Here is a 57,671-nt window from a genome sequence, read left to right as displayed (position 1 = left end):
AGAACAATCAATTTTATAAAATTAAATTTACATTATAAAGAATTAAAGCATCAAAAAAACTAATCTAAACATTAAAAGTTAAAATCTAAAAATCAATAATTTTGTTTTTATGGCAAAATCGTGGCAACATAGGTTTGAAAAAAGACGAAACGCAGGAAATATACAGGTTTCAAGCTTAAGGTTCGAATCCTGCTCTCCCTACTGAAAGTCCTAATGAAAATTAGGACTTTTTTTATTTTCAAAAACCCGTAAACTTACGAATCCTAAAATCAATATTATTTTGCTTTTAAGGCACTTTTCAATATCTATAAAAAACACTCAAAAGTTTTGTGACAAAATCGTAGCACATTGTGTTTGGAGTTGCCTTCTTATTTGCCACAAAAGCTAAGGCAGTCAAGCTAGTTATTATTTCTATTTTTGACATTTTTAGTTTTGTGGCAAAATCGTGGCAAACGGTTATTTTGAAAAATAGAAATGTAGTATTTATAAGGGTTATCGAATTTAAGTTCGAATATTTATTACGTTGCTTTTTTTGTTAACAGGTTCGAGTCCTGTTCCCGCTACTAGACCGGACAAATGAGAAAACGACTCATTTGTCCGGTTTTTTTTATACTTCAAAGTATTGTTAATCAAGAAAATATACTTCGCGATTACGTTTACTCTTGGGGTTCGATATGTACTCCCATCAAAAATCAATTTATCTGGAAATATCGAACCCACTACACATCGTTTGGTTTCAATATCGCCTTCTTTATATGCAGATGATAACGGATCATGTACAAAAGTTGGGGATTAGGCAAAAAGATTAGATAATCTGAACAAGAAGAAATCAATATTTCTCACTCCTCTAAATTGACTTCTAAATGCTTTTATTTTTGCGTTGAAAGATTCGGCCGATGCATTAGTACTTCTGTTGTCAAAATAGTTTAAGGTTGACTGATTATTAACTTGTTGAGTATTCTTTCTTTTATTGTAATCAAAAATTAAATATGAAGTGTACAATAAAGGTATGGATTCTAACAAAATATATAAACTCCAGTGTTCTCTATACCTTTTTTTCAATATTGCGGGAGCGATTGGATGGAGTTCTGTATTTGTATTTCCATGATGAATTAGATGATACTTTCTGTAATGTTCACCATAAAATGGCAGAAATAACAAAGCTGAACATACAATTAAACGATCAGATTTACTCCTTGTAATTGCTTTGTGATAATCTAGTAAACTTTAACTAACTACCATTCTAAAAAGATTTTTAATTGACAGGCTGCGAAATTGTCAATTATCCTTGCCTTTTTTTCCTTCAATGTACGGCTTCATTTTATCCACTTTTATTGGGGTGACTGTTTTTTGAATAATTGGTACTTTGTCATATTTCAGGTCAAATTCATAATCTGCATATCCTTGATGTTTATACCGTTTTATAATAATTTTATCAGCGAACATTCCCGGTTTAATACTTTTTTGCTTATCATAAACTGTTTTTAAATTTTTAATTTCAGTTTCACTTACACTATCAATCCTTTCAAATACGAGATCCCCCACTTGTAAATATCCATTGGTTATTGTTGCGGTTTGCTTCTCACGTCCATCACTTGCTACAGCGTAAACACTGTAATCATTGTAATCTTTGTTAAGCGCAAAACTATAGACAGTTGACTGTTCTAACAATGAATCACTTTCGATGGAAGGCCTGCTTATACGATAAAAAATCAAATTAATTTGCTTTAATGAGTTAATTGGGAGATCAACTGTTGATGAAGTAAATCCTACATTTTTTTCGTCATTAAATACTGGGCGCATTGTCAATGCATTTTCTTTGTCAAAGGATATTGCAACAGGAGAAAACATAAAATTAAAATAGAATCTTGCCATTCCTGGTTCCATACCTTTTACCCAGTCAGACTTTTCCGTTAAAAAATTTGATTTTCTGCCATACAAATAAAATGCTTCATTTTCAGATGAATCCCTAATCATTTCAATCGTATTGTTGTTACTGTTTTGCCACGATCCTTTACTTATTCCATAGTGCTCTACATAAGCATATGTTCCATCAGGCAGCATAAGCAGATACAAATCCTGAGATGCAACATCTCCTTTTAAATAATAAGTCCCCACCATGGGAGACTGCGCGCGGGCAGCACTTGTGCATATTAATATTGCGCACAAAAAAGCATATATTTTTTTCATTGTTTTCGTACTTTTATTTTAACGATACGATCTTCTTTGCGACGGTTGATCACAAAGACTTGTAATTACAGGATGTGTAGTATCTATATTTATTTTTCTCCAATCTTCTTTTATTTTTGAAATTTTTTTAAAACCCGCTTGTTTGCCATCATCTTCGCTATCATAAACAGTATCATTGTGCTTGTTCTCTTTACTTTTCAAGGCTTCGCTTATTTCTTTCAGACCTTTTTTATCCTCTTCTGGCAAGTCGAAAATATTTCCGCTCCTTCTAAACGTTCTGCCGCTTTCTGCCTGAAACAAGTCGCCTTTTTCATTCAAAATCATGTGTACCGTTTTATAACCGGACTTTGCTTTTTTATTAAAGACAATTAAGAACTCATTGAATTGGTTTGGCAAATCAAAGGTTTGAATCTTTTTCTTATCAATCACTTGATCTATAAAGGATGGATCGGAATAAAATTCATTAGGCTGACAAAAGAGATGTATTTGCTTTGTTTTGCGAATATTTTTTTTAATCGGAGAAGCAAAACAATTAGCTTTTTCATTAAACATCGGATAAAACATCAATCTTTGATTGGTGTAATTATCAAAAGAAATAGCAGTAGCTCTATCTTCGCATCTTGAAAATTGAATAGAGATACTGTCCTTTTTGATTGCGGACGATTGCCGCCCATAAACTTTAAATTCCTCATCATAAAAATCTGCACGTGTTAATTCAAGGACGTTGTCGGATTGCAATTTCCATTTTCCAATGTCCATACCTCCGAAATATGAAAATACATAAACGTTGTCAGAAAGAATGTACAGGTGCGTGGCAGACATTGCATCTCCTCCAGGAAGTGTATAGCTGCCAGCAATTTGGGCGCGGGATGGTAAATTTGCGACCAAAAGAAAAAAAATGAGTATTGGGAACTTTATTTTCATTTTAAAAAATATTTAATTATTAAATTCGTAGGTGCCTTTAAACTTATGCCACACAATCAATCCAGACAGCTTCATATTTTTAGAGTAAATTGATTCTCCATCCCGCTCTTCTTCAAATTTGAGAACTTAGTTACTCTAAAGAAGATTTTTAACCTGAAATCATTATCCACCGTTTTGTCCTTATTTATGAAACCTTCAAATTCAAAATATTTATTTGAACTTAACTTTCTATTCTCTCGCAGCTGAATCGTTATTATATGTTTTATTTATCTTTAGAGCTTACCTTTTTTATCAGAATAAAATCCTTCAAGTACAATCAGTCTGCTATCCATGGATGAAAAGAGCGTATTAGAATAAATACTCATTAAAGTTGAAGACCGAATAAACTATTTTTTTATTCTATAAACAATCGATAAGGAAATACATTCGATGATCTGTTTTTAAGATGCTTCATGAAGCTCTCGCAAAGATAATCCCATTCAGCTACTGATAAATGTTCTTTTTCTGCCGCATTTATTTTTAAGTAAATATCCACTGTTCGGCTAAATCCTGCTTTTAAAGAAATTTCTTTACGTGTTCCTTTTTCTACTTTAATATGAGTGATGGAACTTTTAAAATGATTAAACCCAAAAGCTTTTATATCGGCAATAGTTACAATTCGCCCACGTGTCAATAAAGCATTACGATAGGCTAAAATTCGATCTTTATTATTTTGTTTATCAGTTCCGCCAACAGTGTTTGTGACCAATACACATTCCTTGCTTACAAAAGACAAATCTTCTTTACTTTCTAAAACAGTACCTACTTTAAGATCATTTGCTTCTTCTGCACAAGTAGACCAGTAACTTATTTCAAATGATTTTCCCACAGAATCATCATTTTTAGGTTTTATCATTAAGTAAGGATCATTGTTTTTAGAAAAACTACTTTCTTTAGCCTGCTGTTCTACCGAAGCGAGCAATTGATTAATCTCTACAAGTGAAGTATTCATAAAATCTTTTCCTAATCCTGAAAAAGAAGAGCTCTCGTCTTTTAGTAAATCTAATACATTTCGCAGTAATTCTGAAGCGCTTCTGGAATCAAATCTAGAAACACCACCTGTTCTCAAAACTGCATTTCCTTCTTCGATTACCCCATCTTTATATTCTTTGATTTCGTATCGATTATTATAAGCATCGACCACAGTATCAATATCAAGATAAATATCATTATTAGCTTCTAATGCAACATAGGACAATGAATTTCCAAGTGTTTTGCTGATTGAATGCCTCTTTTTATTAATAACCGGAAAGCAGTTTGCTGTAAAAGACACATTATCGATAATCTGAGGAATCAGCGATTCAGGAAAAATCATTTTTATCCAAATAATGCGATTATCATTGTTATTTGTTATCTCCTCAAAGGGCTTATACTCATTAGAATAACTACTTATTGATTTATGCTGTATTTTACCTTTGAAAGTATAAAAATTATCAAAGTAAAATTCATTTACTTCCTGCATTATTTCACTAAGCTGGGTATAATTTCGATTGATAATATTGTCTATATCCAGATTGTTTAAACTGATATTATATCCTTCCTCTACAGTAATTGGAATTTCATCATGGAAACATTTCATTTGTTTGAGGTAGTAGTGAAACATTTCTTTCTGGTGCGTATTTTTAATATCAATATAGAGCATTAAATCTTCCAGTTCCAAAACATTCTTGTCGAGTAGCTCTATGCCTAAAACAACTACTCCCTGTGGTAAAGTATTTTGATAATCTCTAATCGCATCTTTATAAAAAAGGTTGGAAACTTCAAATAGACTTCTTTCATACGCAATATATTTTACTTCACAAGAAGACAATTTTACTTCCAAAGTAGGCGAGAGCACTATTTCCTTGTTAATAGGTTCCAAAGGATTATAAATATTATGAATTCTCCTGCTTACTGTCATTTGGTTGTACAATGAAATTTTCATATTGTTGTCTAACGGCAAAGCATGCATAATTGCCCTAGCTGGTTTAGCCGCTGAAGCTACTTCGGGAAACATAATTTCAAGAACTCTTTCTACTACCCGCGTTTTAGAATCCTCTAATTCATGTGCTATTTTTTCTAATTCATAAGATAACGCATTTAACATCATGGATACTACAGGATCAAATGAAGTTTCCATTTCAACATCTGAAAAGCCCCATGATCTTGCTGCTCTTTTTAGTACTCTATCTTTAATTCGTTCTTGTCGCATTGTTTTTATTTTTTTGCAAAATTCGAATGTGTTTTTTTAGTGCGTTACCTGCTTTTTTCGTTTCAAAGAAAAAATACCCTACAAAAACATTTCCTATATTTTTACCTTTAAGATTAATATTATGTTTTATACTGATATAAAAAATATTTTATTTCTAACCTGGTATGTCATTTTTATTTGCATACCCGTGTCCATAAGTCTTCCAAAAATCCAAAAGGTTTTTGTGTTAAATTTAAAATATTGTTTCCTCTACCAAGCTTAGTTATATTAAAAGTATATCTGGCATTTACACTTATTAAGTCATACACTTAGTTATTATTTGATAATCAACAAATTAAAGTTGAGTTTTGTGGATAACGTTATAAACAACTATAAAAACTGATATTAAAACAATACCGAATAAAAATAAATAGTTAATAATAAACACTTTATGAAATTACTTGAGCGTATAACAAAATATATTTATTAATTCACATTATTATATATAAAATTGGCTGATAGAGAATAGGAACTAACCATATATTCAACTTATTGTCTACTTTATAATAGAAAAAATAAGTTAAAATTAGTACCCCTATAATGCAAATGTTAAGATATTCAATTCAATGAAATCAGCTGGAAATTGCCCACTTCCATGTTTATGAATGTAATAAAGGTGAGTAAAACTTACTAATTGAATTACTGTTACTATATTTGTAAAAATTATTAATCTATTCATTATTTATCTATTTAACGTATTATAAAAAGTGCATTATTTTTTATATTAGGAAGTCTTTTCCTTGCCTTGCAACCAAGGATAGACTTTTTTGCACCATTTTTTAAAAATATCAAATACGCTATATAAGTCGAGACTATAACAGCTGGTTCATATGGATATTGATAAATTTTTGTAGCCAGGGACCTTTATTTACCAAAAACCTTCAGCATGACCATTCATATCTATGTATGCTCCGTATTCATTTGTTTTAATTGATTTAACTACAAGTAAATAAAATTTTTCACTTGTAAATTTAACTATGACTTTAGCTTTTTTATTGTAAAATATAGTATCATTTTTTAGTTGAAATATAGTATCACTTTCAAAATCAACGAAGTCACCTTCTCCTATTTTAATTCCTTTTTCATATCTCCATTGTGATTTTTTAACATAATCAAGATTTGGTGATTTAAAAAAGAGTACTCCAATAAAAATTAACAACAAAAGGAGAATACTTAATATTACTTTTTTATAACGTTTCATTACTAAGGCGATTAAATTTATTATTATTTTCTTTTTCCTTCTTGAAATTTGTGAGATACTGTTTTTCCATTTTTGTTAATTTGCATCGCATAAGCTACATCTTGTTCATCTAAATTCCAATCATCTGATCTGCCTTTTCCCCCAATCAAATACGTAATCTGAAAAGTAATATTTTTTGAATTTTCATTAATAAAATTATCTTCTCCATTTTCGGAATTAATTCTATAATTTGTATATTGAGATGGATATCCTGAATTTTGCTGACCTGCAACCAAAACATTTTTAAAATTGGGTAATGATGAAATGTTTCTAGAAAAAGATTTACCACTTGGCAACCCTGTTTTACATCCAAAAAAATTAGCAACAGCCTTATCGCCATGGTCAACCCAATTAAATTTCAGCTTACGCCATCCAGTCAATGTCATTTGTTTTCCGTCAAGTGCATCAGTACTTGTTGTAGTAGTTCCAGTGGGTCCATCTGGAGCTGCATGCGACCAAATACTTAATTCTTTTGTTTTTCTATCAATAATTTGTTCTTTAAAAATTTTAGCTATTGAGGCTATATCTTGAAACTCAGATAAAATTATTAAATCCTTTCCTTTTCTAAAATAAGCTCCATTTTCAATGTCTTTTTTTCTAGTTAGTGCTGCTGCCCTAAACATTTCGTCACCTCGTTTATTTTGGCTAGTATATAAAAGGACGTATAGAAAACCATCTACTTTCAAACTCAACTCAATACTAACCCCATCATCAGCTTTCTGATAAAAAGCATATACTTTAGCTTTCTCGAAATCTTGTTTTAATATAAGAGGAATTACTATTTTTTCACCATCTAATTTATTAAACGGTGCAGTACCTGAAATAATTTCCTTTTGTCCCTCATCTAATTTCATTGCCCATTTTAACAATGGAAGCTCAGTTTTAGATGGCTTTCTAGTTGGCGTAGCTTTAAATAAATAAGATCTTCCTATAACAACATTCTCAACTAATTTTCCATTAGCATCAAAAGGTCCTTCAACTTTTGTTATGCGGATATCTGTTGAAGGTTTTCTATCTTTATTCTTGTCAAAGTTTATGCCTTTATCACCATTCTGAACTACTTTTTTTCCGGATTGATTCCTAATTTGAGCTGCATCTTCCCGAATACATCCTGATGCATTTTCAGCAAAATTTTTGGCTATTATAGTAATATCTCCCATAATTTATGCATTCAAAGATTTTTCTCCTGAAAGATTTTCTACTTTGCCTTTACTGTTCAAAATGTGCTCATCAACAGAAATTGCTTCAATTTTCCCTGATGCATTTCGTAAAATATCTTTCGCATCTGCAGTATAGTTTTCGCTGGCTACTTTGGTTATATTTTTTGCCATCAATAAATAATCTGCTCCCGCAATTTGTGAAATCATTCCAATCGAACTCTGTGAAATATCTGCTCCTGCATTTTCTGTAATGTTCCTCCCAACAGAAGTATTCATGTTTTCTGAAACATTGATGTTCATGTTTTTACAATTTAATGTCATGGTTTCCGGTGCCGTAATATTGATATTACTTCCCGTTGTGTCTAGATGAATTTCGTTGCCACTTTTGTCTGTAATGATAATACTCTCGTCTTCTGTAAATTTTATAATGTGCCCACTTCGGGTATGAATTGCTTTTATATCATTTTTGGGTGTGTTGTAGCCTGATGACTCCTGACCATTGTAATAGGTTCCAGATACGTAAGGACAATCGACATTACAGCCTTCAAAACTTACCTGTACTTCTTCGCCTGTTTCAGGTAAAAAATAAAATCCTTTTCCTGCTCCGCCATGTGGCTGTATCATACGCATCCAGTCGCTGGTGTTACTCCATCCAGCCCAATAAAAATCGACTTTAATGCGTCCCATTCCTTCAGGATCGTTATTGTCTATAACTTTTGCAGGCTGGTTTTCGGCTTTTTTAAAAGATTCTACATCTGTATAATATGGTGCTGTAACATCGGCTGGAATGGCTTTAAACTCGCAGCTATAATTTCCGTTTACTCCTGAGTGATGTATTGTTTCGATTGCTATCAGTTCATGTTCTACGGTTTGGTTTTGAATTGTAAAAACCTGTCCCAAACCTATTGGCAGATAGGAGGTACCGCTGTAAAAAATGCTGTTGGCATCTCTTCCGGCATTCTGAAGCCTGACCATTTCGTCAATTTCATCTTTGTTTTGGGCATTGTTAGTATAAGCCCCATGGCTTAAGCCTTTGCGGGCAATTGATCCCTGATTAAAACCTACCGCTATTGCAAACCTGTCTCTGCTGCCGCTTGTTGTTTTTTCTAATGCATTTTTGATGTTTGATGCATTATTGTAATCATACCCTCCAAATGAGGTTTTGTGCGAAATTAAATTAGCTTCGATCTTAAACTTGTGAAGTGAGGAGCCGTTAATGAGTTTTATTTTAGAGGTTTTAGTCTGCCCGAACTGCATGCGCATGCCGTCAAAATAAAACCATTGTCCGTAACGTGCCGAAAGGCGTTTCATAAAATCAAAACTCGTCTCGTTATATTGCGGTTTGTACTTAAAAGACTTTTTGAAAGTGGGCAATATAGCCTCTCTCTGATAAAATTCTCCTGAACTTTCTTCGGCAAATATTTCTAAAGCAATTTCCTGCAGGTTCTTTTCAAGAAAGATTCTGGATTTTTTCATGTCATCGAGCACAATAGTATGGCTAATGCCGGTAACATGCAATCCAGCTGGACTTCCGTGCAAATCAATAGACTGCAGTCCTTTGATTATTCCTTTAGACATTAATCTGATTCCTTTTACCTTGAATGTAAAAATAACTTCGGCCCCAATGTGTTTGCTTAAAGCTGCGGCCTGATCAGTCGGGTTAATTGCGGCTTTTCCTGTATATTGCCAAACAAAGGAAAAATGATGATGATCTGCCATTTTTTGTGACAGCTTTAAATCATAATAAATTACATTCTGGCTAAAACTGCTGATAGAGATATGTACCTGTTCTAAGAATTTTGACATGATATAGTTTCTTTAAAATTTAATCCAATTCGATCCAGTTGTTATAAAATTTTGCATCATCAAAAACAAATTCTTTTGCAACTAATTCCATAGTTATCTTCATTGGTATTTCAGTTGTACTTGTAAAAAGTTCATCGTAACCAATACAAAATGCTTTTTCAAATGTTAATTCTTTCATTTTGCTCATAGCATCTCTTCGGTAAAAGGTAATTTTACCATCTTTGGTTAAATCACTGTTCAACATCCAGGATAAAAAATGGGTGTTTTGGGATGACTCAATTATCATTTTAATAATGCCGCCTCTCGGATTTCCGGTTGGCTTGCTGGCAGTATCTATATCTTGTTTGAAATTGATATTAAATTCCAGTATATTATATTCTTCTCCATCGATATGTAATTTTGCTAAAAAACTCATGTGTTGTATTTTTAAATTATAGGTATATCATTGTTTAGCCTAAAGTAATTAGGCTAGAATAGCTGCAATAAATAAATTGATAAAAAAGGAAGTCCAACTAGTGGACTTCCTTTCATTAAATTTGTTAAAGTCCTGCCGGATTATACCCAGGCATTGTCAAATTCTCCTCCGCCCATCGAAATCTTGCGGGCAGAGATCATGAAGCTTTCCGTTAACGGAGTTTTGCTCTCATGATCAAAGTTTTCTTTGTACTTCACCATGTAAGCCTCAGTAAACTTCAGCTCTTTTAAGGTAGCATTAGAGTCACGTTTGATGAATTTCACAGACCCGTCTTTTCTTTCGAAATTGTTGGTCATCCATTCGAACAATTCAGTTCCTCCGGTAGATTCTACCTCGATCATAACTCTTCCTCCACGGGTTACCGTAGATGGACGCCCTGAAGCATCTGTTTCTTGAGCTAAATCATAACTCACATTTAATACTTTGTAGTCCTTTCCGGCTACTGTCAACGATGTTAAAAACGACATAATGAAAAATTTTAATTATTAATTTATTTATTCATGCTTTAAATATACAAATAAAAATCTTATAAATAATTATTCTTTTATAATATTTATACTACATAATATATTTTTTATTAACCTTGTTTTTTTAACGATCTACAGTACCCTGTAGTGGTCTTTTGTCATTTATAGGATAAGGGTCCGACGAAAAAATATCCCCTGAAATCAAAATTCCTGTTGGTACTTTTTATAACAGCTTCAATAATTATATCTACTCTTTTTTTAGATCTGCTAATATCATCAACGAAATATTTGGTCTCTGATAATTCCACTTTAATTTCATTGGCTTTGATTCTTCTTTCGTGAAGAAACAAAGATTCTTTCATCGTTTTTGAGATTATTTCTTTCAATTCATTTTCATTTATAAGCAGATCAAAATCAATTTCCCAGATCTTAGAGCCAAAGGTTTCATCAAACTTACATTCTCCAAATGTTGTTGTGGCTAGCAGTATGATCTGCTGTGCGATAGAATGTTCGATAGAAGTTTTTTCTAATTCTTTTTTCTGAATTATGGCTTTAAAATCTATGGGCAGTTTATAAAAGACTCCTTTCATTTATATTACTTTTTTAAATGTAAATTAGTTTATCCGCTTGTCCTTTTTTATTGGTTTCCATAGCTTTTGAAACCTTTTTTCGCTTGACGACATGAAGTTTTACTTTTGGGGTAAGCTTTAAAAATTTCTCCCGATACAGTATGTCTCCAATAAACCTTTGCCCTTTCTTTTCATCTACAATGATGAAATAACTCGTTCCTTTTTCGATTTTTAATTCATTAATGTCACCTGCAAATATTTGTATCTCCTGATCTGCTTTTTGAAAGGTGTAGGTAAGTTCATCTTGATTTAATTTTCTGTATTTGGAAATATCAAATATTTCGATTTCTTCTTTTAAAGGCTCAAAGGGGATATTCTCGAAAAGGAAATTTTTAGCTTCCAGAAATTTTAATCCCAAAAAACTCCATAATCCTTTTTTGCTTGTTTGCCCCTTAAAGAAATAAGTGTCACGGGTCACTTTATACACTTCTTTTTCGTTGGTTTTATCATCGGTAACAATCATCTGATAGGTCGGGATTTCAATTTCTGCAGGAATCTCCGTTTTTCCTAAATGCGTTTTTAAATTCACTGAACCTACTTGCTGTTCTGAAATTATGATACTAATGGTATGCTGTTTTAAGGCAGAATCTGTGCGGACAATAATTTTGCCTTCGCCGCTTCCTGCATAAAAAACAGAACCGTCGTTTTCTGTAAGTCCTAATGAAAGATCTAATTCCGGAATTGGCATATTTTTAGTTTTTTGTTTGTGTTTTTTGTTGTTGTTTCGATTCCGGTTATTTTATTGGCTCTTAATTTTATATAATTTAAGGCAATAGAGATAAAACCTTATGTTTTGATTATCGGCAGTACTTGGGCTGAATTCGTAATCTTTTTTTAGCGTGAAAAACTTTATGGTATTGATTTCATTTTCCATTAACTTTTTTCTGTCTTTTCTGGTCAACTGCAAAGCGGCTGTTCCATCACAGTTTACAGCAAATGAATTTTTTAATATATAGCGGTCGCCGTTTTTAAAATACAGTTCTAATGGCTGCTTTTGTTTCACGCACACATTATCTGTGAAAATTTTAAAATACAGGTATATTTTGCTTTTTCTTTTCCCCAGTTGAAATACGGCATACTCGTAATCTTCATTAAAAACACGCAGCAAAATGGGGGGCGTACTTGCAAAGCGTTTTCCGTACAGCAACAGCTCATTTTGCGTAATAGGGCAATTTAAGGTGTCTATCGGATTAACTTTTTGTGCTTTAACCGCATTGGTAATGGTGAAAAATGCAACTAAAAGTAAAATTTTAAGTACGTTCATATTTGAATTATTTGGTTTGACCATTCAAAGGATCAATGTCTTTTTTTTATTAAACCTAACAGGTTTTAAAAACCTGTTAGGCTCTATTGAAGGTTGAAATAACTAAAAATCTAATCTTCAATTATAGAATGCAACTATTTTTGTTGTTCATAATCAGTATCCCATTCTGTTCCGTCATCTCCTTTGTGACCGTCCATTTTGATAAGGAAGTTTTTAGCAGGGAAATAAGGTTTCATATGAATGTCCATATAGATTCTGTCTTTCTGGATTGGGTCTTGTTCGAATCTTCTGATCTCGAAGTTTTCAATCAGTTTATCCGGACCGGTAATTCCGTCAAGGAAAGCAACAATCTGGTTCATGATTTCTTTTCTTGTTTTCGCTGTAAAGTTTTCGAACGCGCGACGGTTTAAGAAATCCATCAGAACCTTGGTCACATAATCAAAAACACGAACTACAGAATAGGTTTGTAATCCTAAATTGTCTCCGCTAAATAATGTTTTTGCAGAGAAAGCCATTACTTTTCCGTACTCGTTTACCATAGGAACTAATCCTAAGTTTTCAAGATTGGCGATTTCACTTTTCTTAAGATCGAATTTTACACCATCAACCTCATTGATGCCACCGAATTTTTTACCGGCTGTAACCTGAGACATTAATGTTTTGTATATTTTTCCGGCAAGTGCTGCAGAAGGTGCGATGTGCAAATCTTCATTTTCTCCAATTTGGTCAAATCTTCCACGTCCTACCAGCCAGTTGCAGGTCATAATTACATTTGAACGATAGGCATCTCCTCCTGTTAAAGCAGCAGCATCGAACATTTCCATTACGTCATCCGGCTCGTCAAGGTGTTCGAAATCAGTAACCAGCATAACTTTGTTTTCATGCGCAATTTTTGCCCATTTTTCGATTACTTTATTTGATCCTAAATAACCTGGAACAACCAAAATTCCGTAATTGTTTTTAAGGTCTAAACGGTCGTAATTATCAACGAGTTCTGAGTGAATAGCATCGATAAATCGGGTATTGTCAAGATCTTTTAATTGCTCTAAATCAGCATTTACAATCGTAACATTTTTTACTTTGTCTGTTTCTGTATTTTTGAAAAACAAACCAATAGTTCTGTAAGCAGCTTCAATTTCTCTGGTATCTTCAACCGCTTTTATCAGATTCTTTTTTAGTAAGGCTTCCGATTCTTTGCATTTGTCTTCACTCTGAGCCACCATATCGGTTAAGGCTTCATTGCTGCTTAAAACAGACTGCCAAAGCTCTAATGTCTTTTTAAGCGTTTCTCTTTCTTTAGCTTTATTTACTTCACCAAGGAAAATTTTTCTTCTTGCTTTTCTGTCTGGATTAAGGTTTTGAATACCTTCAATAGACATTTCCAATAAATCGAATCCGCCATATTTAGCCAGTTTTTCAACATTTTTTTCAATTGAAACTCCGGTTACTTTACGTTCCAATACAGCTGTATCTGTCTCACTGGTTTGATGTGCTTGTTTACTTGACATATCTTATATTTTTAAATTCTTATTTGTTTTCTTTTAGTTCATTAATCAAAGTTCCAAGACTTTCCAATAAGGCTTTTTTTGCATCTGCATCTTCCAATGCTGCTTTCAAAATTTTATTCGATTTTAACTGACGGATAATTTTTTGATATTGGTCTTTTTCAGTTTCCAGATCTGATAAAAAAGCACTTTGGTTTGTAATTCCTTTTACTCCAAAATCACCCAGATTTTTGAATTTCAATCCTTCTACTTTGGTGGTCCCATCTGCCGTTTCAAAATTTACTTTTACTTCCGGTTTAAAATGCTCAAATGCTTTTTCAACACTTGTAATTCCTTCGACTAATTCTGGTTTGATAGGCGAATCAACGGTTAGTTTTTGAGCAATAAGGGTTCTGTTTTGAGGGATTGCAATGATGGCTTCATCTGTATCTAATTTTACCTCATTACCGCCAATTCCATAGTTTGATAACATAATTTTATTTTTTTAATGGTTATTTTGTTATTAATATTTTACTCTAGTATTTTGTTACTGATTTTGATAAATCTGTCGACAGACATCCAAATCCCTGCTTACTTTTTCCAGCTCTTCCTTATAGGTTTTAGCCGATTGGTTTAAACTGTCTATAAGATGTGAATTGTGCGTAAGGCTTCTGATTTGTTTTTTATAATCAATGATATTTTTGTAAGCCAGGATAATATTGCTGTACAGTTTCTTATTCTCTGTAGAGTCTTTTGGTATTTTCTGGTAAACATTGGCAACCATCACATTGGCCAGACGCTGCTGAAAATCATTGTCTACCTTTGGCGAATTAATAGAATCAATGGTCATTCTGATACTATCGATTTTTACCGAAAAATTAGTCTGGTAGTCGTACTCTCTTTTCATCATTTCATTCTCTGCCTTCAGCATTTTATTCTCTGCCACAGGCATATAAAAATTATAGGTTACTGCAACTATCATCACCACAAAAACAAGGGTAAAGGCAATTAGAAATGCTATAAAGGCTTTCTGGCGTTCTGTTTTGTTTAATACTTCCATAATCTGTTATTACTGTTTTATTTTTAATCTTTTATAAAGTAACCATGACGTTTTGGGTTGTGAACGATGTCCTTCTTGTCGGTTTCGGCAACAAACAATTCGATGTTTTCTTTTTTCTTCCCGATGTAATCCAGTTTGCTCAGTGTATCAAACAGTTTTTCTATTTTTGCCAGAAAATTCATGGTCAGGGTTGCCGTTTTGTCTATATGTACATGGTCGTAACCGGTATTGATAAGGGTTGTAAATAATATTTCAAGATCGCCCTGTGAGAGATCACACCACTCGGCAAAATAATTTAACAGCTCTTCTTTTCCTGCCCCTGATTTCGAATCGATAAAGTTTTTCATAACCCTTGCAAAAGATACCACTGTACTCAGCATTGCTGCGGGATGCTGGTGCAGGGAGAACCATCGAAACTGGGTTAAGCAATTCCCTAAAAAATAACCGGTGTTATCAGCCAGCTGCATCATGGTATGTGCCAATACGCCGCTTTGCTGGATTCTGTTGATTTTTTGGGAAATCTGTACCGAATAAATTTCTATCTGCCCAAACGAACGCGCGATCTGCGCCTGCATGTCTACCAATTTTGGATGGCATGCAACGGTCATTGCCGATGGAATATAATTCTCATCGAGCACCGTAGTATCTCCAATTAAAATTTTACCTATTGCCAAATAATATCCTCCATAACCAATTCCGGAGCGAAATTGTTCTGCTTTGATCAGGTGTAATTTATATTCGGGCTGCGTGTAAGGATATCGGGGCGGAACTTCTTCGGGATCCGGTTCCCCAAAAGGAATCCTTGTCATGGAATTTACCGATATACAAGCCAGCAATACCAATTGTTCACCTTCTTTTATCTCATAGGTATCTTCGGGATAAGGAATATGTAAATCGAGTGCATCTGTATTGCTTTTACTGATTTCGATCCTTGATCCGTTTGGGGTAATGGCATGGCATTCTTCTACACGTACGCGAAGCAGTTTGTGATTGTCGATCCCTAAGGTAATTTTTGTTGATTCTTTATTTTGATTCCCCGAATCTAATAAGCCATAACTTATAGGCGTTGTATGAATACCTATAGCATCATTTACCAATTGGGAAACATTGTCCTGCATGGATAAAAAGTGACTCTTGTTTATTTTCATCCCATCAATCCAGTTTACGGGAAAATGGTTTAATTTTTCTATCATGATTCTATATTAAATGAGATTTTTTCTGTTTACATTTTCTATTCATTTCTTCATTTTCATTTGTTACTATTTATTTTTATAAATTAATTTATAACAAGTTTTTTCGGGTTAAATATTAAAAATTTAGTACACAAAACCTCTTTCTAGGTATCGAAAACATTTTTTGTAATTTTTCTTTTTTAGGTTTTAATTACATTTCACATGTCCATCAGCTAGCAAGAATGACTTATTCTTACTAGCTGAGGCTTTCCTTTTCAATACGCAAGGAGCTTGTTTTTAAATAAATTATTCACATTTTGATAAAATAATTGGATTTTTGTCTTCGTTTTCTTTAATTAAGACAAAATCCTTTTCAAATTCAAGTTTTTTTAACTTATCATTATACAAACCTTTCCAATAAAGTAGAAGTTTATCATTTTTTAAAACAAGTTTTCCAATATTTTCTGATTTGGATATTTCATTATCGATAATACTTTTTTTATCTCCACTATAATTTTGTTGTGATTCTGTGTTTTTAAATCTGATGTCATATTCTCCAACTTTGTTTTCAATATTAATTATTTCTACATTTATGTAAATTGCATTATCTGAATACAAAGACAAATAACCATTGTTATCAGAAATATCAAATGTAGTCAAGGAATTTTCACAGTTTAATCTCCACAATCCATTTAAATCTAATTTAGGAGCTTGAGATTCTTGAGGTATATTCTTTTTTTGTTTTAATTTTATTGCTTCGAAAAATTTATCTTGTAATAATACATCAATACTAAATTGATTATTATTAAACGAAATATTAAAATCTTTTTTTAAAACACCTGATTTTTCAACGTTTGGTTGTTTAATATTAAAATCCCCTAAATAAGACAGATTCTCATTTTCAAATAGATATACAAAAAAAACGGAACTATAATAATCATCTCCTTCAATCATGAATATCTTTTTATTCTCACATTTATAATAATAAAAATTAATATTTGCACTTTCCAAATTTAAATTTGCCAAATACTTTTTTCCATTTAGTCCTAAATCATAAGATTGTTCTTTGTTGCTTTTTATTTCATAATTTTCATTTTCATATTTGAATATTAATTCGTTACCATCTTTCTTACTAAGATACTCTTGCTTTATAAAGCAAGATTTGTCATTTGTAGTAAGTACAATGTTTTTTACATTGTTTTCTGTTACTTTTTCTTTATTTTGCTCTTTACAACAAAACAAAGTACCTAATAAACAAATAAAAAAAAATCTTTTTATTTTTAGTAAATCAGCTATCTCCATTCTCTATCTTTTAAATTATTTTGAAAATCTATTTCCGTTTGTGATAATTCATCCTCTGTTTTGAATTTAAAATAAACAGAAGGATTACATTTTCCATTTAATCCAGCGGCAGAACCTACATTTGAAACTTCAAAATGTAAATGAGGATTTCTAGTAATGAAATTATTGCCATTCCGTCCTGAAATACCAGTCAAACCAATAATATCATTGTAACTAACTTCATCACCTTCATTAAAAAAATCATTTTTACTTAAGTGCCAAAAAGTAAGATATATAGTTCCATTTGAATCAAATCCTCTTTCTAAAATTTCACCCTTCCTTTGATACTTAGGAACATAATTTTCATTTCTTAAGCTTTTAAAGGTTTCTACATCTAGAACTTTCAATACAACTACATTTCCTGCCATTGACGAAGAAGTATATATTTTGTGAACTTTACTTCTTACACAAGCATAAACTTTAGTTTCTGGTTTAGCTAACAAATCATTACCTGTGTGATTAGCACTTCCATCTCTAATTCTTTCACCAAACGAGCCATGCCATGGTTTATGCCCTCCTCCTTGGGAGTACATGCACAACATTGGATTATCAATTGGAAACCTCCATTTACCATTATCTTCCTTATTTTCTGAAACAGTAGTAGGTTCACAATTATTAACTTTAAATACTTCTATTCCTTTTTCAAAATATACTTTACATTCTTTCCATCCTTTAAGTCCCGGATTTACTTTACCTCTAATTTTTTTTATATTTGAATCTGTAGAGTCTTTTAAAGTGTCCGCTACTTTCCAAATTTCATGCTTTTCCCAATATGCAAAAGCAGTTAATACAGCATATTTTGCTTCTTTAACTTTGTCAGGATTTACTTCTAAATCAATAAAGTGTTCAGGAAAAACATCTTTTAAAATTTTAGAGGCATCTTTATAATTACCTCTTCCTGTAATTTGTTTTAAACCTCTACCTCTAAACTTATATCCATCTCCACTTGCTTCATTTCCATTTCCATTATCAAAACCATTACCATTACCATAGACATAATTTAGAAGTCTCTTCTGAGGATTGTCATTACAATAATCATCTAGTAATCCTACTCTTTCAAGATATTTTGCCCTATCTCCAAATGTGGCTTTACAATTAGCAACGGTATATCTCTTAGTATCTGTCTCTACCATCCAATCAGGATTTATTCCTAATGTTTCAGTTCCTACTTGTGCAAAAAAATGTGCTTTCCTTAAGCAAGTATCTAAATGTACTGGTTTCCCATTTTTCTTACTTAATTTTATAAATTCATTTATATATTTAACTATTTCTTGTCTAGCAATTTTATGTTTTGTGTAAATACCAAATGTTCTTTCTATATCATCAAGCGTAATATCTTTTTCACAATTTGGACATTCACCTTTCTTCTCCTCCTTTTTATCAGGCATAAAAACTTTAGCAAGACTATTAACAACCTCAATAGGATCTGGTAAAATCATTGGTATGGCTTTTAGCACTGCTTCACTCCAATCGTATATTGTCCCGGTAACAGGTTCTTTAATTCCTTTTTCCTCTTTTTTAGATTTTCCTTTGGTTTCTGCTGGTGCAGCAGATCTTGGTTTAACAGGTTTTTGGGCAGCGGGTTTTGAATTGGTTGTTTTATGATCCGGATTTATAACATTAATATTGTTACTACTTACCGTTTTTTGTCTAAATACTTCAGCTGTTACATAATACTCGTGTGTTTTCCCTTCGCTTTTATCACCTTTGGCTAATTGAGCGTTTGCCATTTTGGCAAAATCGATATCTAATTTAAATTTAATATCAGCAATACCATTGGATACCAGCTCAGATTTTGTTACGGCTTTGTTGTTTTTATTTATTTGGCTATGTCCCGCGCCCGGAGCATCATCTTCCCATAAAGTAACATGTACAGCACAATTATCAAGATTGGTGCAATGTACTCTTGCGATTACCGTCTGGTTATAAGCAAAGGGTTTTGTCTGCAAATTTCCTAAAGCATCACATAATTCAACTTTTACTATTTTGCGTTCTATAGTGTCAATTGGTTTAATATCTAGTGTTGCTTTTTCTTCACCCAATTGGGCGACAATGCGTATTCCTTTTCTGGACAAGCTTATTTGGTTAAACGTATAATTGGCAGTAGGTCCTATTTTATTATTTTTTTCCTTTAGGTTCCATTTTCCATATTCGAGTATATACACAGACCACTTCACCTGTTCTGTAAACGGGTTATTTCCGGCAGGAACTGTTTGTCCAGGTAAAAAGCTCTCAGGAAGAATGGAGTTACTTACGGTGTAAATTACTTCTTTTCCTACTTCCGGATTAGGGTTTCCTATTATTTTAAAATTTGACATACTCTATATATTTATTTTCAAACAATATCATTATCATCTAAGTCTGCCTGAAAAGCTGCCATGTCTACCATTGGGTTTATCTGGCTGTGTAATTCGGGATCGGCATCCTTAAAATTTTGTTTTCCTGTCTCGGGTTTTTGTCCGTGTTTTACAACTTCAATACAATCCGGTGCTCCCATAGGGCAGGTGCCTTTGCTGTCTTCTACTAATATTTTGCCTTGATTACTCAGGGTTATTTTATCATAAAAACCACTCCATTTGGTAATTTGAGCCTTACATGGCAAATAATCACTTCCCGAAGGCTGTTTTTTGCATTTGCCAAAAGTGTTTTTCTCTAGTGTCTGCCCAATATCTTTATCGCTGGCTATAAGTTTTTTAGCGCCGTCTTTATCATTGGCATAATGCTTCTCTTGTGTTTTTACCTTTAAGATATCTGTTTTGGGATCAACACTAAATTTGCATTTTAGAGTAGCTCCTTGTACCACAATATGTTTCTCGCTCATAACTTTATATTTTATTTAAAAACGACTTATTAATCCCTTAAAAAAACCTGTTTTCCTTTTTTCTTCAGCAATAAAAATTGACTTTCGGGTTCCTATAATGACCTCTTTTTTTTCATTTAGGTTACTGATTTCTATAATAACTTTTTTAGGTATAGAAAGGTTTAGAGAGCAATCCAGTACTATTTTCTCAATCGAATAATGATTTGGATTTAAAAAATATTCCGCATTATAATTGCCCGTAACCTCTTCATCTATCAAAAAATCTTCTTTTATATCATCAGTCAATTCTCCTTTTTGTTTAATCAGAATCAGGTTTGCTTTATCCAGATATTCTTCAATATTTTGTTCTATACCTGCTTTTACAATCGCTTTTTTGGGCATAATCGAAAAATTTGCATCTTTCTCTAAAACCAATTCTGATCCGTAACAAGTATGGACTCCATTAAAAAATACTTTCAAAAACCAATCATCCGAGAGTGATTCCAGCAGGCTGTCTTCAGTTTTTAAAGTATCTTCTACAGCATTGACATATTGTAGAACTGTTTTGCCATCATGATAATCAACAATTTCACTTTTTTTATCTTGCCAGCGTTTCTTGATTGTTTCATAATTAAAAATGTCAATCCAGTTTCCGCTTTGGTCTACTACTACCTGCACAGGATATAAAGCATTGGCAGCCATTTCTGCTAATACATCTGCTTTAGTTTCAACAGTATTTCCGTCAATAAACATTTTTGTTAATCTGTCGATTTCAAAAAAACATATCCCATTTTTATCTGCCCGAAGCCACTTTACACTTATTTCGTATTGAAGATGTTTTATTTTTTCTCCACTTTCAAGAGTATATTTTACTTTATAACGATTATTTATATTAACAGGATAAAAAGGAATTGTATAAGGTTTACTGCCAAAGATTACCTTCTTGCTGGCAACTTCAATCGAAGTTTCATTACTACTGGTCTCACTTTTGTGTGGAGCCAAAATCAAAAATTCCGTATGGCTTTTAAAATCAGCATCAATCAAATCAACAATAGGACAATGTATATTATGGTACCGCCTGAGTTCTCTGGCATTTATACCAAGCTCTTGCGCTACGCTCTGGAGCGTATCTCCTTTTCTTATTTTATAAGTAAGATGCTTGTCGCTTGATGGCATCTCAGATTCGTCTATATAGTACATTAGTTCTAAATAATTTAAGATTTTTCTACAACGGCCTTATTCTCGTTTTCTGCCTTTTTTTTGGGCTTATGTTCATACGTAAAATCAGGGTCTTCCAATTTATCTTTTGTATCCGGCTCAACTTCTTTTCGTTCCTGTCTTTTACAAATAATTACTGAATTCTCTGTAATACCATTGGTTCCTAACGGATAGCCTGGATCTACATACTTAGCACTTTCATACCATTTGGGCTGCAAAAAAAATACCCAGCTGCAATTTTCTCCGTTTTTTTGTTTCAGCTCTATCTTGCTTTCAGCATTGTGGTCGTTATAACCTGTAACTGTGTGGTAAAACAAGTTTTCAAAATCAATTCTTAGAGGGCCTTTTGATCGAAGTGAAGTATAATTATTACTATCTGCCTTTTTTTGAATTAATAAAGTAATCAGCAATAAATCTTTCATTTCTACGTCTTCAACTACAGGAAAAGGATCATCTCCTTCGGGTATTTTCCAGGTCACATATTCTTTGGCAGGTATTTCCATTATTAAATTAAATACCATGTTGATGCCTGTTGGTACAATAAACACCAGAAAATGGGAGCACATTAAAAATGTGAAGTAGATGCCATTAAGTGCCGTGTAAATAATCATAAACAACACACTCGAATACAGCATAATGAGCAGACAAAACAGCAGTTCATTTGTTATTGACTTTATCTCAAACTCGTCAAAATACCAGCGATAGAGATAGGCATGCAGTATACCAAATAATAAAGAGATTATCTGATAAAAAAGAAATTCGTCAGACAGCTCATTAAATAACTTGTTGTGTCCCAAAAAGGCCACTAAGGCATACATCAGGGCAAAGGAGAGTATATAGATATAAAATCTCTTTTTGTACGTTGCTTTAAATTCTTTTACCTTATCACTAAATACTAATGTAAGTATAGCACTAAGGACTATAATTACCACTAAAATTACGATGAGCCTAATATCTATAAGCTCTAATAAATGTTTCTTTATCATTTTTATATTCTTGTTGTATAGCCCAACACTGGTTCTCTATTAAAATTAAATGCTTCTATTTCCTGATCCATTACTAAAATGGTTTTAATCTCAACTTCCATTGGAAAAAAATGCTCGTAAAAACAATCTATAAACAGTTTCACTTCTCCGTTATGGATATAATTTTCAAAAGATTTATTGGTGATTGGTCCAATCTCAATTGTTACATTCATCGAATAATCCATGTAATTATTTCCGCAGATTAAGTCGACCCCCAATCTGTTTTCTCCCAAAGTAATTTCCTGACTCTCATCACTGTATTCTTTAGAACTTGTTATTGTATATTGTACTTTTTCTTCTATTATACTTGACAGACAATTGCTTGCCAAATTAATATCTCCTACAATCTGATAGGCGTAGGGTAGAAGCTGAATAAATTTGGACACCAAAACCGCCGGATAATTTTGTGACAATCCCCAAAAATCATAAAAAAAATCAAGCGGTTTACTTCCGTTTAACTTGTATAAAAAATCCCTCTCAACGCCTTCTATTTTAGTTCTGTAATTAAATATCTCATCTTCAAAAGGAACAAAAAAAGCGCGCGCTTCTGCTTCCTGCTTTTTCTGATGTTTGTGCTCTTTAATCATCTGGTGTACTGATTTCTCAGCATTGTTCTCACTTAGACTATGTACAAAGCCTTCCGGAAGTACATCATACATACTATCTCTGGACAAGAGAAGGCTCAGATATTCTTGCTTATCGTAATTATTATCCTGAATTATTACTCCTAAAACATCTTTTCGATAAGCTCTGGAGAATTGCCCCTGATTAGAAACCGTAATTCCATCGGGCGAAATCTCGCCGCTTTTGATAAGTTCATTGGCAATTATCTCGGCCCTGACATCATAGGAAATACTTTCAATTTCCTTTACTAGATCTTCAAGGCTTTTCTTATTTTTTCTTTGTGTCTTCATTGATTCGTCCTGCACCTATATACCGTAATTGAAAATACTCGTCATTGATTTTTTTGATCAGGCTTTTGGAAATATTTCCGAAATGATTGTTTTAACTTCTATTTTATCTCTTTAGAAATTTCGTCATCTAACAAGAATATTTCATTTTCGCTAACTGAGGCTTTTCTTTTCAATACGCAAGGAACTTAATGTAATGTTGTCTCTAAAATTTAACAAACAATTAATTTATTCAGATTTTATTTTAGATTTATATATATATCCTTTATTACCTGAATTTGTCTGTACTAACCACCAATCTCCGGAATTATCAAGTACTTCAATTTTTTCTCCAGATTTAACTTTTTCAACTATTATAGATGTACTATTCTTTTCCTTTCTTAGATTAGTATAACCATCAGCATCTTGGATTTTATAAGTAATATTATTATTAGAAGAATTAGGATCTTCTCCATATAAGTTTTCAACATACTCTTTTAATCTTTTATGTTGAAAAAAATCATTTTTTATTAAAAATTGTTTATATGAACTATTACTGTTTAATTTATATTCAATATCTCCTGAAATACCAACTTCTAATTCCTTTTCAAATAAAACTGCAATAGTTTTATCAGGATTTAAAATTTGATTTTGATTTTTACTAATAAATTCAAGGATATTATTAATTCGTGAAAAACCATCTCCTTCTTTTGCATACGAAAGATCTTCTGTCATTCCATGATAGCTATATTCTACAATTTTTTCTAAAACATCTTCTCTAATTTTATATTGATTATCTGTCTTGTCAAAAATTAAATTTTTAAATTCTTCAAAACTTTTATAGTTATATTTTTCTAAAACAAACTTTGCAATTTGATCATCTTTAACATAGCCATATAATATTACTAAATCTTTTAAGGATTCCGGATATTTTGCTTTTAGCAATTGAAAAGAAACTTTAGAATTGTAAAAAACATAATCATTATAATAAAATAAAAATTCTTCATTGATGAAATCATTTTGTTCAAATTCCTCATCCTGAATAAATATATAATTATCATTTTTAATAACTATTTCTGGAAACATAGCGTTTCTTAAAGCCAATATTTTATTATTATACCTATTAATATCAAATTTATAAACCTCATCAATTTTCTTATTAAATATCAAATTATCAGGAAATCTAAATCCTCTTTTTGATAAAGCTATTTTTCCTTTGTCAATATACTTCTTAGGTAAAGTATCATAATTAAATTTTTTACCATCACCTTCATCAGAGATATTGTATGGGGCTTCACTTAAAATATTCATGCTTTCTATATTTTTACTTTGTTTTTTATCTTCCAATTTATCTTTACATGAAATAATACATAATGATAATATGATAATAAATATTTTTGATTTCATAATTAGGTTTTGATTTATATTCCTTTCCATTTTTTTGTACCATATTCTTTATTGCTCCAAACAGATTCTTCAACTTTTCTACTTTCAACAATAAATCTCACCGGCCTATTATCTCCAATAGACAAATCGGGTATGTTTTCAATAAAGTCTGCAATTGGCTGCTTATTTTTCCCTGAATTAAATGTAAAACAACCAACTGAAAATCTAGGACAATATTGATGAAGTGCTACACCACCTCTCTCTCCCCCGCTACCGCACGAATCCTTTCGTGTGGTCGTTCTGTTTAAACTTTTTTTTAAATCACTAACTCAAATCACAATAGAAAAGCCTATAAAATGCTAACATAGAAATACTTAACTTTAATTAGTATACGTATCGAGGGAAATACTATTCTTTTTTTACTATTTTTCCATCATTTATTAAAATATAACTAACTGATGTGGTATCCTCAGAACTTCTAGTTTTGACTACAATATTATATTGCTGATCTATCGAAAATAATGTCACTTCTTTATCATTGATATTTTCTGGTTCGTACCATTCTCCTTCAACATACAAGTCTCCTACAACGGTATTATTTTTAATAGTTAGTAGATAATATCTATAATTAAAATCTCCACAATCTTGTGGTACTAAAATAACATTAACATTATCCTTATTTGGCAGGGATAAATATCTAAGCTTATCTTTCCCACAATTGTATTTTTCAATTCCTTTAATAGAATTACAGTTAAGAAAATTATATTTCACTGTATGTATGTTAATCGATTGATTATATGGTAATTTGAAATTACTTGGTTTAATGCAACTATTTTCTGGTTTATCATTAAGATTAACATCATTATTAAGAGCTATTTTTTTTCCAAAATTTTTAAAAGAATCCTGAGCATCAGGCATAAGTGTTTTTAAAATATTTTCACCTTTTCCTTCTAATTTTATACTATCTAATTCGTTGTTTTTATCATAATAAAAAATATAAGTCTCAAAATAGGTATCTGATAATACTTCATCAATATACATTTTTACATTAAACTTCACTTTTATTGTTGTAATATATTTTAAAACATATTCTGGAGTGTAGTTCATGGCACAACCTGATCCACAACTTATAACAAATGTTTCATTAGCATAATCTTTTGCAATATTTAATGTTGTTGAAACATCTTCTTGCTCTTTTAGGTTTGCGGTGTCTTTTATAATAATTGTATCTTCTTTTCGATCATTTTTTTTGCATCCTATTATAAATATTGACAATAATAGTATAGAAATTATAATTTTTTTATTTGTTTGCATTTTTTGAGTTTATTAATGTTTCTTTAATTTGTTCAGGACTAATATGAGCCTGGTTTAGGCCATCACCAGCATAATATGATTCTCCTCCTTCAGCATATCTTTCAATGGTAACTATATTGTCTCCTTCTTTAACTTTCTTATCACTTATACGTTTTCCTTTCTCCACACCGATGCTTGCCCATTCTTTTGCTGAATCATACATTGCATCTTTAACTTCTCCATTTCCTTCAAGATAGACTATGATTTTAGGCCTCTTAAGCTTAATCAGGTATTCATCGAAAATTTTATCTTGCATTTCTTCATTTAATTTAAGATTTACATCCAAACTTAAACGAGTAACTGCATCATTTATAGTAATAGGAATTAATTGATATCTACCAACAGCAAAAACATCTCTATTTGCTTGTTTATCTTGAATTTCTTTAATAGTGAGGTCTATTACTCTTATATTATCGATTACCTTCAATCCTCCTTTAGTTTGATTACATTTATTATAATTATCACCTGATTCATGCTTGGCAATTAAGTTTCCAAATTCGCTATGTGCCCACTTATATTTGTTAAGGACTGTATTATTATCATCATTTTTTTTGGATCCTACTAAACAGTTACAAGTATCTTTAAAACCTAAGTCTTTTGCTAATTCTACAATACTTTTACCATTTAATTCAATTAGACTCTTTATAAAATATTCATTTTTTAGATATTCTGCTGAAAATTCCCTAACATCAACATGAACCCACGAAAGAGCACCTTTGGAAGTTGATTCCAGATTAAAAATGTTTTGCTGCCCTTTTTTCCAATCCCATTTTGCGCCCAAATATTTATTAAAAATCTTTTCTCTTATTTTTTCAACATCAGCAACAGTTCTTGCTCGTCTTCCTGTATCAAGATAATTATAATGGATATCTAAAGCTTTTCCACAATGATTTGTTGTTTTTGTAGATATATAAATAGGATGATTGTGACATCTATAACCAGAGTCTACCCATTTTGTCTTATAATTTAATTGTTTATCTCGATTTATATAAAAAATAGATGCCCGATAAGCACAAACTAAACTTCTATGAATTCCTGGATATTCATACTTTCTATAGGGTTCTTGAACTGAACTACTCTGATATTGTTCACTGTTCCTTCCTTTTCCATAGCCGTTACATGTACCACATTTACATTTTATTTCTTCAAAATTTATTGGATATTTCGCTTGAAACTCATCAATAGCTCTCAATACATTCCCGCAAATTTTACCAGTTTCAGAAACTTGCATGTAATCTCGTTGAAATTGTTTGATCATTTTTTCTGTGCGGTCTGTAAATTTATCAGTAGGGACATTACCTCCAAAACCCGCCAGACGAATATTAATTTCTCTTATTAATTCACTACTATCACCTTTCTTAATGCAGTATTTCTCTCCACAACTTACTCCGTTCTCCTGCTCTTTATCAGGCATAAAAACTTTAGCAAGACTATTCACAACCTCAATAGGATCTGGTAGAATCATTGGTATGGCTTTTAGCACTGTTTCGCTCCAATCATAAATTGTCCCGCTTACAGGTTCTTTAATTCCTTTTTCCTCTTTTTTAGATTTTCCTTTTGTTTCTGCTGGTGCAGCAGGTCTTGGTTTAACAGGTTTTTGGGCAGCGGGTTTTGAATCGGTTGTTTTATGATCTGGATTTATAACATTAATATTATTACTGCTTACTGTTTTTTGCCTAAATACTTCTGCTGTTACATAATACTCGTGTGTTTTTCCTTCGCTTTTATCGCCTTTTGCAACTTGAGCATTTGCCATTTTGGCAAAATCAACGGCTAATTTAAATTTAACGTTTGCAATACCATTCGATACCAGCTCAGATTTTGTTACGGCTTTATTATTTTTATTTATTTGGCTATGCCCTGCGCCAGGAGCATCATCTTCCCATAAAGTAACATGTACAGCACAATTATCAAGATTGGTGCAATGTACTCTTGCGATTACGGTCTGGTTATAAGCAAAGGGTTTTGTCTGCAAATTTCCTAAAGCATCACAAAGTTCAACTTTTACTATTTTGCGTTCTATAGTGTCAATTGGTTTAATATCGAGTATTGCTTTTTCTTCACCCAATTGGGCAACAATGCGGATACCTTTTCTTTTTAAACTCTTTTCTGTAAAAGTATAATTTGCTGTAGGTCCGGTTTTATTGTTTTTTTCCTTTAGGTTCCATTTTCCATATTCGAGTATATACGCAGACCATTTAACCTGTTCTGTAAACGGATTATTTTCGGTAGCAACTGTTTGTCCCGGTAAGAAGCTCTCAGGAAGAATAGAGTTACTTACGGTGTAAATTACTTCTTTTCCTACTTCGGGATTTGGGTTTCCTATTATTTTAAAATTTGACATACTCTTTTATTTAAAATACTTCTTATTTTTTCTTTGTGTCTTCATTGATTCGTCCTGCGCCTATATACCGTAATTGAAAATATTCGTCATTGAAATTATATATTGCCAATCCTTTATCGGTACAGGCAAGGATTCTGTCATTGTGCAGGTATAAACCAACATCGGATATTGGATGGTCTTTATCGTACCTGAAAAAAACCAAATCTCCTTCTGCTAAAAAAGCGCGTCCCGTAAAAATCTGAATCGATTTTGATTTCCACATTCCTGCAGGATCTTTAGGAAGTGTTACCTTATATACATCACTATACAAAGACTGTAAAAAATGAGAACAGTCGATTCCATTTTTAGAAAAACTTTTTTCTTTATAAGGTGTATTGATCCAGGGATCTATATAAGCATACAATTTGTAATTTGTAATTTTATTTGGCATTACTGCCAGTACTATTGAATACTTTTCCTTTAAGGCCAAAAGAGCGTCACTTAGATTTTCTGAATTGTCATTTACAACTGTTTTGTTCTTTAATCCTGTTTCTTCCATTTGGGATTGCTTTTTTAACAGATCCAAAGAATAATCATATTTGAAAGGAATCTGAGAGATGTATTTTTTACTGCTGCATCCCAGGCATAATAGCATTGCCAGTACTGATAAAACTATTTGCTTCATAGAAAATCTTACTTATTTATATTACCGTTATATTAAAAGGATAGCTTCGTGTAAATTTCAATTGCATGAAAATTATGTGAAGCCAAAAAGCGAACTATATCGATTTCATTTTTTAAAAAAAAATCTACTGCATTTTATGCCAAAATAGTTACTCCCTAAAAGTATTTCGAAATTCTTACAAAATACAGCCTCAATAAGTCATAAAAACAACAGAATAAGTCTTTTGTTTTATATTCTGTTCGGTCTTTTGTCAAAATCATTTTACATCAAAAAACACAAAGCGCTATAAGTCAATCTGCTAACAAAAAAATACCGTCTGATCTGGTTTTTTAACACGATTTACTCTCCTATCTACATCGTTTTCTTTGTTCTTTTTTAGAGTATTTTTGTATTACTATTCTTAAATTAATCATCATCCGATTTATTAAAAATTCAAACCAGAAATGAATAAAAAAAATATTGATATTAAGGTTATCCTTTTCTTTGCTGTCTTATTGTTAATTGGAATTACAGCCTTTATAATCCAGTTCTTTAATCACGTAGATTGTGAAGATGTGAAGTTTTACATTTTCTCTGATCATTCCCAAAGCGAGGAATCAATCGAGTTTTATGATAAGACCCATAATGCAAAATCCTGGGAATGGGATTTTGGAGACGGATCTGCTCCTGATAAAAGACAGCATACTTTTCATGTGTATAAAAACCCGGGGAAATATAAGGTAACACTAACCATAAATAAGGAGTGCGTACATACCAAAGAGCTTATTCTTAAAGATAAATTTGCAGCTGATAAATTCGGAACCCCACAAATTATCGTTTCTAAAATTATTACAGCCGGACAGCCTACTTATTTTGACTCCAGATCAGAAGGTGCCAAAACATGGGAATGGGCGTTTGGAGAAAACAGAAAAGGTATCGATGAAACTTCACCAAACCCCGTATATACATTCTCGACACCCGGTGAAAAAACAATTACACTGGTTGTAAACGGGGATTTTAGCCGTGTTGCCAAAAAAGTCATTTATGTGCACCCAAGAGTAATAAAAAAAACGAATCCATTGGATGTAACGGCTTATGTGTACGAGAAAAATGCGGAAGCGTTTGCCCTGCCGAGAGGCTCTGTAAAAAAAGATCCGCTTGAAGATATGCTGCAATATGTTCCTGTAGCTCCAAAAACAAAAACTCAAAAAGACAGTATCGCCGCCATTAAAAAAGCACCAAAAATATCCGAAGATCAATTTGAGATTTTACTTGGCAAAGTAGCCGAAGGGAGTAAAGTAAAAGATGATTTTTCTGAATTTTTATGTGATGATCTTGAAATCCCAATTGTCAAAAACGATAAAGATTTATTGACATTTGCCCAATTATGTGCTAATATAAAAGGTAAAAAGATTAAAATAGAATCGATACGACTCAACAAGGATAAAACCAACAATTGTATCAAAGGAATGTCGATAAACTATAAGGTAAAAAAATACCTGATTTGGGTAAAAGATTAAAGATTATGGAACAAGAACAAAATATTTTCAGCACTGAATTATTAAGCGCTTTTGAAATTGCCAGAAAAATTGCCAAAAGCAATTCAAATAAATACTACTCAGCTGCTCATTTACTAAAAGCTATTTTAAACAGGGACTTATCTCTTTTAAAACAGCTTGAGGCGATGGGTAAAGATGTTTATTATCTTGATGAATGGGCAGAAGTGAGAATGGAAGACGAGCCTAAAACAAGTCAGGTATTAAACGCTGAACCCAGCGATGTAATTGATGAAATTATCAGGGAAGCAGAATCTGTTAGAACTATTTTAAATGAAGATGAAATTAGTCTTTATGCCATTATCGTGGCTTTAAGTTCGCCCGGAGTAGGTTTTAATTTCGATCAGATGAAAACTTATCCTATATCTCGAAATGAATTACTCGAAGATCAAACCATTATACCTCAGAATAACAACAATAATGTTAAGCATGAGGTTAAAAAAGGCTTTTTGGGTAAATACTGTATTCATAAAAACCTTGAGAAAAAGAACAAAAGGATTATGGCTATTGGCCGAGAGACTGAGTTAAACACGATAAAAGAAATTCTTTGTCGGTTCTCTAAGCCTAATGTGCTCTTAATTGGTGATCGTGGTATTGGTAAATCAATATTGATTGATACACTTGTTCAGAATGTAATAGCAAATCAGGTTCCTGATGCTTTAAATAAAGTACAGCTTTTTGAACTGGATTTATCGTCTTTGATAGCCGGAGCTTCTTATAAAGGCGAAATCGAAGATCGTTTAAAGAATTGTATTCAGGAACTGAGACAGTTCCCTAAAGCCATTCTTATCATTGAAGAAATTCATACACTGCTCGATAAAAACGGAGGAGATTCCGGGGTTTCTAATGTTTTAAAAGGCGAACTTGCAAAAGGACTAAATATTATTGCGACTTCTACCATCGACGAATATACCAAAAGAATTGAAAAAGAACAAGGTTTATCAGGCATGTTTGAGATTGTAAAACTGGAAGAATCTAATGATGATACTTTGTTCCGAATGATTCGGGAATCTATTAAAACCTATCAGGAACATCATAAGATTCAAATAGACGACGAAACTATTTCAGAATCAATTCGTTTATCCAGAAGGTACTTAAAAGAAAAAAGCCTACCGGAATCAGCCATAAATCTTATCGATCACACCATGTCGGTTTTAAAAACATCGGGAGAAACATTTTTAAAAGAGAAACAATCTTTACTTGACAAACTAAATATTTTAAAGCAAAATGAAGCCGGTTTATCTGAAGAACAACTAATAAAAGAATGTAACTGGTTTTTGACTGATTTGGTCAATAAAACAACCTTTTTAATGGTTGTTGAGGAGCAAAACGATGTTAAAACTTTTGAATCTTCTGACTCCATTTTAAGCCATATTGAGAGCCTGATAAACACTCTTGAGAAAAGAGCGTTAGACAAACGTGTGCATATCGAAGCGTTTGATTTGTCTCTTATTATTGCTCAAAAGACAGGTATTCCTGCCGGAAAACTTAAAGAAGAAGAAAAGCAGAAACTGAATAATATTGAGGAAGTTTTAAGCCAAAGGGTAATTGGTCAGGATCATTGTATTGCAACAGTCGCAGGTTCTATTTTAGAGTCAAGATCAGGATTGAGTAAGGCAGGACAGCCTATAGCCTCATTCTTCTTTTTGGGTCCAACAGGAACCGGAAAAACAGAACTTGCTAAAAGTCTTGCTGAATTTCTTTTTCAGGATGAAAATGCCATTATCCGATTTGATATGTCCGAATTTAAAGAAGAACACTCGGCAGCATTGCTCTACGGTGCGCCTCCTGGGTATGTCGGGTATGAGGAAGGTGGGCTGCTAGTTAACAAAATCAGGCAAAAACCATATTCGATCGTATTGTTTGATGAGATAGAAAAAGCACATACTTCTGTTTATGATGTGTTTCTGCAGATTATGGACGAAGGGAAACTACATGACAGATTAGGAAAGGAAGGTGATTTCTCGAATGCTATTATCCTTTTTACTTCGAATATTGGTGCAAATCATATTGTTGAAACGTTTAATAACGGTAAAATTCCAACTTCAACTTCCATAATGGAAATTATGGGTAATTATTTCAGACCGGAATTTTTAGGGCGATTAACCGAAATTGTACCTTTTGCGCCAATCAGTAGAGAGAATGCCTTAAAAATATTCGAAATCCATCTTAAAAAAGAGTTTATGGATTTATTGAAAAATATTAATATCATTGTAGAAATCCCATTGGAAGCAAAACTTTATTTGGCTGAAAATGGATACAATGCCAAGTATGGGGCACGACCTATAAAAAGTATTATCCGAAGTCATTTAAGAAGACCATTAGCTAAGAAAATAATTTCGGGTGAAGTTAAGGATGGCGACAAAATGGTTGTAATTATTGAAAATGACGAGGTGAAATGGACTAAGGAAGAGGTATTTATAAATACTGATAATTAAAATTTTAAACTATTTTTATAAATGAAAAATAACCCTTTTACTTAGATCATTCATCATATTTCAGCTAAGAAATGTTCTTTTAAAATAACATTGCGTTTCGCAGGTATGCTAAGCAAACACTGCAAATCTTGCGAAAAAAAGTTCGACATTAGTTCGGGCGGGGCTACAAGACCACACAAATGAGAAAATAACTCATTTGTATGGTCTTTTTTATTTTGGAAGTTGTTGTATATCGAAAAAGATAATATTCACAATTACATTAGACGAATCACATTATTTTAGTGATGCGCAACGCTGTAAAAGATTTTTGTGGAAGTTGAATTAAACTTTTCCCACTAAATTCTCCCGTAACAGGCGTAATTGTCATATCCCATGCATTGATAATTTCAATTTTATATTTTGCATTTTCGGGTAAATATACAATTTGACTGCGTGACTGGTCTATATTAAAATAGTGTAGAAAATATTCATCTTTAAAAGCAACATATGAATACGGCACCCAAAATTCCGTATTGATGATTGGCGTTAAATATCCTGGGGCAGATTCAATTATATTTCTTAAAAACTTAATCCTTTCCTGGCTTTGCCCTTTGAGAACTCCCCCTTTAGACCACCACAAAATATCTTGAGATTCATATCCCCACTTAACGGGATTTTCAGTAACATAAGTTTCTCCATGCCCTACAAAGCCACCATTTACAACACCACGCCAAAATTTGTTCACCATCTCTTGAGCTGTTATATTTCCCCACGGCCAATTAATATTTCCTTCGTATCGGCATTCATCATAAACTATTGGTTTTTTATATTTTGACCTTAACTCCTTTGCTTTATAGGTGTCTTCATTTTGTATGCTCACATGTGTGATCAAGGGGTTTTCGTGGTCGTAGAGGTTAGATCCATTGTGTATTGAACGCAAGTGATTGTAGGGGTCTTTTTCGGCAAATAACTGAATAAAATGATTCCAATCATCTGTCTTCTTAGATTTCACATAATCATATTCATTAGCCAGACTCCACCAAACGTTTTTATAGGCAGCAAAGCGGGCAATAATATAATTGATATATAAATCATCGGTTTTTCTGTCCATTTTTTGAAACCCCCAACGGTCGTAAGGATGAAAAACAATTAAATCAGCTTCAATGCCAAGTGAATCCAATTGTGCTATCCTTTTCTCAATATTCTGAAAATATAAAGGGTTAAATTTCGTGTAATCCCAATCTGTTAAAGGCTTTCCTTCAAAAGGATACAAGAGTGGCTCGTTTTTATTCCAATCGTAGTCTTTAGGAAAAATACACATACGCATTTTGTTGAAATATCCATTAGCAAGGGTTTTCAATGTTGATTCGGCAAGACTATCTCCTTGATGAACCCATGCATAACAGGTCGTCCCAAAAGGGTAATATGGTTTATTGTCTGAATAAGCAAAATTAAAAGTATCTTTCACTACTACTTGTCCGTGATTGCTATCGGTGTTTGAAAAACATTCAAATTTACCTTTTTTATTATTAAGTGACTTTAAATTGCTTGATGTGATATAGGTCCATGAACCTGCCACTTGTGGCATAAAACGGATTTTATATATCCCATTTCCATCATAAAAGCCTGAAACTATTTTTATATTCTCACCATTTGTAAATTTAGCACTTAGTTGTACATCAGTGAACGGATTACCTTTTGAGTCACTATTAAGAATAATTTCATAAATACGCCATTTTTCAATTTTATTTTGAGCCGAAATACTCAAAAAAGATAAAGAGACTGTCAATAGTAGTATTAATCTACGCATAATTGTAATTGTTTAATAAATATGTAAATCGAAAATTCTTTCTAAAATAATTGCAAGATTGCTCCGGTTTTCCATGCTTGCCTGTAACGTTCTGGTACTACTGCGGGTTCGGGACTAAATTAAGCCATTATTCGGATTGCCACCCGAGCAACAGCGAATAGATGAAACAAATCATCCCAAATACAAAACCAACCACCATTAAGTCAATTTCCCCAATCCGTTGTAGTAGCTGTTGGCGGTTGCTTCTTTTTTTTTGAGTAGAATTTTCCAATCATTTTTTGGTCGTAATCATAGTTATTTTCATTTTGAAAATTTCCATTTAGATCTGGAAAAACGACTTGTAAATATTCTTAATAATTATTGTCATGCAATCAATAATTTTACCTGCAAACCTCATTAAAACTTCGTCATGCAATGGTATCCTTTTGTATCTAAAAGCTACCTTGTTTGTTAAATATAATGGTATCGACCAGACCATCGGATTTATAGTTAAAAACCTTTTGGCGACGAAGGACAGAAATATGGACTATAAAAAACTTCCCAAATCTATTTGATTTTGAAAGCTTTACTTTTTAGGGACAAAGACAAATGATTAAGAAATTTGTTGCTCTGGAAACTTTATGAGCATAGGTATACCTTATCAGAACTAATTCTCAGTTCTTGGAAATGTTCTTCCTCGTTCATATTGTACATTATATCACCTATTTTTGTTTTATAAAAAACCATTGCTATTTGTCGACTGTTTTTATATGAAAAAACCGCCTCAAATTTTGAATTGAGACGGCCTTCAGTAGGTATTATTGATTGTGGGATTGTTTGATCTCGCGTTTTACCGGACAAATAATGATATAACGCGGATCGTTTTGTATCAGAGTATAATTTTCATTATCAAGAGTGTTGGCAATTCATATTTAGGGAGTGCTTCCCCATTGAATCGGCAATGCCCTGACAACAAAATTCATGGTAACTTTCTTTACAAAGTGTGTATAATTAATTTTAAAGATTGTTGACAACCATTCTAAAATGAGTTGTTGTACTCGCAAAAGTATAGCCTCTATAACCCATAACCGGTACCTCTGTAAAATAAAGACCATTAGGATTCATAAATTCATCATCAAGTGCTTTTAAGAAAGATGGTCGTGAGATTGTTGGCCCTTCCGGAGGAGTCCCTGAGTCTCCTGCGGTAGCGGTACTTTTTTTCCAAACACCTGGGGTAAATGTAACAGTTTTGTTTACATCATCTGCTTTTATGGTGAAGTAGTGATAATATCTTTCTTCTGTTTGGTCGTCACCAGATCTGTATTCTATATAATTAGTCTCATCAGTATTATTAAACCAAAGCTGCGCTCTTACAAGTGGCACTCCACTGGCTTTCTCTATATCTTCTAATAATGATAAAAATAATGCAGAGTTTGGTCCTTCAAATTCTGTAAGACGATACTCATAAGCATAGACATTATTTCCGCCTCCGGGTAATAGCAATTTATAATCATCTGTTACTATCACAGGTTTTTTACTGTATTTAATTGTAGCACTCACTCCATTTGTACCGGTTGCAGTAAAATCTCCAGTACTGTCATCATAAATAAATTCGGTTAATTGCTGGTTGTTGACTTCTAAAGCCGGACTTACAATAATACCTGTTTTTGTGAAAGCAATACCCATATTATAACTTACACTGTAATCCTCTTCTCCAGAATTTGCAGTTGCAAATCGAGCTCTTGAAGCATAATTAAAGTCCAATTTATGAATCTCTGTACCATCATTAATTTCTAATAATCTAAAAAGAGGGCGCTTATCTGAACCTATTACATTTTGAGCCATCTTTGTGTTTAGTTCGAGATCTGTCCAATCTTCGGCTGTTGCTTTTACGAAGCGTAATTCTTGAAAACCACGATTGGTTTTAAAAATAATCTCACCATTTTCCTGTCCGTAATATAAAAATTGAAAATCTCCTTTGTATCCTCTACCTTTTAATCCCGCCGTAGGAGAATTATTTGAATCAGACAACAGGTGTATTCTGTTTTTGGTAGAGAACAATAAACTAACCGTACTTCCTACCTCAATACTGTAATCACTATTATAAATACTGGTATCGCTATCAAAATCAGAAGCCATAGCTACTCTTCCGTCTGCAGAAAATTTAAACAAATGTGTAAATCCGCCAAGTTGTGTATTATCCGTAAAATAAACTGCCTTCCATCCATATTCAGATGAGAGTAAGACATCATTAAGCTCTTTTTTCTGAATATTTAATCTTTCTGTTGGCATCTTATCAAATTTTTGTTCTGCTTCATTCTTGTCGCAGGCTCCTAATTGTGTTGCCAAAAAAGCAATAATCAGAAACTTAAATATATTTTTTATTTTCATAATGTTTTCTTTTTTAAGTTAACCAAATCTCAATTAGTTTAATTTTAATTTAGTACTGCATTAGTATTTTTTTCTGCTTCGTCTCTTAAAGCATAAAAATCCAAATTGAACTCTTTTTTGAAATATTCGACAATAACAGCTTCTTTGGCTCTTATCGCAGCAACAGCTGTCTCATTTTGAATACCTGCCAAAATAGCCTCATATTCATCTTTAGAATTAGTTAGCATCATAGATGCCATTTCAGCAAAATCCTCATTAATGTTCGATTTTGCATAAGCTGTAATAAATCCTTCTTCATTAGCCTCCTTATCTGAGGAAGCATACCAGTTTGCTGTGTAACCAAATGGTGTTATTTTTGCCATGGTTTTTTCATCATATGGTTTATGCTGATTCAAAATATGAATGTACTCATGCTGAATCGTATGGATAAATTGTTTTACGTTTTCCCTATCTTTCCGATCTACATTATCAGTTTCAAAAAGTGTTACTCTTTGCCCGCCTTCTGCCAAACCTAAAGTAACAGTTCCTGTTAAATCCAAATTCACTCCCCCAACCATTACAATTTCCCGTGGAGAAATTTTCTTTACGAAATCAGGACCGGCAATTGTTGCATAACTATCCAGCCATATTTTTTGTATAATTTCTAAAACAGGCTGTACTTTTTCTTTCTGGGGTGGATACAGGTAACGATTATTGTCAACGGCATTCTGGTTCCATTTATATTGAACATTTATATTATAGGGTTTTAAATAATTATCTATAATCCAATTATCTAACGCTGATTGAGGAGGATTTGTAACATCTAATTGGCTACCTGCAAGCTGATCCTCATGTGTACATCCCGAAAAAGCAATTGCAGCTATTGCTAAAAAAGTTATTGTGTATTGTTTTACTATTTTCATGTGCTTGATGTTAAATTATCTTGGATTTTTTTCGACACCATTTGTTGATGCCTGAAGTGGTATTTGTAATGCGCGGCGATTGTCATCTTTAGTTAAAATGTCTGTTGGCTCATTGTACGTTTCATGTTTAACCTCTAAATTAAATCGTTTAATATCAAACCATCTGTTGCCTTCCTGAACAAAGTCTTTCCTGCGTATTTCTCCTATAGCACTTATGTATGATTTTTGCAAATCAGTCAGAGTATAAAAAGGGGCATATTTACTTTGGATTGCAGGATATTTATTAACTATTAGTTTATCAGTTAAAATATCGGTTGTCGGATCATAATCCGCCGTTCTGGTTCCTATGAAATATTGCAATGCTGTTCTTGCCTCATCTATTCTGTTTGCCATCACAAGTGCTTCTATCCTATTCAAATAGCATTCATCATTACTGAATAATACTACTGCAATATATCCGTAACCAATACCTGCATTGGCATTTGTATATTTGAACTGTTCATTGAACTTAGGCACAAATGCTGTAATATTATTGTAACTTAAGGTTCCATAAAGCCATTCTTTATTAAAAACATTTGTTGCGGAACCCAAAATTTCATCTTGCCTGGCTAATGTAAGTTGAAACCTGTTTAGATAAAAAGACCTTGCATAATAAGACGTCATAGAAGCAATCAATAAATTTGTTTCCTGAGTTGGCTCTGCATAAACTCTTGATCGAGTATCATAATCAAGATTCAGATAAGATCCAAAATCTCTTAGTTTTCCATCCGGATTAGCTGCTAATTGATCTGTAAGTTCAATAACCCTGTCCCAATTTCCTTTTATTAAATAAAAACGTGATGCAAAAGCTTTAGCTGCCTCTTTATTAAAATGGAATTTTGGCTGACTGTATTCGTTTGTAACGTATTTTAAACCTTCTTCGATATCACTTTCCAAATAGTCAAAAACTTCCTTCATAGAATTTCTTTTGTATTTTTTGATCAATATATCTTCTGGTTTTCTTACATATGGTATTCCCAAATCTGTATCAGCAGTAGCCGGATCATAGCGCTTAGACCAAAAAGAAACTAACATAAAATGTGCATAAGCCCTTGCTATTAAGGCCTCTCCTTTCTGCGGATTTAGACTTGCCGGACTGCCTAGCTGCTCAATAGCATCAAGTGCTTTATTAGCATGGCCAATTGCATTATAACAAGCATTCCAATAATTGGCCTGGGTGTCCGTATCGATACTATTGTTCATTTCCCAGTTATAGTTTTCTGAATTTATAGTTCTAAATAATCCAGCATCACCACTATCAAAAACATTGTCAGTCATGGTTTCGGCAAACTCTGCATAACATGCATTTGGGTAAGCATTAACCAGCACTTCAGAAATTTTTTCAGGTGTATCTATTTGTGTCCTGTTATCAGGGGTTTCAGAAAGAAATTCATCACAACTACTAATACTTATAAGTGGTAACAATGTCAGTAGAATTTTTAATTTTTTCATACTTTTTATAGGTTATAATGAAACGTTTAGAGTAAATGTATATTGAGTTGTAATTGGTAATGCTACACCTCCTGCATTACGAAATTCCGGATCCTGACCGTTTAATCTTTTATCAGAATAAATTAATAATGGATTAACTGCTGATCCTTTTAATGTAAAATTTGTTACTCCTAATTTTTGTTTGAAAGCTTTCGGGAATTCCCAACTTAGAGATACATTCTTTAATCTGACAAAATCTCCATCTGCGATACGCACATCCGAAAAATTGTATGTGTTATAAGCAATTCCCAATGTTTTAGACTGAGCATTATAATTATTAATCAAAGCTTTATCTGCTATTACGGGTACATTAGTATTATTTTCATCTCCCGGATTAATCCAACGATTCGTAAAATCTTTTGTAAAAACAGTTAAGTCATTGTATTCGCTGGAATAAACAGGATTCAATCGAACTTTATTTCCTCCGGATGCAACGACAAAGACGTATAATGACCAATTTTTGTAAGTAAAAGTATTCGAAAGTCCAAAAGATTTATTAGGCTCTATTGAACCCTCATATTTTAGATACTTAGTTACATTTTCATTATCATAAAAATTTGCTCCGGCAATGTTATCCGATTGCCCATCTTTCATTACAAAAGTTGGTAAACCCTGATTGTTTAATCCTGTAAAATGATAAGAATACAGAGAGTTTCTTGGATGACCAATAGTATTTCCTCCTGTTCCTTCGATTAGATCAAAAGCTGATGCCTGGCTCGCTAACTTTGTAATTTTCTGATTATATACAGAAAAATTAAAATTGGTTGACCATTTAAAGTTTTCGGTAGTTATATTTCTAGAAGACAAACTAACTTCAAGACCTTTAGTTTCCATATCTGCATTATTACCTTGTTTCATTGTTTGTCCACCAATTCCAGATGTCATTACATAATCAACTAAATCAAAAGCTTTACGACTGTATATATCAGTTGTTAATTGTAGTTTGTTATTAAACACAGTAAGATCAAAACCTAAATTGGTTTCAAATTGTTTTTCCCAAGTTAAATTTTTGTTTTGTAATTGATCTATGCTAATCCCGGATTCTCTGTCGGCAAGATTTATACGATCAGTGATAAAACTTTTATAAATCGCTAATGAATTAGTAGCCGGTCCAGCCGTTGCGGTAAGTCCATAAGACGCTCTTAATGCTAAAGCATTTATAGATTCGATATCTTTCATGAAATTCTCTTCCTTCATGTTCCATTTACCACTAAGAGTGTAGGTTGGCAGCCAACGTGATGAGGTGTTATTACCCTGCCTGTTTGAACCATCATAACGTCCGGTAACTGATGCAGTATAACGTCGATCATAGGTGTACCCTGCTTTTCCAAAAAAACCTACCGTTCTTTCTCTCTCTTCATTAAATCCATAATAAGAACCTCCTTCGGTCATTGTTTTCTCCAATATTCTTGGATCTGTAAAACTAGTAAGACCTTTATCGTACTGTAGCCCATAAGCAGTAAAATTGTCGCTATTTCTATTTAAAGACCTTAGCTCAGTACCAAACAATCCTTCAAATTCATGTTTAAAATTAAAAGTACGTCTATAGTTGACGCTATTTCTTATATAATAGGAAGTCATATCGTCTGTAAATTTCCTTAACATCCCACCATTAGGAAGAACGGCAACTTTTGGAGCTGTTAAATCATTTGGATCCTGATATAAAAAAATATTCGCATCTCTGACAGCAGTTGTTTCCTCGGCATTATAAGCTCCTACTATATTTGAATTTTCAAGAATTTTATGTTCCCTGCCAGTGTTGGCATAACGTGCTGAACCCGCAAGATTATAAGTCAGGTAAGGATTAATTTTATATTCTAAATCCATTTGGAAACGAATATCTTTTACCTGAATTTCCATAAAATTATTTTTAAGTTCATTTAAAATATTAATAGGTGCCCAATTGCTCCTGTAATATTCCAAATCCCCATTATCATCGTAAGGCCTTAGAGTTCTATTTGTATTTAAGGCATATTTAAAAGGGTTAATATCAAAATTTCGGGTTGTCTTTCCATTATAGGTGTCTATTTCGCTATCATAACTTCCGGGAACACCCTGATCCCTTACAGAAGCTTGTGTAGTCAGCGTAATATTTAAGTCATCATTAATATAAAAAGTTCCTTTTAAATTCGATGAAAATTGTTTTACATGATCGGCAATACTCCAGCCCGGATCACTATAATAACCTAATGAAGCATACATTGTACTTTTTGCTCCTCCTCCCGAAAAACTCAGGGAATGATTTTGGGCAATCGAAGGTCTAAAAAGTACCTTAAACCAATCTGTATTGGCTAACTCATATTTTCTTAAAAAAGCATTACGTCCAGCAGGGTCATTACTTACTAAATAGCTGTTTGTTTCCGGAACATACGTATTAATTCCTCTTGCTAAAATATTATAAACACCTCCATAGCGCCCTTGTGCAGTTGAAGGCAGATCTAAAAATCCTTTTGCCTCCACTTCTTTCAAAACACTCATTGTTTCTTTTGAATTCAAAATATCATATTGGCTGTAATTAGGTGTTGCTCTAACTGTTTGTTCAGATGAATATGTAATCTTTAATGGAGAATCTTTTCGTCCTTGTTTTGTAGTTACAACTACAACTCCATTTAAAGATCTTGATCCATAAATCGAAGTTGCAGACGCATCTTTCAGGATTTCAATGCTCTGTATATCATTAGGATTAATTCCGGCAACAGAAGAACTTAATACTGTTGAAGAATTACCGGAAGCCAAATCAGATACAGACACGTTAATAATATCTTCCTGAACAACACCATCAATAACCCATAATGGTTTTGTATCTCCAAAAATTGAAGAAGATCCACGAATTGTAATTTTTGGTGTAGTACCAAAAGTTCCTGAAATATTCTGTATAGTAACCCCAGCTGCTTTTCCTTCTATCGCTCTGCTCATATCTGCTAATCCATCAACTTTAAGTTCGTCAATAGGAATCTTACTATATGCACCTGTAAAAGTTCTCTTCGAGGTTTTCTCATAACCTGTTATAACTACAATTTCTTTTAAAGTTTGCCCTTCTTCATTTAAAACAATTGTTGGGGAATTATTTTCTGTTCCAATTTCTTTGGTTTCCATTCCTACAAAAGAAACAACCAGTTGGTGACAATTCACTGGTACGTCGATCGAAAAAGTACCGTCAAAATCAGTTAAAACAACATTTTTAGTCCCTTTGGCAGTTACTGTCACCCCCGGCAGAGGTACTCCGTTTTGGTCCGTAACTTTTCCCTTAATAACAGGGTCAGCAACCTTATTTGTTTTTATATTATTCTGTAGAATAATCTGGTTGCTTATTTCTATATAATTAATATTGAGTGGTTTCAGAATTCGATTAAGAACACTTGACAATGTTTCCTGATGTGCCTCGATAGTGACTTTCTGAGTTAGTTGCGGCAATCTTGAATTATAAGAAAATTTCACACTTGCAGACTTTTCGAGTTTAGATAACACATTATCCAGACTTAAATTTTCAACTGCAATAGTAACTTTTGTATCTAATTTCCTTTGTCCATTTACACTGTTTGCCAGAGTAACACTTGAAAATAAAAGTGCTAAAACGAACTGAAATAGCGTTATTTTCGAGATTTGATAAATTAATCGTTGTTTACCAACTGATTTTTTCATAATTTTGATTTTGTTTTGATTAATACTGTTCAAGCGTATTTTGTAGAAACACAATAAAATGACTCTTTCCAGAGAGTTATTCTATTTTATCAAGTGTCGGATATGTGACAACATTTCGACACTTTTTTTTTAGTTTTTTCACATAGGCAGTAATTTAGTTTGATTAAAGTTATATATAGTTTGATTGCATAATACCTAATAACATCCCTGTGAGGTTATTATAATTTGATTTCCATTCATTTCAAAACTGGTATCGTGACCAATACTATTACAAATAATTTTAAGTTTTTCTGACAATGGCTGGTCACTTAATGAAGTTGTTAAATGACAATCTTTTAATTTATCCTTAGGAAAATCAATTTTGATTAGATATGCCTGCTCTATTGTTTTGAGAATTTGATCTAAAGGAATATCAGTAAATTCAAAACTTAATTGTTCAATTTTACCAGTATTACTGGTCAATGTCTTGTCTTCTATAATATTAGTGATCTTGGTGAAACTTAAATCACACCTAAAAAAGCGTACGGCTTCGTTCGGAAATAAAACAACCTCATTTTTCTGGTCTGAATTTGCAACCAATTCATTTGAACTTACCCTGACTTTACCTGTACGAACAAGCACTTCAATATTTGGCTGATCTGGGTAAGCTTTTATCCGAAAACTAGTACCAACTACTTTTGTAATAATTTCGTTTGCGTAAACAAAAAAAGGCTTATGGGAATTTTTAGTAATTTCGAAGAAACCTTCACCGGATAAATAGACTTTCCTTTCGTTTCCCGTAAAAATTTTAGGATAACTTAATTTACTTTTGGGCTCTAATAAGACAGAACTCCCATCAGACAGAGTAATTACTTGCGGCTTGTTAGAATTATTGGTTTGCTCAACAAGTCCTTCAATATTATCATTAACAAGTTCCTTATATGTAACAACAGTGTGATTGGTTTGCAATTGATTTTTGAAAAACCCAACCGATAAAAAAGCAAAAAATATAGTAGCTGCAACTCCTGTTAGCCAATACTTTTTCAGGTATCTGCCAGTTTTGATTTTAGTTGATTTTTTAAGATCTTTTATCTCTTCAATTTTAGCCCATGTTGATTCTAATGCAGTATTTAGTTCTAAAGAAGAAATATTAATATAAGGTCCTTTCATTGCCAGCAATAAAAGCCGGGCATCTTGAACCAATTTAGCGCGTTGTTGACTTTCTAAAGTCCATTCTTCCCAGCCTTGTTCATCAATTTTAGACAAAATCCATGTTCGGAATGATTCATCAGATAAGAAATCTTCAATTTCGATATAATAATTACGTTTTTGCATCTATAAATAAGGTTACAAAAACACAGAGGTCAACTTGGTTATTAAGTACTCACCAAATTATATTTTTTTTATGTTTTTTTTATGTTTTCTTTTAAATAAGTTTAAAAACACCTGAAGACAGCAATGCAATAATTGAAAGATGCCCCTTCCATTCTTTACGAAGCTTAAATAATCCGCGATGCAAAAGATTCTTTGCCGATTGATAATTAACATCTAACATTTCTGCAATTTCTTCTACACCCAGACCTTGATTATACCTTAAAAATAAAGCTTCTTTTTGACGTGGAGGTAAATCGTTTAATAACTTATTGAGGTAGAAAACACTTTCCGCAGTTGCTTCATCATCAATAAGTTCTTTCTCAATCGAAAAATCAAAAAGAAACTCAATTGAATCCGTAGTTGTAGTTTTTCTAAAAACACGATCCCGTTCGTGCAAACGTGCAATTCTCTTTCGTACACTTGACAATAAATAAGCCTTTACCACATTTGGTTCCTGCAAAGATTCCCGATATAACCAAACATCTGCAAACACGTCCTGGACACAATCCTGAACTCTTTCTGGAAAACGATAAAATGAGTTTCCATAACTAATTAAATCACCATAGTACTTTTCAAAAAGCAGAGAAAATGACTTTTCGTCACCCTCTTTAAGTTTATTCCAAAGTTTGTGGTCATCATAGGTTTTCGTTGTCAGAAATTGGGTCTTCATAAAAAATGGTTTTAGTAAAAGTGTTATCCAATTTTTTAATCATGAGATAAAATGAACATTATTTAAAGAATTTTATATCTTTAATAATTACCTTTAATGCCATCAAAAAAATTACCTGCAAACCTCATTAAAACTTCTTTAGACCATGGTATCCTTTTGTATCAAAAAGCTACCTTATTTATTAAATTTGGCTACAAACACAGCTTAACATTTAACGAAATTCGGTTAGAAAGTTGTTTATAAGTGTTTTAAAAAATATTCTTATTGAATTTCGGTTTTACTTTAGTCGTCCATTAAAGCTCTGATTTCGGACTGAGCGTAGTGTATTTCGTAAATCGATTGTGCTGTTATATTAAATTCGGGCTCAATAGGATTGGAAATTCAAATGACTCATAATCAGATTAAAAAATCCTATTGATTTATTTTTGGAATCTTTGTGGAACATATATATTGAGTAGTAATTATAAACAGGTACAAATTGGGAAAATTAAGGGGGCAAATTTGCAATCGCTATTTTGTAAAAAATAATAGACATGAATAATAATTGCCCTTTATTACAATATCTAATAAATGTAAGTTAAAAAATATGGAGATTAATTAATACTTCAAAGTTACATCGGGCATTCAAAAAAGGCAATTACGGAGAGCTGTCATAATAAGTTAAGGCAGAACCTTAAATAAAAAATGTGCTTTCAGAGGGTGAGGTAGCACCGCCAATGCATGTAGCTTAGAGCATCTCCCGTCTTCTCTGAAGCATTCGAGAATCAATGGAGGGAAGCTGGTTATTAGTCTGCCGAATTTGTTATTTGCCTTTGCACTTTTAAACCGGGATTTTAAATGGGAGGAGCAGAATCGAGTTGTAACCAATTTCCTGTTAGTCCTCGATTTGTTGTTCAAGCTCTGCATCGGCAAAGAGCTGTCTCCAATAATAGGCGATTATAATGCATTACAATAGAGATAGCTTCATAGGAACGCACGGCTATAAGACTGTTCTTTTCCTTGCCTGTTCAGTAGGCACCTGCTTCCAATTCCTTGATTTAATTTTTTTTGACTCCTAATAAATGTCGGTTTATTTCTTCAATTCGATATAAATACCTAAAAAAATTTAAACAAAATAAACAACAAAATTGACCACGAAAATATTTAAAAAATTGACGTTCAGGTTTTGTGGCAAAATCGTGGCACATGCTATTTTTGAAAACTAGAAATTTAGCAAAATTAAGCTCTAACAAGTTTAGGTTCGAAACTTTAGAAGACGGGTTCGAATATTGATAAGAAAGAGTTTATATTACACGATATTAGAAACTAACCTTTATAATTCAGAAAATTGCTAAAAACCAGTTTTGATTTAAAATTATTTTTTAAGGTTATTATTTCAAAAGAAAATAAAAATTACATGTACTGTAAGTTTTTCAACTTTTTAGCAACCAATAGTTAAAATATAAATTAAGATGAAAGTAGAAAATCGCTTATGAAAGATAAATTTACAGATGACATACTTACGCATCAAGCATTGATTCATAAGATTAGCCGAATGTATCGAGATACCCTCGAAGATCAAGAAGATCTTTTTCAGGAAATTGTCTATCAGCTTTGGAAATCTTATCTCAAATTTCAGGGTAAATCTAAAATCACTACTTGGATGTATCGAATAGGATTAAATACTGCTATGGCTACTTTTAGAAAACCGAAAGTGAAAGTAGACTATTCTAGTGTTATTCCGGAACAAAAAATATCCCAAGAATCTCAAACTGATTCTTGGAGAGAAGATTTACTGTTTGCCGCGATTCGTAAACTCGATGAAGATGAACGAGCATTTATTGCACTTTATCTGGACGATTTGAGTTATGCAGAAATTTCTGAAGTCATTGGGATTTCCGAAAATAATGTTGGTGTTCGTCTAAACCGAATTAAAACAAAACTTAAAACAATTTTAAACAAATAGTTATGGAATTAGAAAACTTAAAATTAGATTATCAAAACACAGGAAAAGCAGCATTTAATAAAGAAACCATTCTAAAAATGATTTCAGAAAATAACCACCCTGTAGTAAAAAGTATTAAAATACAATTACTAATAGAGACGGTTCTTTGGACTATCTTTATAGTAGTATACTATGATATTTTTGACGGACATTTAAAATCTGTTCTTTGGAATTTCTTACTTGTTACAGCTATTTTGTTTATATTAGTACACAATATTTTAGGGTTCAAAATAATAAATAATCCAATAAATGGAGAAAATATTATTGAATCTTTAAAAAATTACCAAGACAAAATCAAAACCTATTCTAATTTTTCGATAGTTAGTCGTGTTTTTGCTATTGTAATACTTTTAGGATATTTTATTTCAACTATAACTTTTACCAAAGAAAAAATAATCTCATTGAGTTTTATTGCGCTTATTTTTCCTATTCAAATTTATCTTTTAAATCGAGTTTGGGCAAAGAGGAAATCTCAAATAAACACAATACTCATGAAACTGAAAGAATAAAATCCCTCGGGTTTTGCAACAATATACAAATTAGAATAAATGTAAAGCCTGATAAATCTATATTTCTCAGGCTTTACATTTACTCTAAATATCTTTCTTTTTAATACAAACAGCTATAAGTCTAATTTTGAAAAACGAATCACTCAAAAAAAACGATTCGAACGAAAAAAAATATTATTCAACGTAAATGCTTACATAATGATAAAAATATATTTATACAAAAGGTTTATAATGGTGATTCTATTGTTGCTTTTTGGTGTGATAAAAATTACGGCTCAGAAAAATTATATTTATTTTGATCACCGAGAAAAAGCTGGCAAAAACATTAGACAAGATAAAGCATTGCATGATCCTCGATTTAAGGGAGCGCAAATTGTCTATACATGGCGTAATCTGGAACCTGCCAAAAATCAATATGATTTTAGTGCAATTCGAAAGGATATAAAATATTTAAAATCACTAGGAGGAAAAAAAGTTTGGATTCAACTTCAAGAAAAATCCTTTACTGCTGATGTTAAAAATATACCCGACTATATTTTAGAAGAGCCTATATATCAAGGTGGAGTTATAAAGCAAAGTATGCTTTCTGCTCCTGAACGCGATCCAAATAAAGCTGTCACAAATGATGAGTATGGCTGGTGTCCTAAAATGTGGGTAAAACCTGTACGTGATCGATTTCAAAAATTAATCTTTGCTTTGGGAAAAGAATTTGATGGTAAGATTGAGGGGATTAATTTTAGTGAAAGTGCAATAGATATCGGGACTGAAAATTCAGATGGAACAACAACCTTTCCTGTTGGCTTTAGTCCCCAAGATTATGTAAATGCAATCGAAAGTAATATGATCGTACTTTCTGAAGCTTTTAAGAAGTCAAATGCCATGGTCTACTTGAATTTTTTGCCAGGTGAATGGCTACCTTGGAATGATAACGGTTATATGAGAGGATTGTTTGCAAAAGCTAAAAAATTAAAAATGGCTATAGGTGGACCTGATTTAATGCCATACCGTGAAAGTCATATGGGTCAAACGTATGGTTTTTTCAAAGAGTATCCAGATAATTTAGTAAAAGGAATGGCAGTTCAGGATGGAAATTTAAGACAAATAAATCCAAAGACGAATAAGAAAAATACAGTAAAAGATATTTTAGAATTCTCTCAGAATTATTTAGGTCTTGACTATATTTTTTGGGTTGAAGAAGATCCTTATTTTAATGAGGAAGTTCTAAGGGATATTCGATAAGATATTAAGTTTATATTGTTTAAAAGCAGTCTGCAATGGCTCGTAAATAAGGATTTAAAAGATAGGTTCTGCACGATCTTGGTCTTTAAATAATAAAAAAAATAGTACTCTAAATTTTGTGGCAAAATCACGGCACAGTTGATTTTGTAAAATTAGAAATATAGCATTTATAGGGGATACAGCATTTAGGTTCGAATGTGCAGCTAAAAATTACATTTTAGTTATTTTTTTTGCTAACAGGCTCGAGCCCTGTTCTGGAAAAATCAATTCCACTCACCATTAAATAAACTAATGATTGATATTACAAATAATCTCTTGTAATTTAAGGTATTTTAGGGAACTGAGATCGAGATAGTGATTAAAATCCCGGATAAGTTGACTTTGCTCATAATAACCACATAAATCAGGGAAAGAAATAAAAAAAGAAGGTACTCTGCTTTGAACTATAAAACTATTGAGGAATTTAATAAATTAACTAATTACAAAAATGTAGCTTAACTTTTTCTCTACTTTTTGTTTGCATATCCAATAGTAGGATTTTATATTCCGGACATAGGTAGTTTTAATAATAAACTATACCTGGTTCGAATCTTTCAATAGCACCAACTGCAAGAAAGTCATCTCATTTTTCACAACTATCATTGTTTGCATATTGTACCATTAAATATCATCATTTAACATTGAAAAAATACTTTTTTAAGATTCTTTTTAATTAAATATCTTTTTAAAAAAGCCCTTTTTTACAAGTTTTTGTGAGTCTGAACTTTCCATAATTCCGTTTTCAAAACGAAATCTTCTAAACTTCATCAGTTTTACATTTAGATCAAAGCGTAATTCTTCAACAGTTCTCATTTGGTTATTTTTTTTCAAAGCTATGAAAAACTTTTAATAAACAAAATTTATTGTGAATGCTAAAATAACAATTAACGGAAACAAAATAAAATGTTCTAATTTTAATAAATTCCTTTTTTTTTAATGTTATTTTTTATTCATTTTGTTTAAAAAATAAAGAAACATTACACTATAAATAAAAGTAATTCAATTTGTTACGTGTGCCTTTTTTTTAACACGTGTTTATATCACATTTATAATTTTTAGAATATATTTGGCCACCTTAAAAACTCTAAAATAACAATATGATTGATTTAAATTTACTGGTAAAAGAAACCGGGGCCGAATCTGGATTAAGATTTAATATAGATGGGATTCTACTGGAATCTATTAATTTGGAGTATGACGGAAATGTCGCCGCAATGATTGGGATGATTTTAAAAATGTGTTTAGAAATGTCTGAGGATTTAAATAATGGGGAACTTAAACAGGTAATGATTAAGAACAACGATGGTATAGTGGTAGCCAATAAAGATCAGAACGACAATTGTGTAGCACTACTTTCTAATGATATAAGCAAAATGGGCCTTTTACTACGCAAAATAGATACTTTTTTTAATAATTAATTTAAATACAATTAAAACATGTCAGATTTTTTACAGAATTTTCAAAATGATTTAAAGGAAAACATCAACGGGTTCATTGCAGTTTCAGTTACCGAAGTTGAAACGGGAATGTCATATTGCTCTCTTTCCTTAAATCCAAATTTTGACCCGGAATTAGCATCAGCTTATAATTTAGAAGTAGTAAAAGCAAAATTAAACGCAATTAAGGCTTTAGGATTAAATCAAAAAATAAACGACATCTTAATTACACTTACAGATCAAATACATATTTTAGACCTTTCCGAAGATGGTAAATATTTTATTTATTTAGCTGTTGATTCAACAAAAGCGAATCTTGGATTAACAAGAGCAACTTTGGCTAAATTTAAAAAAGACATTATAACAAAATTATAATTTTGCCCCAATAATGAGAAAAGGCTGTTCCATTTTTTTTGAACAGCCTTTTTTGCTCTTTTAAACTCATTAATCTCTGTTAAAGCTTTAAAACTGTAATTTATTGTTTCTATAGAATACTATTTAGCTGCTATAATATTTTTTGCTTACATCTCAGATTAATTTCTTAGAGCCATTTCAAAGTTTTCCGGTTCTAATGTTTCACTCATAATAATGAATTATCCTAAATATTTACTATTAACTGCAAAAATAGGTTCTGTCGCATCTCTCAGAATCAAACACGAATATTTAAGGAATTCAAAAGTTAAATGATAATTTACAAAATGATTTAAACATAGAATATTATAATAACGATAGAATAAAACTAAATCTAAAAGGAATGAGCCCGATAAAATATCGAGCTCATTATTATCAAATTTAATTATAAATTCGTCTAAACTTTTGGGTGCAGTCTAAAAACAGGTCGTCTCTCTACTATTCAAAATTCACAAATTTTCATTCTTTTTCAGTTAATTACATTGACATTTTGCAAAAACACCTAATCTGAAATACTACTAATTCTTTTCTTTTATAAATTCAATTAACTATTTTCCCATTTTTTAAGGCCGCGATAACGCAGCCTCAATTGGAGATGTTTCCTTTACGAGAACATCATCCTTTCTATAACTTAAATAATAAATTGAATTCCATAATTATTACTTCATTCCCTTAAGTCCCTCTGCAAAAGTTGCATACGAAAACTTACGGGTAAAATTAAGATCCCACAAACCTTGGTGTTGTCCTGGCAACCAGGACGAATCTGTTTTACTGTCCGTTAGTCCCCAAACAGTGATTCCGTATCTCTGATTTGTGGGTATGTTTTTGACATACATATCTACAACATATTTATACATATCTGCTTGTTTTTTAAGGTCCGATTCTGTCGGATTAAGTCCCGCAGCAACATCCAATTCCGAAACTTTTATAAGCTTTCCTGTAGCTGCAAGTAATTTGAACATTGTATTAATTTTTTCTTTGTCAGAATTAATACCGATGTGCATTTGAGTACCTATTCCATCAATTTTTTGCCCTTTACTTTCAATGTAAGTGACATATTGGATAAGACCATTACACTTATCAATACTATACTCAAGGTTATAGTCATTAATGAATAACTTATCTGTTGCATTACCGTTTTTTCTGGCAAGTCTAAATGCGTCAACAGCATAATCTTTCCCTAGATAATCTTGCCAGTAGAATTCATCGGCAGCCATATTTACTTTACCAATACCTGTTTTTAATTCATAAGGATTTCCATCGTCCATTGGTTCATTAACAACATCCCAGGCTTTAACATAGGGTGCGCAGTTTTTAACCATTCCTGTTATCCACTTCTCCAGTGCGTCACCAATTATAGCCTTCTTCTGTTCAGGTGTTTTATCTTTTGTCTGAATACTGCCAGTTGCGTTAAACTTTTTCAAGGTTATATTGTCAAAATAAAAATTAGTAGCAGTCTTCCCAAGATTAAAGGCTATTGCTCCACAGTTTGCCATCTCAGTAGTAACTGTAATCTCTTTACTATAAGTTGTCCAGATGGGAGTATAAGAAATAGAGCCGAAAAAATCCCAATGTTTATAATTCCCTGCGGTAATTTGTGCCTGAGTAGGAGAAGATGCGTCAACATCTGCACGCACATCCATACTAAGTGTGTATTTTTCACCTACTTGTACAGCCGGAGAAAACTTTAAGTAAAACTGTGCCTCCCAATCATTGGTACGAACAACTGCGTTATTTAACTTTAATGCCCTGCCTATTCCGTTAGCTCCTTGGCCTACAGCTGTAAAAGATGCCACTACATTAGAATTGTATTGATAATTTGATGCGTCTGCAGTCTCAAAATCTGCTGCAGTTACCAGATCCCAGCCTGGACCTGTTGATGACAAAATATCTGGGGCGATGAGACTATTTAGATAAGCTGCATTTTGATTGGCATGCCAACAAAGAGTGTGTCCAAAGACAGAAACATTAGCCTCATTGGCAGTTGCTAGTAATTTATTGACATTATCAAGATCCAGTTTTCCATCTGATTTTACTATTGCGCCGTGTTTCATTTCATAACCTAAAGTAATCTCATCAAAATTCTTATTCACTAATCTATACATCAAACTTTTACTTGTATAATCAGACAATGAAATACCTGCGCCTAATTTAAAATTAGGGTTAGCAGTTCGATCTACATAACTTTTTAAATCAGAATAAGAATTAATTTCTTCCTGATTCGCTATGCTGGCAGGTTTATCATAATTGTACTTTAAAGCATTATCGTTTGTACAGGATGCGGCCATCATCAAAATTGAAGACAATAGCAATTTTTTGTATAATTTATTCATCTTCTTAAATTTTTATAAAATTTTTCAATTATTTTTTAACTGGATTATAAACAGCGGCAGTAACACCTCTATCACGTAATACTAATGTGTCTTTTGTAGCTAGATTAAAATCTTGAAAATTTACTTTATAATCAAGATAAAGGGCATCACGATCTTTGCTTCCCCAACTGTTCTTTTCTCCTTTTTTTACAAATTTACCCGTCCCGCTTGCTGTAAACGATGTACTGCTTCCTGAGACTGTACATTTATTTTCATTATCAAATGTAAGCGTCAGATTAAAATTAATATTAACTCCATTAGCATCTTTGACAACAACAGGAAAATCAATGGTATTTAATGATAGCGTATTAATTTTGGAAACCTGATCATTTTCCACGTAGGTCTTATGTCTGACAACTATTCTATTGAGTGATGTATTTCCATTATTTCCAACAATAACATCTTTACCTCTTCTTAAATAATTACCATCCCAAGTATTTACATACTTAACAGCATATAAAATATAATCTTTGGGTGCAACACTCCAATCTGTACTTAACAGTTTTAATGGATTAGAGACTAGAGCCTTTCCAGCGAGGATGGTATCCGCATTAACTACTTTTTTCATTTCAATAGGGATAACATATGTCTTTTTAATCGATTGAGGATCTGCAAAAAAGGCATCCGCTAATTGCACCTCTATTCCCCCTGTAATTTGACCTTTTGGAATAACAATCTTATCACTTGAAAGTTTGTAATAGCTGCTTGGCATTGCAACGATTTCATTTTCACCGGCATTAAATAAGAAACCGGCAGTCAATGAATTTGCAACAGCAATATCAATGGTTACATCTTTATCATTTTTATATACACCGCCTAAAGTCCCCATTATTTTGCACTTGTGCTGATTGTCTAAAGTTGTATCAAAGATATCTTCTCCTAATGTTATAGTTCTGACAGGGTATTGATACGCAAAATAAACCGACTGATAATCAAAATTATCAAACTCTGCATCTTGATTAGTACATGAAATCATAGATACAAATACAGTTGTTAGCATTAATAAAATTCTGTTTTTCATTTTTCTTTAATTATATTAAATTTCTTTATATACTAAGTAGAACCTTAATGTTCTACCATCCCTTGTTTTGGAGTAAAGCATTAAATTTAAGTGCTTCTGAGTATGGAATTGGCCCATATTTCATATACTCATTATAAAGTCTGTTTTCTACAGTAATTTTTTGATGGATTCCTCCTTGGATTTTATCCCCATTTGCTGATTCGTTTAAATTTGAATCCCATCTGCGTAAATCCCAAAATCTAAATCCTTCAAAGCATAACTCCAAACGGCGCTCATTTCTAATTAAGTTTCGCATTTCCGTTTTATCAGCTTTAATCGATTCCAAGTAAGAATCAGGTTGAACTATTCCAGCTCTTGTTCTTAAAGCCTTAATAACATCATAGGCTGAGAATCCTATGGAGCCTGTTGCTGTTGGTCCCCATGCTTCATTTGCAGCTTCTGCATAAATAAGATACAATTCAGTATATCTCATACGTGGTTTATAATGTCTCTGATTATTAATTGAAGTCGGATTTAAATTCACATCTTGCCTCAATAATTTTCTCATATAATAACCTGTACGAGTTGATGTACCAACCTTGTTTAAGGCATCATTTGTTGTACCATCACTAGCTGTCGTAATTACAGAATTACTGACTCCGGCGGTTGACAGGTTTACTAAAATGAATTTTTTCAAACGAGGATCACGGTTTTCATAAGGTTTTGCCGGATCATAATTACTACTGGCAGCAGTAATAGGATAACCGTTTGCCATTGGAAAAGCATCAACTAAATTCTGTGTTGGATTGATACGTCCCTTTCCAAAAAGAGTTGGAGGAAAATTATCACTTTCTAAATTATTACTGTCAGCAATATCACTTCTCCAAAGAATTTCCGGAGGGTTAACTCCAGCTCCTATACCTTTTAACTCTTCAACATCACTGTACCAATTCAATCCATTAGAAGCTATTCCAAGAACTCCTCCATTGAGGTTCAACAATGCCCCTGCATATTTAGCGGCATCTTCCCAAGTTGTTGTATTTCCTGTACTGAAAGCTGGACTAGCGGCTAATAAGGCTGCCTGTGCTCTTACAACTTGTGCAATCCTGGAAGACATTCTTTGTCTTGCATATTGTCCAAAAACCCGATTATAATCGTTTAAATTATTTTGACCGGGAGGTAGTGTTAAAGCATCTTCAAAATCTAATGGCAGCAATTCAGTCGCTTTTTTTACATCACTATACAATTGTTTCATACAATCTTCAAAAGACGAACGGGCAACATTAAAGTTTGAAGTTGCAGTTTCCGGTTGCAATAATATTGGCACTCCTAGTAGTTGATCGTTAGTAGCTGTTCCTGCATGTGCCTGCAACAAATAATACATGTATAAAGCTCTTAGTCCATAAGCTTCACCCATTAAACGATCTCTAAATAGAAGGCTTACATTTTCGTCTTTTGCCCATTTCACTTTCGGAGCTTCCGCTAAAAAAATATTCAGATACTGAATGGCTGATCTTGAATTTAACCATTGATCTAATGGATTAAAATTTGAAGTCCATTGACCAGTCGCTACCTTAAGATAATTGTTTGATATATTATTTGTTACAGCATCATCTGTTGCTACATCATTAAATGACCAGGAATTTCCGGGCAGTCTTGTATAAGCATTAAGAAGAATTCCTTGTGCATATTCAGCTTCTGCATACATATCTTTAAGTCCTCTATTATTCTCTATTGCCGGATCAATCAAATCATCACAGCTACAAAAAACAAACAGAACTGATATAAAAATTAATACTTTTACTTTCATAATAATTAATTTAAGTGTTTTTTAATTTTAAAATAATGCTTTAACACCAAGGTTATAGTATCTCGTTTGTGGTGCATTTCCAATACTTAATTCCATAACATCTCTGTTTTGAGACAGCGTCAGCAGGTTAGATCCAAGTGCATAAACACTCAGTTCATTAAAAAAAGTTTTCTGAAGCATCTTTTTTGGAAAATCATAAGTAAGTTGTACTTTAGAAAGATTTACTCTGTTAGTACTGTACATCCAGAAATCTGACGAACGGAAATTATTATCGCTGTTCAATGAAGTTAACCTTGGATAGCTTGCCGTTTCTTTATTCTCTTCTGTCCAACTGTCACGTACGTTAATTGAATACTTGTCTTCACCATCCATCCAGAAATAAGAACTATTTTTCATCGCATAAGCCCCCGTTTGTCCTGTGAAAATTGTAAAAAATGTAAAATTGTTCCATTTAGAAGTAAAATTAATACCAAAAGTAAATGGAGCTCCATTCCAACCCGCTCTGCCTAAATAAACTTCGTCTCTATTATTGATAATGCCATCACCATTCTGATCTATATATTTAATATCTCCTGGTTTAACTTGTCCAAAAGTTTGAGAAGGTGAACTGGAAATATCTAGTGCATCCTTAAAAAAGCCATCACTTCTAAGTCCCCAAAGTCCATCTAAAGCTGTGCCTTGTCTATTTTGGTAACTATCATCGTATAATTCGGCTCTTTTAGATGCTTCTGTTTTTAGATATGTCCCCGTAAATCCAAGTGCTAAATCAACATTTCCAACTTTTTTATTGAATCTTACATCAAAATCAAACCCAATACGTTTATCATTATTATAATTAATATATGGCAGGAATGAGGTGTTAGGAAAGCCCGTAACAAAGTAATTTGGATATAAAGTTGAAGCCTGAATAACATTTCCGGTAACTTCATTGGCAAAAAAGTTAGTATTTAAGGTGACTAAGTTCTTAAAGAATACTCCTTCTAACCCAAAACTTAATTCTTTTCTCTTGGCAAAACCTAAATCTAAATTTTCTCCTCTTCTGGCATCTGTACTTCTGTTTAGAGCTCCATCTCTCCAACTAAACCAGGCTCCATCTGTCTGATTATAAATACTTTCATACAAATAATAATTTGAAACATCTAAATCTGTATTTAAAACACCTCCCGAAACACTCAATTTTAGACTATTGACGGCCGTCAAATCTTTCATGAAATTTTCTTCAGATATTTTCCATCCTAAAGACGCTGTAGGATAAAATCCTTCGCGATTACCTTTTGCAAATTTGGCAGAATGTACAAATGCACCATTGAACTCTGCAAAGTATTTTTGATCAAAATTGTAAGATAAATTTAAACCTAAGTTAGCATTACTTGTTTTATGATAAACACCAGAGAAACTCTGTTGAAATCCTGAGCCAATAAGCATTGCTGATAAATTATTATGTTCATTAATTTTTTTCTTATAATTAAACTGCCCTGAAA

At 32.4% G+C, this 57,671-nt stretch carries 44 protein-coding genes and 1 pseudogene (1 of these 45 only partly in view); 8 read left to right on the top strand and 37 right to left on the bottom strand.

Features of this window, described 5'->3' with window-relative positions; translation table 11 throughout:
- Positions 1-792: 792 nt before the first annotated feature.
- The 26 genes from CHB81_RS03625 to CHB81_RS03500 form a co-directional block, all read right to left on the bottom strand.
- Positions 793-1,002, bottom strand: coding sequence for a transposase (locus CHB81_RS03625; protein ID WP_089350521.1), 210 nt, complete (start codon positions 1,000-1,002; stop codon positions 793-795).
- A 276-nt stretch (positions 1,003-1,278) separates the two neighbouring features.
- A complete protein-coding gene (locus CHB81_RS03620) occupies positions 1,279-2,190 on the bottom strand; it encodes a hypothetical protein (protein WP_141130359.1) in 912 nt (303 codons plus the stop codon).
- An 18-nt stretch (positions 2,191-2,208) separates the two neighbouring features.
- Positions 2,209-3,114 carry a hypothetical protein gene (locus CHB81_RS03615; protein ID WP_089350519.1) on the bottom strand — a complete coding sequence of 302 codons (906 nt, stop codon included), beginning with the start codon at positions 3,112-3,114 and terminating at the stop codon, positions 2,209-2,211.
- A gap of 394 nt (positions 3,115-3,508) precedes the next feature.
- The gene (locus CHB81_RS03610; protein WP_089350518.1) at positions 3,509-5,344 is read right to left on the bottom strand and encodes a type VI secretion system baseplate subunit TssF; all 1,836 of its coding nucleotides are present in this window, start codon (positions 5,342-5,344) and stop codon (positions 3,509-3,511) included.
- A gap of 907 nt (positions 5,345-6,251) precedes the next feature.
- On the bottom strand, positions 6,252-6,584 hold the full coding sequence (locus CHB81_RS03605; protein WP_089350517.1) for a hypothetical protein: 333 nt from the start codon (positions 6,582-6,584) through the stop codon (positions 6,252-6,254).
- 23 nt (positions 6,585-6,607) lie between these two features.
- Positions 6,608-7,783: a hypothetical protein gene (locus tag CHB81_RS03600; RefSeq protein ID WP_089350516.1), complete on the bottom strand. Its 1,176-nt coding sequence runs from the start codon at positions 7,781-7,783 to the stop codon at positions 6,608-6,610.
- A 3-nt stretch (positions 7,784-7,786) separates the two neighbouring features.
- Positions 7,787-9,589, bottom strand: coding sequence for a type VI secretion system Vgr family protein (locus CHB81_RS03595; protein WP_089350515.1), 1,803 nt, complete (start codon positions 9,587-9,589; stop codon positions 7,787-7,789).
- 19 nt (positions 9,590-9,608) lie between these two features.
- Positions 9,609-10,004 carry a type VI secretion system tube protein TssD gene (gene tssD, locus CHB81_RS03590; RefSeq protein ID WP_089350514.1) on the bottom strand — a complete coding sequence of 132 codons (396 nt, stop codon included), beginning with the start codon at positions 10,002-10,004 and terminating at the stop codon, positions 9,609-9,611.
- Between the two features lie 140 nt (positions 10,005-10,144).
- Positions 10,145-10,531 (bottom strand): type VI secretion system tube protein TssD, encoded by a 387-nt coding sequence (gene tssD / locus CHB81_RS03585; RefSeq protein ID WP_089350513.1) that lies wholly within the window; start codon positions 10,529-10,531, stop codon positions 10,145-10,147.
- 158 nt (positions 10,532-10,689) lie between these two features.
- A complete protein-coding gene (locus tag CHB81_RS03580; protein ID WP_089350512.1) occupies positions 10,690-11,121 on the bottom strand; it encodes a GPW/gp25 family protein in 432 nt (143 codons plus the stop codon).
- A 13-nt stretch (positions 11,122-11,134) separates the two neighbouring features.
- Positions 11,135-11,848, bottom strand: a complete 714-nt coding sequence (locus CHB81_RS03575) for a hypothetical protein (protein WP_089350511.1) — start codon at positions 11,846-11,848, stop codon at positions 11,135-11,137.
- Positions 11,849-11,899: 51 nt separating this feature from the next.
- Positions 11,900-12,424, bottom strand: a complete 525-nt coding sequence (locus CHB81_RS03570; protein WP_089350510.1) for a hypothetical protein — start codon at positions 12,422-12,424, stop codon at positions 11,900-11,902.
- 134 nt (positions 12,425-12,558) lie between these two features.
- Positions 12,559-13,932 carry a DUF5458 family protein gene (locus CHB81_RS03565; RefSeq protein WP_176427484.1) on the bottom strand — a complete coding sequence of 458 codons (1,374 nt, stop codon included), beginning with the start codon at positions 13,930-13,932 and terminating at the stop codon, positions 12,559-12,561.
- A gap of 19 nt (positions 13,933-13,951) precedes the next feature.
- On the bottom strand, positions 13,952-14,401 hold the full coding sequence (locus CHB81_RS03560; protein ID WP_176427483.1) for a hypothetical protein: 450 nt from the start codon (positions 14,399-14,401) through the stop codon (positions 13,952-13,954).
- A 54-nt stretch (positions 14,402-14,455) separates the two neighbouring features.
- On the bottom strand, positions 14,456-14,968 hold the full coding sequence (gene tssO / locus CHB81_RS03555; protein ID WP_089350508.1) for a type VI secretion system TssO: 513 nt from the start codon (positions 14,966-14,968) through the stop codon (positions 14,456-14,458).
- Positions 14,969-14,991: 23 nt separating this feature from the next.
- Positions 14,992-16,116, bottom strand: coding sequence for a hypothetical protein (locus CHB81_RS03550; protein WP_254920950.1), 1,125 nt, complete (start codon positions 16,114-16,116; stop codon positions 14,992-14,994).
- A gap of 330 nt (positions 16,117-16,446) precedes the next feature.
- Complete coding sequence (locus tag CHB81_RS03545; protein WP_089350506.1) at positions 16,447-17,442, bottom strand: hypothetical protein; 996 nt, start codon at positions 17,440-17,442, stop codon at positions 16,447-16,449.
- A complete protein-coding gene (locus CHB81_RS03540; RefSeq protein ID WP_089350505.1) occupies positions 17,433-19,799 on the bottom strand; it encodes a hypothetical protein in 2,367 nt (788 codons plus the stop codon). The genes CHB81_RS03545 and CHB81_RS03540 overlap by 10 nt, the downstream gene beginning before the upstream one ends.
- A gap of 17 nt (positions 19,800-19,816) precedes the next feature.
- Complete coding sequence (locus tag CHB81_RS03535) at positions 19,817-20,302, bottom strand: DUF4280 domain-containing protein (protein ID WP_089350504.1); 486 nt, start codon at positions 20,300-20,302, stop codon at positions 19,817-19,819.
- A 15-nt stretch (positions 20,303-20,317) separates the two neighbouring features.
- The gene (locus CHB81_RS03530; protein WP_141130358.1) at positions 20,318-21,481 is read right to left on the bottom strand and encodes a LysM peptidoglycan-binding domain-containing protein; all 1,164 of its coding nucleotides are present in this window, start codon (positions 21,479-21,481) and stop codon (positions 20,318-20,320) included.
- Between the two features lie 14 nt (positions 21,482-21,495).
- Positions 21,496-22,485 (bottom strand): TssN family type VI secretion system protein, encoded by a 990-nt coding sequence (locus tag CHB81_RS03525; RefSeq protein ID WP_089350502.1) that lies wholly within the window; start codon positions 22,483-22,485, stop codon positions 21,496-21,498.
- A gap of 2 nt (positions 22,486-22,487) precedes the next feature.
- On the bottom strand, positions 22,488-23,438 hold the full coding sequence (locus CHB81_RS03520) for a type VI secretion system baseplate subunit TssG (RefSeq protein WP_089350501.1): 951 nt from the start codon (positions 23,436-23,438) through the stop codon (positions 22,488-22,490).
- A 225-nt stretch (positions 23,439-23,663) separates the two neighbouring features.
- Positions 23,664-24,821 (bottom strand): SH3 domain-containing protein, encoded by a 1,158-nt coding sequence (locus tag CHB81_RS03515; protein ID WP_176427482.1) that lies wholly within the window; start codon positions 24,819-24,821, stop codon positions 23,664-23,666.
- Between the two features lie 387 nt (positions 24,822-25,208).
- On the bottom strand, positions 25,209-26,114 hold the full coding sequence (locus CHB81_RS27045) for a hypothetical protein (RefSeq protein ID WP_217899711.1): 906 nt from the start codon (positions 26,112-26,114) through the stop codon (positions 25,209-25,211).
- Positions 26,101-28,497 carry a peptidoglycan-binding protein gene (locus CHB81_RS03505; RefSeq protein ID WP_089350499.1) on the bottom strand — a complete coding sequence of 799 codons (2,397 nt, stop codon included), beginning with the start codon at positions 28,495-28,497 and terminating at the stop codon, positions 26,101-26,103. Before CHB81_RS03505 ends, CHB81_RS27045 begins: the two co-directional genes overlap by 14 nt.
- A 22-nt stretch (positions 28,498-28,519) precedes the next feature.
- A complete protein-coding gene (locus tag CHB81_RS03500; RefSeq protein ID WP_089350498.1) occupies positions 28,520-29,161 on the bottom strand; it encodes a C40 family peptidase in 642 nt (213 codons plus the stop codon).
- Positions 29,162-29,604: 443 nt separating this feature from the next.
- On the opposite strand from CHB81_RS03500, the gene CHB81_RS03495 reads away from it, so the two are divergent.
- Together CHB81_RS03495 and CHB81_RS03490 are read left to right on the top strand one after the other, a co-directional pair.
- Positions 29,605-30,660 (top strand): PKD domain-containing protein, encoded by a 1,056-nt coding sequence (locus tag CHB81_RS03495; RefSeq protein ID WP_089350497.1) that lies wholly within the window; start codon positions 29,605-29,607, stop codon positions 30,658-30,660.
- Positions 30,661-30,665: 5 nt separating this feature from the next.
- The gene (locus CHB81_RS03490) at positions 30,666-33,134 is read left to right on the top strand and encodes an AAA family ATPase (RefSeq protein WP_089350496.1); all 2,469 of its coding nucleotides are present in this window, start codon (positions 30,666-30,668) and stop codon (positions 33,132-33,134) included.
- 268 nt (positions 33,135-33,402) lie between these two features.
- Here CHB81_RS03490 and CHB81_RS03485 read toward each other — a convergent pair whose 3' ends face one another.
- From CHB81_RS03485 to CHB81_RS03450, 7 genes are all read right to left on the bottom strand, one after another.
- Positions 33,403-34,923, bottom strand: coding sequence for a DUF5605 domain-containing protein (locus tag CHB81_RS03485; RefSeq protein ID WP_089350495.1), 1,521 nt, complete (start codon positions 34,921-34,923; stop codon positions 33,403-33,405).
- Between the two features lie 996 nt (positions 34,924-35,919).
- Positions 35,920-37,293, bottom strand: coding sequence for a DUF4302 domain-containing protein (locus CHB81_RS03475; protein ID WP_089350493.1), 1,374 nt, complete (start codon positions 37,291-37,293; stop codon positions 35,920-35,922).
- Positions 37,294-37,337: 44 nt separating this feature from the next.
- On the bottom strand, positions 37,338-38,195 hold the full coding sequence (locus CHB81_RS03470) for a putative zinc-binding metallopeptidase (protein ID WP_089350492.1): 858 nt from the start codon (positions 38,193-38,195) through the stop codon (positions 37,338-37,340).
- A gap of 15 nt (positions 38,196-38,210) precedes the next feature.
- Entirely contained in the window at positions 38,211-39,686 is a 1,476-nt protein-coding gene (locus tag CHB81_RS03465) for a RagB/SusD family nutrient uptake outer membrane protein (RefSeq protein ID WP_176427481.1), read from the bottom strand.
- A gap of 12 nt (positions 39,687-39,698) precedes the next feature.
- The gene (locus tag CHB81_RS03460; protein WP_089350490.1) at positions 39,699-43,367 is read right to left on the bottom strand and encodes a SusC/RagA family TonB-linked outer membrane protein; all 3,669 of its coding nucleotides are present in this window, start codon (positions 43,365-43,367) and stop codon (positions 39,699-39,701) included.
- Between the two features lie 195 nt (positions 43,368-43,562).
- Positions 43,563-44,681: a FecR family protein gene (locus CHB81_RS03455; protein ID WP_089350489.1), complete on the bottom strand. Its 1,119-nt coding sequence runs from the start codon at positions 44,679-44,681 to the stop codon at positions 43,563-43,565.
- A gap of 91 nt (positions 44,682-44,772) precedes the next feature.
- On the bottom strand, positions 44,773-45,390 hold the full coding sequence (locus CHB81_RS03450) for an RNA polymerase sigma factor (protein WP_089350488.1): 618 nt from the start codon (positions 45,388-45,390) through the stop codon (positions 44,773-44,775).
- Positions 45,391-46,861: 1,471 nt separating this feature from the next.
- Between CHB81_RS03450 and CHB81_RS03445 the strand changes: the two genes are divergently transcribed.
- The 6 genes and pseudogenes from CHB81_RS03445 to CHB81_RS03420 form a co-directional block, all read left to right on the top strand.
- Positions 46,862-47,335, top strand: coding sequence for an RNA polymerase sigma factor (locus tag CHB81_RS03445; protein ID WP_089350487.1), 474 nt, complete (start codon positions 46,862-46,864; stop codon positions 47,333-47,335).
- Between the two features lie 2 nt (positions 47,336-47,337).
- Complete coding sequence (locus tag CHB81_RS03440) at positions 47,338-47,883, top strand: hypothetical protein (RefSeq protein WP_089350486.1); 546 nt, start codon at positions 47,338-47,340, stop codon at positions 47,881-47,883.
- Positions 47,884-48,081: 198 nt separating this feature from the next.
- Positions 48,082-49,122: a hypothetical protein gene (locus tag CHB81_RS03435; protein ID WP_217899710.1), complete on the top strand. Its 1,041-nt coding sequence runs from the start codon at positions 48,082-48,084 to the stop codon at positions 49,120-49,122.
- A gap of 1,136 nt (positions 49,123-50,258) precedes the next feature.
- Entirely contained in the window at positions 50,259-50,579 is a 321-nt protein-coding gene (locus tag CHB81_RS03430; RefSeq protein WP_089350485.1) for a roadblock/LC7 domain-containing protein, read from the top strand.
- Positions 50,580-50,597: 18 nt separating this feature from the next.
- A complete protein-coding gene (locus CHB81_RS03425; protein WP_089350484.1) occupies positions 50,598-50,972 on the top strand; it encodes a hypothetical protein in 375 nt (124 codons plus the stop codon).
- 310 nt (positions 50,973-51,282) lie between these two features.
- Positions 51,283-51,393, top strand: a pseudogene (locus CHB81_RS03420) (IS3 family transposase); the annotation flags it as partial.
- A 274-nt stretch (positions 51,394-51,667) separates the two neighbouring features.
- On the opposite strand, the gene CHB81_RS03415 reads toward CHB81_RS03420, so the two are convergent.
- The 4 genes in view from CHB81_RS03415 to CHB81_RS03400 are tightly spaced (at most 52 nt apart) and all read right to left on the bottom strand, a layout consistent with a single transcriptional unit that may run on beyond the window.
- Positions 51,668-53,341: an endo-1,4-beta-xylanase gene (locus CHB81_RS03415; protein ID WP_089350483.1), complete on the bottom strand. Its 1,674-nt coding sequence runs from the start codon at positions 53,339-53,341 to the stop codon at positions 51,668-51,670.
- A gap of 28 nt (positions 53,342-53,369) precedes the next feature.
- Positions 53,370-54,401 carry a DUF5627 domain-containing protein gene (locus CHB81_RS03410; protein WP_089350482.1) on the bottom strand — a complete coding sequence of 344 codons (1,032 nt, stop codon included), beginning with the start codon at positions 54,399-54,401 and terminating at the stop codon, positions 53,370-53,372.
- Between the two features lie 52 nt (positions 54,402-54,453).
- The gene (locus CHB81_RS03405; RefSeq protein ID WP_089350481.1) at positions 54,454-56,190 is read right to left on the bottom strand and encodes a RagB/SusD family nutrient uptake outer membrane protein; all 1,737 of its coding nucleotides are present in this window, start codon (positions 56,188-56,190) and stop codon (positions 54,454-54,456) included.
- 27 nt (positions 56,191-56,217) lie between these two features.
- Positions 56,218-57,671, bottom strand: the 3' end of a protein-coding gene (locus tag CHB81_RS03400; RefSeq protein ID WP_089350480.1) for a SusC/RagA family TonB-linked outer membrane protein. It continues 1,573 nt past the right edge of the window; 1,454 of the gene's 3,027 nt are visible here — the last part of the coding sequence; the start codon falls outside the window, past its right edge; it ends in the stop codon at positions 56,218-56,220.

It is taken from the genome of Flavobacterium sp. ov086, from assembly GCF_900187965.1.
GTDB lineage: Bacteria > Bacteroidota > Bacteroidia > Flavobacteriales > Flavobacteriaceae > Flavobacterium.
This window is presented reverse-complemented; position numbering and strand designations above follow the sequence as displayed.

Excerpts from the sequence above, each read along its gene's own strand:
- CHB81_RS03620 (WP_141130359.1), bottom strand. The coding sequence starts at position 2,190 with ATGAAAAAAATATATGCTTTTTTGTGCGCAATATTAATATGCACAAGT.
- CHB81_RS03615 (WP_089350519.1), bottom strand. The coding sequence starts at position 3,114 with ATGAAAATAAAGTTCCCAATACTCATTTTTTTTCTTTTGGTCGCAAAT.
- CHB81_RS03610 (WP_089350518.1), bottom strand. The coding sequence starts at position 5,344 with ATGCGACAAGAACGAATTAAAGATAGAGTACTAAAAAGAGCAGCAAGA.
- CHB81_RS03605 (WP_089350517.1), bottom strand. The coding sequence starts at position 6,584 with ATGAAACGTTATAAAAAAGTAATATTAAGTATTCTCCTTTTGTTGTTA.
- CHB81_RS03600 (WP_089350516.1), bottom strand. The coding sequence starts at position 7,783 with ATGGGAGATATTACTATAATAGCCAAAAATTTTGCTGAAAATGCATCA.
- CHB81_RS03595 (WP_089350515.1), bottom strand. The coding sequence starts at position 9,589 with ATGTCAAAATTCTTAGAACAGGTACATATCTCTATCAGCAGTTTTAGC.
- tssD (WP_089350514.1), bottom strand. The coding sequence starts at position 10,004 with ATGAGTTTTTTAGCAAAATTACATATCGATGGAGAAGAATATAATATA.
- tssD (WP_089350513.1), bottom strand. The coding sequence starts at position 10,531 with ATGTCGTTTTTAACATCGTTGACAGTAGCCGGAAAGGACTACAAAGTA.
- CHB81_RS03580 (WP_089350512.1), bottom strand. The coding sequence starts at position 11,121 with ATGAAAGGAGTCTTTTATAAACTGCCCATAGATTTTAAAGCCATAATT.
- CHB81_RS03575 (WP_089350511.1), bottom strand. The coding sequence starts at position 11,848 with ATGCCAATTCCGGAATTAGATCTTTCATTAGGACTTACAGAAAACGAC.
- CHB81_RS03570 (WP_089350510.1), bottom strand. The coding sequence starts at position 12,424 with ATGAACGTACTTAAAATTTTACTTTTAGTTGCATTTTTCACCATTACC.
- CHB81_RS03565 (WP_176427484.1), bottom strand. The coding sequence starts at position 13,932 with ATGTCAAGTAAACAAGCACATCAAACCAGTGAGACAGATACAGCTGTA.
- CHB81_RS03560 (WP_176427483.1), bottom strand. The coding sequence starts at position 14,401 with ATGTTATCAAACTATGGAATTGGCGGTAATGAGGTAAAATTAGATACA.
- tssO (WP_089350508.1), bottom strand. The coding sequence starts at position 14,968 with ATGGAAGTATTAAACAAAACAGAACGCCAGAAAGCCTTTATAGCATTT.
- CHB81_RS03550 (WP_254920950.1), bottom strand. The coding sequence starts at position 16,116 with ATGAAAATAAACAAGAGTCACTTTTTATCCATGCAGGACAATGTTTCC.
- CHB81_RS03545 (WP_089350506.1), bottom strand. The coding sequence starts at position 17,442 with ATGGAGATAGCTGATTTACTAAAAATAAAAAGATTTTTTTTTATTTGT.
- CHB81_RS03540 (WP_089350505.1), bottom strand. The coding sequence starts at position 19,799 with ATGTCAAATTTTAAAATAATAGGAAACCCTAATCCGGAAGTAGGAAAA.
- CHB81_RS03535 (WP_089350504.1), bottom strand. The coding sequence starts at position 20,302 with ATGAGCGAGAAACATATTGTGGTACAAGGAGCTACTCTAAAATGCAAA.
- CHB81_RS03530 (WP_141130358.1), bottom strand. The coding sequence starts at position 21,481 with ATGTACTATATAGACGAATCTGAGATGCCATCAAGCGACAAGCATCTT.
- CHB81_RS03525 (WP_089350502.1), bottom strand. The coding sequence starts at position 22,485 with ATGATAAAGAAACATTTATTAGAGCTTATAGATATTAGGCTCATCGTA.
- CHB81_RS03520 (WP_089350501.1), bottom strand. The coding sequence starts at position 23,438 with ATGAAGACACAAAGAAAAAATAAGAAAAGCCTTGAAGATCTAGTAAAG.
- CHB81_RS03515 (WP_176427482.1), bottom strand. The coding sequence starts at position 24,821 with ATGAAATCAAAAATATTTATTATCATATTATCATTATGTATTATTTCA.
- CHB81_RS27045 (WP_217899711.1), bottom strand. The coding sequence starts at position 26,114 with ATGCAAACAAATAAAAAAATTATAATTTCTATACTATTATTGTCAATA.
- CHB81_RS03505 (WP_089350499.1), bottom strand. The coding sequence starts at position 28,497 with ATGTCAAATTTTAAAATAATAGGAAACCCAAATCCCGAAGTAGGAAAA.
- CHB81_RS03500 (WP_089350498.1), bottom strand. The coding sequence starts at position 29,161 with ATGAAGCAAATAGTTTTATCAGTACTGGCAATGCTATTATGCCTGGGA.
- CHB81_RS03495 (WP_089350497.1), top strand. The coding sequence starts at position 29,605 with ATGAATAAAAAAAATATTGATATTAAGGTTATCCTTTTCTTTGCTGTC.
- CHB81_RS03490 (WP_089350496.1), top strand. The coding sequence starts at position 30,666 with ATGGAACAAGAACAAAATATTTTCAGCACTGAATTATTAAGCGCTTTT.
- CHB81_RS03485 (WP_089350495.1), bottom strand. The coding sequence starts at position 34,923 with ATGCGTAGATTAATACTACTATTGACAGTCTCTTTATCTTTTTTGAGT.
- CHB81_RS03475 (WP_089350493.1), bottom strand. The coding sequence starts at position 37,293 with ATGAAAATAAAAAATATATTTAAGTTTCTGATTATTGCTTTTTTGGCA.
- CHB81_RS03470 (WP_089350492.1), bottom strand. The coding sequence starts at position 38,195 with ATGAAAATAGTAAAACAATACACAATAACTTTTTTAGCAATAGCTGCA.
- CHB81_RS03465 (WP_176427481.1), bottom strand. The coding sequence starts at position 39,686 with ATGAAAAAATTAAAAATTCTACTGACATTGTTACCACTTATAAGTATT.
- CHB81_RS03460 (WP_089350490.1), bottom strand. The coding sequence starts at position 43,367 with ATGAAAAAATCAGTTGGTAAACAACGATTAATTTATCAAATCTCGAAA.
- CHB81_RS03455 (WP_089350489.1), bottom strand. The coding sequence starts at position 44,681 with ATGCAAAAACGTAATTATTATATCGAAATTGAAGATTTCTTATCTGAT.
- CHB81_RS03450 (WP_089350488.1), bottom strand. The coding sequence starts at position 45,390 with ATGAAGACCCAATTTCTGACAACGAAAACCTATGATGACCACAAACTT.
- CHB81_RS03445 (WP_089350487.1), top strand. The coding sequence starts at position 46,862 with ATGAAAGATAAATTTACAGATGACATACTTACGCATCAAGCATTGATT.
- CHB81_RS03440 (WP_089350486.1), top strand. The coding sequence starts at position 47,338 with ATGGAATTAGAAAACTTAAAATTAGATTATCAAAACACAGGAAAAGCA.
- CHB81_RS03435 (WP_217899710.1), top strand. The coding sequence starts at position 48,082 with ATGATAAAAATATATTTATACAAAAGGTTTATAATGGTGATTCTATTG.
- CHB81_RS03430 (WP_089350485.1), top strand. The coding sequence starts at position 50,259 with ATGATTGATTTAAATTTACTGGTAAAAGAAACCGGGGCCGAATCTGGA.
- CHB81_RS03425 (WP_089350484.1), top strand. The coding sequence starts at position 50,598 with ATGTCAGATTTTTTACAGAATTTTCAAAATGATTTAAAGGAAAACATC.
- CHB81_RS03415 (WP_089350483.1), bottom strand. The coding sequence starts at position 53,341 with ATGAATAAATTATACAAAAAATTGCTATTGTCTTCAATTTTGATGATG.
- CHB81_RS03410 (WP_089350482.1), bottom strand. The coding sequence starts at position 54,401 with ATGAAAAACAGAATTTTATTAATGCTAACAACTGTATTTGTATCTATG.
- CHB81_RS03405 (WP_089350481.1), bottom strand. The coding sequence starts at position 56,190 with ATGAAAGTAAAAGTATTAATTTTTATATCAGTTCTGTTTGTTTTTTGT.